This is a genomic window from Streptomyces sp. NPDC059909, assembly GCF_042730885.1.
Taxonomy (GTDB): domain Bacteria; phylum Actinomycetota; class Actinomycetes; order Streptomycetales; family Streptomycetaceae; genus Streptomyces.
In genome coordinates, this window is sequence record NZ_JBHWKX010000002.1 from 295,247 (window position 1) to 352,447 (window position 57,201).

At 71.2% G+C, this 57,201-nt stretch carries 53 protein-coding genes and 1 pseudogene (1 of these 54 running past the window's edge); 14 read left to right on the plus strand and 40 right to left on the minus strand.

Annotated features, from left to right (window positions below; all coding sequences use genetic code 11):
- Positions 1-102: 102 nt before the first annotated feature.
- The 7 genes and pseudogenes from trpM to hisI all read right to left on the minus strand — a co-directional run.
- A pseudogene (trpM, locus tag ACFV9O_RS03380) lies at positions 103-318 on the minus strand (tryptophan biosynthesis modulator TrpM); the annotation flags it as partial.
- 10 nt (positions 319-328) lie between these two features.
- Positions 329-1,138, minus strand: a complete 810-nt coding sequence (trpC, locus tag ACFV9O_RS03385; RefSeq protein WP_385411600.1) for an indole-3-glycerol phosphate synthase TrpC — start codon at positions 1,136-1,138, stop codon at positions 329-331.
- Between the two features lie 127 nt (positions 1,139-1,265).
- On the minus strand, positions 1,266-1,802 hold the full coding sequence (locus ACFV9O_RS03390; RefSeq protein ID WP_385411795.1) for a DUF2752 domain-containing protein: 537 nt from the start codon (positions 1,800-1,802) through the stop codon (positions 1,266-1,268).
- 109 nt (positions 1,803-1,911) lie between these two features.
- Entirely contained in the window at positions 1,912-2,178 is a 267-nt protein-coding gene (locus ACFV9O_RS03395) for an HGxxPAAW family protein (protein ID WP_385411603.1), read from the minus strand.
- A gap of 129 nt (positions 2,179-2,307) precedes the next feature.
- Complete coding sequence (locus ACFV9O_RS03400) at positions 2,308-2,955, minus strand: TIGR02234 family membrane protein (protein WP_385411606.1); 648 nt, start codon at positions 2,953-2,955, stop codon at positions 2,308-2,310.
- 14 nt (positions 2,956-2,969) lie between these two features.
- Positions 2,970-4,460: an anthranilate synthase component I gene (locus tag ACFV9O_RS03405; protein WP_385411609.1), complete on the minus strand. Its 1,491-nt coding sequence runs from the start codon at positions 4,458-4,460 to the stop codon at positions 2,970-2,972.
- A gap of 11 nt (positions 4,461-4,471) precedes the next feature.
- Positions 4,472-4,849 (minus strand): phosphoribosyl-AMP cyclohydrolase, encoded by a 378-nt coding sequence (gene hisI, locus ACFV9O_RS03410; RefSeq protein WP_385411611.1) that lies wholly within the window; start codon positions 4,847-4,849, stop codon positions 4,472-4,474.
- An 84-nt stretch (positions 4,850-4,933) separates the two neighbouring features.
- Here hisI and ACFV9O_RS03415 point away from each other — a divergent pair, with 84 nt between their 5' ends.
- The gene (locus ACFV9O_RS03415) at positions 4,934-5,566 is read left to right on the plus strand and encodes a TIGR03085 family metal-binding protein (protein WP_385411614.1); all 633 of its coding nucleotides are present in this window, start codon (positions 4,934-4,936) and stop codon (positions 5,564-5,566) included.
- A 91-nt stretch (positions 5,567-5,657) separates the two neighbouring features.
- Here ACFV9O_RS03415 and ACFV9O_RS03420 read toward each other — a convergent pair whose 3' ends face one another.
- The 10 genes from ACFV9O_RS03420 to hisD all read right to left on the minus strand — a co-directional run bounded on the left by ACFV9O_RS03420 (position 5,658) and on the right by hisD (position 12,986).
- Positions 5,658-6,890, minus strand: coding sequence for a serine hydrolase domain-containing protein (locus ACFV9O_RS03420; protein WP_385411617.1), 1,233 nt, complete (start codon positions 6,888-6,890; stop codon positions 5,658-5,660).
- A 102-nt stretch (positions 6,891-6,992) separates the two neighbouring features.
- Entirely contained in the window at positions 6,993-7,217 is a 225-nt protein-coding gene (locus ACFV9O_RS03425) for a hypothetical protein (protein WP_385411620.1), read from the minus strand.
- A 37-nt stretch (positions 7,218-7,254) separates the two neighbouring features.
- A complete protein-coding gene (hisF, locus tag ACFV9O_RS03430) occupies positions 7,255-8,025 on the minus strand; it encodes an imidazole glycerol phosphate synthase subunit HisF (protein WP_385411622.1) in 771 nt (256 codons plus the stop codon).
- The gene (locus ACFV9O_RS03435) at positions 8,022-8,420 is read right to left on the minus strand and encodes a Rid family hydrolase (protein WP_385411624.1); all 399 of its coding nucleotides are present in this window, start codon (positions 8,418-8,420) and stop codon (positions 8,022-8,024) included. The genes hisF and ACFV9O_RS03435 overlap by 4 nt, the downstream gene beginning before the upstream one ends.
- Positions 8,417-9,145, minus strand: a complete 729-nt coding sequence (priA, locus tag ACFV9O_RS03440) for a bifunctional 1-(5-phosphoribosyl)-5-((5-phosphoribosylamino)methylideneamino)imidazole-4-carboxamide isomerase/phosphoribosylanthranilate isomerase PriA (protein ID WP_385411627.1) — start codon at positions 9,143-9,145, stop codon at positions 8,417-8,419. Before priA ends, ACFV9O_RS03435 begins: the two co-directional genes overlap by 4 nt.
- 2 nt (positions 9,146-9,147) lie before the next feature.
- A complete protein-coding gene (gene hisH / locus ACFV9O_RS03445) occupies positions 9,148-9,789 on the minus strand; it encodes an imidazole glycerol phosphate synthase subunit HisH (RefSeq protein ID WP_385411628.1) in 642 nt (213 codons plus the stop codon).
- Positions 9,786-9,950: a hypothetical protein gene (locus ACFV9O_RS03450; protein WP_385411631.1), complete on the minus strand. Its 165-nt coding sequence runs from the start codon at positions 9,948-9,950 to the stop codon at positions 9,786-9,788. The genes hisH and ACFV9O_RS03450 overlap by 4 nt, the downstream gene beginning before the upstream one ends.
- A 2-nt stretch (positions 9,951-9,952) precedes the next feature.
- Complete coding sequence (gene hisB / locus ACFV9O_RS03455; RefSeq protein WP_385411632.1) at positions 9,953-10,546, minus strand: imidazoleglycerol-phosphate dehydratase HisB; 594 nt, start codon at positions 10,544-10,546, stop codon at positions 9,953-9,955.
- Positions 10,543-11,649 carry a histidinol-phosphate transaminase gene (locus ACFV9O_RS03460; protein ID WP_385411634.1) on the minus strand — a complete coding sequence of 369 codons (1,107 nt, stop codon included), beginning with the start codon at positions 11,647-11,649 and terminating at the stop codon, positions 10,543-10,545. Before ACFV9O_RS03460 ends, hisB begins: the two co-directional genes overlap by 4 nt.
- Entirely contained in the window at positions 11,646-12,986 is a 1,341-nt protein-coding gene (gene hisD, locus ACFV9O_RS03465) for a histidinol dehydrogenase (RefSeq protein ID WP_385411798.1), read from the minus strand. Before hisD ends, ACFV9O_RS03460 begins: the two co-directional genes overlap by 4 nt.
- 167 nt (positions 12,987-13,153) lie before the next feature.
- Between hisD and ACFV9O_RS03470 the strand changes: the two genes are divergently transcribed.
- From ACFV9O_RS03470 to ybaK, 4 genes are all read left to right on the plus strand, one after another.
- On the plus strand, positions 13,154-14,761 hold the full coding sequence (locus tag ACFV9O_RS03470; protein WP_385411637.1) for an oxidoreductase: 1,608 nt from the start codon (positions 13,154-13,156) through the stop codon (positions 14,759-14,761).
- Between the two features lie 171 nt (positions 14,762-14,932).
- Positions 14,933-16,111: a hypothetical protein gene (locus tag ACFV9O_RS03475; protein WP_385411640.1), complete on the plus strand. Its 1,179-nt coding sequence runs from the start codon at positions 14,933-14,935 to the stop codon at positions 16,109-16,111.
- 5 nt (positions 16,112-16,116) lie between these two features.
- Complete coding sequence (locus tag ACFV9O_RS03480; RefSeq protein ID WP_385411643.1) at positions 16,117-16,857, plus strand: LON peptidase substrate-binding domain-containing protein; 741 nt, start codon at positions 16,117-16,119, stop codon at positions 16,855-16,857.
- A 33-nt stretch (positions 16,858-16,890) separates the two neighbouring features.
- On the plus strand, positions 16,891-17,391 hold the full coding sequence (gene ybaK, locus ACFV9O_RS03485) for a Cys-tRNA(Pro) deacylase (protein ID WP_385411647.1): 501 nt from the start codon (positions 16,891-16,893) through the stop codon (positions 17,389-17,391).
- 408 nt (positions 17,392-17,799) lie between these two features.
- Here the strand turns inward: ybaK and ACFV9O_RS03490 are convergent, their stop codons facing one another.
- The 4 genes from ACFV9O_RS03490 to ACFV9O_RS03505 form a co-directional block, all read right to left on the minus strand.
- Entirely contained in the window at positions 17,800-18,354 is a 555-nt protein-coding gene (locus tag ACFV9O_RS03490) for an ABC transporter permease (RefSeq protein ID WP_385411649.1), read from the minus strand.
- A gap of 124 nt (positions 18,355-18,478) precedes the next feature.
- On the minus strand, positions 18,479-19,315 hold the full coding sequence (locus ACFV9O_RS03495) for an ABC transporter permease (protein ID WP_385411652.1): 837 nt from the start codon (positions 19,313-19,315) through the stop codon (positions 18,479-18,481).
- A 283-nt stretch (positions 19,316-19,598) separates the two neighbouring features.
- On the minus strand, positions 19,599-20,573 hold the full coding sequence (locus ACFV9O_RS03500; RefSeq protein WP_385411801.1) for an ABC transporter ATP-binding protein: 975 nt from the start codon (positions 20,571-20,573) through the stop codon (positions 19,599-19,601).
- Between the two features lie 37 nt (positions 20,574-20,610).
- Entirely contained in the window at positions 20,611-21,873 is a 1,263-nt protein-coding gene (locus ACFV9O_RS03505) for an NYN domain-containing protein (protein ID WP_385411654.1), read from the minus strand.
- 222 nt (positions 21,874-22,095) lie between these two features.
- Between ACFV9O_RS03505 and ACFV9O_RS03510 the strand changes: the two genes are divergently transcribed.
- Positions 22,096-22,272, plus strand: coding sequence for a hypothetical protein (locus tag ACFV9O_RS03510; RefSeq protein WP_385411656.1), 177 nt, complete (start codon positions 22,096-22,098; stop codon positions 22,270-22,272).
- Positions 22,273-22,394: 122 nt separating this feature from the next.
- Here ACFV9O_RS03510 and dnaE read toward each other — a convergent pair whose 3' ends face one another.
- A complete protein-coding gene (dnaE, locus tag ACFV9O_RS03515) occupies positions 22,395-25,934 on the minus strand; it encodes a DNA polymerase III subunit alpha (RefSeq protein ID WP_385411659.1) in 3,540 nt (1,179 codons plus the stop codon).
- Between the two features lie 234 nt (positions 25,935-26,168).
- Here dnaE and ACFV9O_RS03520 point away from each other — a divergent pair, with 234 nt between their 5' ends.
- From ACFV9O_RS03520 to ACFV9O_RS03545, 6 genes are all read left to right on the plus strand, one after another.
- The gene (locus ACFV9O_RS03520; protein ID WP_385411662.1) at positions 26,169-27,497 is read left to right on the plus strand and encodes a DUF2252 domain-containing protein; all 1,329 of its coding nucleotides are present in this window, start codon (positions 26,169-26,171) and stop codon (positions 27,495-27,497) included.
- A gap of 56 nt (positions 27,498-27,553) precedes the next feature.
- Entirely contained in the window at positions 27,554-28,240 is a 687-nt protein-coding gene (locus ACFV9O_RS03525; RefSeq protein ID WP_385411664.1) for a hypothetical protein, read from the plus strand.
- A 50-nt stretch (positions 28,241-28,290) separates the two neighbouring features.
- The gene (locus ACFV9O_RS03530; RefSeq protein WP_385411666.1) at positions 28,291-29,103 is read left to right on the plus strand and encodes a DsbA family protein; all 813 of its coding nucleotides are present in this window, start codon (positions 28,291-28,293) and stop codon (positions 29,101-29,103) included.
- Between the two features lie 199 nt (positions 29,104-29,302).
- Positions 29,303-30,961, plus strand: coding sequence for an alkaline phosphatase D family protein (locus tag ACFV9O_RS03535; RefSeq protein WP_385411669.1), 1,659 nt, complete (start codon positions 29,303-29,305; stop codon positions 30,959-30,961).
- Between the two features lie 284 nt (positions 30,962-31,245).
- Positions 31,246-32,244, plus strand: coding sequence for a zinc metalloprotease (locus tag ACFV9O_RS03540; RefSeq protein WP_385411672.1), 999 nt, complete (start codon positions 31,246-31,248; stop codon positions 32,242-32,244).
- A 25-nt stretch (positions 32,245-32,269) separates the two neighbouring features.
- The gene (locus ACFV9O_RS03545) at positions 32,270-33,802 is read left to right on the plus strand and encodes a serine/threonine-protein kinase (protein WP_385411675.1); all 1,533 of its coding nucleotides are present in this window, start codon (positions 32,270-32,272) and stop codon (positions 33,800-33,802) included.
- A 16-nt stretch (positions 33,803-33,818) separates the two neighbouring features.
- Here the strand turns inward: ACFV9O_RS03545 and ACFV9O_RS03550 are convergent, their stop codons facing one another.
- Complete coding sequence (locus ACFV9O_RS03550; RefSeq protein WP_385411677.1) at positions 33,819-34,388, minus strand: dienelactone hydrolase family protein; 570 nt, start codon at positions 34,386-34,388, stop codon at positions 33,819-33,821.
- Between the two features lie 22 nt (positions 34,389-34,410).
- On the opposite strand from ACFV9O_RS03550, the gene ACFV9O_RS03555 reads away from it, so the two are divergent.
- Positions 34,411-35,511 carry a mechanosensitive ion channel family protein gene (locus tag ACFV9O_RS03555; RefSeq protein WP_385411680.1) on the plus strand — a complete coding sequence of 367 codons (1,101 nt, stop codon included), beginning with the start codon at positions 34,411-34,413 and terminating at the stop codon, positions 35,509-35,511.
- A gap of 38 nt (positions 35,512-35,549) precedes the next feature.
- On the opposite strand, the gene ACFV9O_RS03560 is transcribed toward ACFV9O_RS03555, so the two are convergent.
- The 6 genes from ACFV9O_RS03560 to ACFV9O_RS03585 form a co-directional block, all read right to left on the minus strand.
- A complete protein-coding gene (locus ACFV9O_RS03560) occupies positions 35,550-36,296 on the minus strand; it encodes an SDR family NAD(P)-dependent oxidoreductase (protein WP_385411683.1) in 747 nt (248 codons plus the stop codon).
- A gap of 97 nt (positions 36,297-36,393) precedes the next feature.
- The gene (locus ACFV9O_RS03565) at positions 36,394-37,980 is read right to left on the minus strand and encodes a Na+/H+ antiporter (RefSeq protein WP_385411686.1); all 1,587 of its coding nucleotides are present in this window, start codon (positions 37,978-37,980) and stop codon (positions 36,394-36,396) included.
- Positions 37,981-38,308: 328 nt separating this feature from the next.
- Complete coding sequence (locus tag ACFV9O_RS03570; RefSeq protein WP_385411689.1) at positions 38,309-38,755, minus strand: GNAT family N-acetyltransferase; 447 nt, start codon at positions 38,753-38,755, stop codon at positions 38,309-38,311.
- A complete protein-coding gene (locus tag ACFV9O_RS03575) occupies positions 38,752-39,693 on the minus strand; it encodes an RluA family pseudouridine synthase (protein ID WP_385411691.1) in 942 nt (313 codons plus the stop codon). The genes ACFV9O_RS03570 and ACFV9O_RS03575 overlap by 4 nt, the downstream gene beginning before the upstream one ends.
- 17 nt (positions 39,694-39,710) lie before the next feature.
- Positions 39,711-40,274, minus strand: a complete 564-nt coding sequence (gene lspA, locus ACFV9O_RS03580) for a signal peptidase II (RefSeq protein ID WP_385411694.1) — start codon at positions 40,272-40,274, stop codon at positions 39,711-39,713.
- Between the two features lie 214 nt (positions 40,275-40,488).
- The gene (locus ACFV9O_RS03585; RefSeq protein ID WP_385411696.1) at positions 40,489-41,535 is read right to left on the minus strand and encodes a TraR/DksA family transcriptional regulator; all 1,047 of its coding nucleotides are present in this window, start codon (positions 41,533-41,535) and stop codon (positions 40,489-40,491) included.
- A 544-nt stretch (positions 41,536-42,079) separates the two neighbouring features.
- Here ACFV9O_RS03585 and ileS point away from each other — a divergent pair.
- On the plus strand, positions 42,080-45,220 hold the full coding sequence (gene ileS / locus ACFV9O_RS03590; RefSeq protein WP_385411698.1) for an isoleucine--tRNA ligase: 3,141 nt from the start codon (positions 42,080-42,082) through the stop codon (positions 45,218-45,220).
- A 349-nt stretch (positions 45,221-45,569) separates the two neighbouring features.
- On the opposite strand, the gene ACFV9O_RS03595 is transcribed toward ileS, so the two are convergent.
- From ACFV9O_RS03595 to mraY, 11 genes are all read right to left on the minus strand, one after another.
- Positions 45,570-46,676 (minus strand): DivIVA domain-containing protein, encoded by a 1,107-nt coding sequence (locus tag ACFV9O_RS03595; protein ID WP_385411701.1) that lies wholly within the window; start codon positions 46,674-46,676, stop codon positions 45,570-45,572.
- Between the two features lie 49 nt (positions 46,677-46,725).
- The gene (locus tag ACFV9O_RS03600; RefSeq protein WP_385411704.1) at positions 46,726-47,022 is read right to left on the minus strand and encodes a YggT family protein; all 297 of its coding nucleotides are present in this window, start codon (positions 47,020-47,022) and stop codon (positions 46,726-46,728) included.
- Positions 47,023-47,091: 69 nt separating this feature from the next.
- On the minus strand, positions 47,092-47,736 hold the full coding sequence (locus ACFV9O_RS03605) for a cell division protein SepF (protein ID WP_385411707.1): 645 nt from the start codon (positions 47,734-47,736) through the stop codon (positions 47,092-47,094).
- 134 nt (positions 47,737-47,870) lie between these two features.
- Positions 47,871-48,590 (minus strand): YggS family pyridoxal phosphate-dependent enzyme, encoded by a 720-nt coding sequence (locus tag ACFV9O_RS03610; RefSeq protein ID WP_385411710.1) that lies wholly within the window; start codon positions 48,588-48,590, stop codon positions 47,871-47,873.
- Positions 48,587-49,345, minus strand: a complete 759-nt coding sequence (gene pgeF / locus ACFV9O_RS03615; RefSeq protein WP_385411804.1) for a peptidoglycan editing factor PgeF — start codon at positions 49,343-49,345, stop codon at positions 48,587-48,589. The genes ACFV9O_RS03610 and pgeF overlap by 4 nt, the downstream gene beginning before the upstream one ends.
- 28 nt (positions 49,346-49,373) lie before the next feature.
- A complete protein-coding gene (gene ftsZ / locus ACFV9O_RS03620) occupies positions 49,374-50,579 on the minus strand; it encodes a cell division protein FtsZ (protein WP_385411713.1) in 1,206 nt (401 codons plus the stop codon).
- Positions 50,580-50,854: 275 nt separating this feature from the next.
- A complete protein-coding gene (locus ACFV9O_RS03625) occupies positions 50,855-51,664 on the minus strand; it encodes a cell division protein FtsQ/DivIB (RefSeq protein WP_385411716.1) in 810 nt (269 codons plus the stop codon).
- Between the two features lie 26 nt (positions 51,665-51,690).
- Positions 51,691-52,785 (minus strand): undecaprenyldiphospho-muramoylpentapeptide beta-N-acetylglucosaminyltransferase, encoded by a 1,095-nt coding sequence (murG, locus tag ACFV9O_RS03630; protein WP_385411719.1) that lies wholly within the window; start codon positions 52,783-52,785, stop codon positions 51,691-51,693.
- A gap of 6 nt (positions 52,786-52,791) precedes the next feature.
- Positions 52,792-54,150, minus strand: coding sequence for a putative lipid II flippase FtsW (gene ftsW / locus ACFV9O_RS03635; protein WP_385411806.1), 1,359 nt, complete (start codon positions 54,148-54,150; stop codon positions 52,792-52,794).
- Positions 54,151-54,971: 821 nt separating this feature from the next.
- A complete protein-coding gene (gene murD / locus ACFV9O_RS03640; protein WP_385411722.1) occupies positions 54,972-56,390 on the minus strand; it encodes a UDP-N-acetylmuramoyl-L-alanine--D-glutamate ligase in 1,419 nt (472 codons plus the stop codon).
- Positions 56,387-57,201, minus strand: partial view of a phospho-N-acetylmuramoyl-pentapeptide-transferase gene (gene mraY, locus ACFV9O_RS03645; RefSeq protein WP_385411725.1) — the 3' portion only. Its footprint extends 256 nt past the window's final position; 815 of the gene's 1,071 nt are visible here — the last part of the coding sequence; its start codon lies beyond the right edge, outside the window; it ends in the stop codon at positions 56,387-56,389. Before mraY ends, murD begins: the two co-directional genes overlap by 4 nt.

Consider the following 57,201-nt stretch of genomic DNA (forward strand, 5'->3'; position numbering starts at 1 on the left):
TTGGGGGGGGGGAGGGGGGGGGGGGGGGGGGGGGAAAGGGTTCTGAGGGGGGGGGGGGGGGAGGGGAGGGGGGGGGGGTGTGGGGTCGTGGGGCGACCCCCACCCACGGCGCCATCGCATGCCGTTGACCTGGCCGGGCTCGTCCCCGATCACGTACCGGACGCGCCGTCCGTGCACCCGGCGGGCCGGGGCCCGGCAGCCGCGCGGGCGGCAGCCGCGCGCCAGCGGCGCGTGCGGCACGCGCGCGGACGCGGCCGCACCGGCCGGGCGGCGAAGGCCCGGCCGGGGCGGCGTTGCGCGGCGGACGGCTGTGGTCATGGGCGGGAGGTCAGCCCCTCCCGTGCCGCAGCGCCGGGTGGGCGCCCGCGGCGACCAGGTCGGCCACTGCGGCCTTCGGGTCGCGGCCGGTGACCAGGGACTCGCCGACGAGGACGGCATCGGCGCCGGCGTTGGCGTACGCGATCAGGTCGTGCGGGCCGCGGATGCCGGACTCGGCGATCTTGACGATGCCCGCGGGGATCTCGGGGACGACCCGTTCGAAGGTGGAACGGTCGACCTTGAGGGTCCTGAGGTCCCGTGCGTTGACACCGATGATCTTGGCTCCGGCGTCCACGGCACGCTCGACCTCGTCCTCGTCATGGACCTCGACGAGCGGGGTGAGGCCGATCGACTGGGCACGCTCGATCAGGGAGACGAGCGCCTCCTGATCGAGTGCGGCGACGATCAGCAGGACCAGGTCGGCACCGTAGGCACGGGCTTCCCACAGCTGGTACGACGTGACGATGAAGTCCTTGCGGAGCAGCGGGATGTCCACCCGGGCCCGCACGGCTTCCAGGTCCGCGAGCGAGCCGCCGAAGCGGCGCTGTTCGGTGAGGACGGAGATGACGGCCGCGCCGCCCGCCTCGTAGTCGGCGGCGAGTCCGGCAGGGTCCGCGATGGCGGCGAGCGCGCCCTTGGAGGGACTGGAGCGCTTCACCTCGCAGATGACCTTGACCCCGTCGCCGCGCAGCGCGGCGACGCCGTCCTTGGCCTGGGGCGCCTTGGCGGCACGCTCCTTGAGCTCGTCGAGGCTGACCCGCGCCTGCCGCTCTGCGAGGTCGGCGCGCACGCCTTCGATGATCTCGTCGAGCACACTCACGCGAGCGGCCCCCTTCCGGGAGGTTGATGGTGGATCACTGTCAGCAATCTCGATGGTATCCGTAGGAGGGCGAAGGCCCCGCATCCGGTTGACGGCCGTCCCACTACCTGGAACCGCTTGCTGCCGTTCATGGCGCGAGGAACGCCCCGAACGGAAGATTCCGTACGACGGTGTAGACCAGCAGAATCCCGCCGAGACCCCACCACCAGACGGGCCCGAGGCCGATCCGCACCGGCCTGTTCCGGGCGGCGCGGACGAGCCAGACGATCCACAGGACGGCGAAGACCCCGTAACCGACGGTGGCGACGGCATTGGCACCGAGGGCGGCGCCGATGTCGCCGGTGATGAAGGCGTGGGCGCTGCGCAGACCCCCGCAGCCCGGACAGTAGATCCCGGTGAGCCGCAGCAGGGGGCAGACCGGATAGTGCCCGGGCTCGTTGGGGTCCACCGTGCCGACGTACGCGAAGGCCGCGGCGACTCCGGCCATGCTCGCCAGCGGCGGGGCGAGCCGCCGCACGAGCGGCGCGACGGCCGTGGGTGCCGGCACCGGCCCCGCCACCGGGCCGTGCGCAGGGGCGGGTGTGCCGTGCACAGGGGCGGGCGCGGTGTGCGGCGCGGGCCCCGGCACGGGGGGCTCGCCCGGGCCGGGGGCGGCGGCAGGGATGGCATCCACCCCGTGATTGTCCCCCGGGCATGCGGAGAGGCGCAGCCCGGGCTCGCCGGACTGCGCCTCGCACGAAGCGCTCAGGGGATCCTGAGGGGTGCTCGTGGCGTCAGGAGGCCACCGTGACCTCGGCCGGCGCGGGCTTCGCGACCGGGGCGGGGGCCTGAATGCGGATGGGCTGCTGCTTGGGCATGCCGAGACCCGCGGCCTTCATCGCACCGCCCACGACACCGCCGAGCAGCGTCACGGCGATTCCGGCCCAGAAGCCGAGCGGATTGGCCGCCACCATGAAGACTCCGGCGATGCAGAAGCCGATGAAGCTGATGGTGACGCCGGTCCAGGCGGCCGGGGTGTGTCCGTGGCTGCTGCCCGCCATGAGTTGCTCCTCGTTCGTCTCGCGTCTAGCGCTGTGGGGTGATGCGGATTCCCCCTCCGCCCCAGGGCGTGGGGACCCCCTCGCACCCTATTGTCCCGCACTCCGGGGGGTGTCAGGACGTGGGGGTCGTCACTGATCGCGCGTGGGGTCCTCGCCGCGGTCGAGGGCCTTCCACAGGTCCTCGGGCCGCTCCGGATCGATCGCGGCGGCCGCCTTGCGCGGGCCTGCGCCCTCGCGTTCGTAGCGGCCGGACATCGCGGGCCAGGCGGCGCCGTACCGCAGGGCGAGCACACCCGCGGCCAGGATCAGCAGTCCGGCGGCGGCGGTGACGAACGGCCACGCGGTGTGCGTGAGCGAGTCGACCACGGCGGCGCTGTCCCCGGTGGTGCGCCGCGCCTGCTCGTCGAGGGCCGCGGTCCCGGAGACGCTGGTGTACGCGGCGACCGACGCGCCCGCACCGCTGAGGGCGAGCAGGGCGGCGACGAGCAGCCGCCCGGTGCGGCGGACGGCGAAGAGGGCGACGAGCGCGGCCAGACCGACGACGGCGAGCGCGGCCGGAAGGCCGGTGACGTCCCGGCCGCCGGCCTTCAGGGGCACGCCGCTGCCGAGAACCGAGGCCGTGCCCTCGGCCCAGGTCTGCCCGGAGGCGAGCAGCACCACGGCGGCGCCGACGGCGCCGAGCAGCAGGGCGGCTGCGAGGCTGCGCCGGCTGCCTGTGGCGGCCGTGGCGCTCTCGGTACGGGGCTGGGGTACGGATGTAGCACTCACGTACCCCACTATCCCCTACCGGTTCAGTTGTCGTTCAGCCGGTTCGCCGTATGCACGGCCCGCAGCACCGCGGCCGCCTTGTTGCGGCATTCGGTGTTCTCGGCGACCGGGTCCGAGTCGGCGACGATGCCCGCGCCGGCCTGCACGTACGCGGTGCCGTCACGCAGCAGGGCGGTACGGATGGCAATGGCGGTGTCGGAGTCGCCCGCGAAGTCGAGGTAGCCGACACAGCCGCCGTACAGTCCGCGCCGCGAGGGCTCCAGCTCCTCGATGATCTGCATCGCGCGGGGCTTCGGGGCGCCCGAGAGCGTGCCCGCCGGGAAGCAGGCGGTCAGGACGTCGAAGGCGGTACGGCCTTCGGCGACGGTGCCGGTCACGGTCGACACGATGTGCATGACGTGCGAGTACCGCTCGATGGACATGAAGTCGACGACCTCGACCGAGCCCGGCTCGCAGACCCGGCCGAGGTCGTTGCGGCCGAGGTCGACGAGCATGAGGTGCTCGGCGCGCTCCTTGGGATCGGCGAGCAGTTCCTCGGCGAGGTCGTGGTCCTCCTGCGGGGTGGCGCCGCGCGGACGGGTGCCGGCGATGGGGTGCACCATGGCGCGCCCGTCCTCGACCTTGACCAGGGCCTCCGGGCTGGAGCCGACGACGTCGAAGCCCTCGAAGCGGAGCAGGTACATGTACGGGCTCGGGTTGGTGGCCCGCAGCACCCGGTAGACGTCCAGGGCGCTCGCCTCGCACGGCGTCTCGAAGCGCTGCGAGGGGACGACCTGGAAGGCCTCGCCCGCGCGGATGCGCTCCTTGATGTCCTCGACGGCCTCCTGGAACTGCTCCCCGCCCCACAGCGGCGCCGTGTAGGGGGGCAGCTCGGACGGCGGGAGGGCGTGCGGCTCGTAGGTGACCGGGCGGGAGAGGCCGGCCTCCATGGCGTCGAGGCGGGCCACGGCGTCCGCGTACGCCTCGTCGACACCGGTGTCGAGGTCGTTGTGGTTGATCGCGTTGGCGATCAGCAGGACCGTGCCGGCCCAGTGGTCCAGGACGGCGAGGTCCGAGGTGAGCAGCATGGTCAGCTCGGGCAGTTGCAGGTCGTCCCGGCCGTGCTCGCCGATCTTCTCCAGCCGGCGGACGATGTCGTAGCCGAGGTAGCCGACCATGCCGCCGGTGAAGGGCGGCATTCCGGAGGCCAGGTCGCGCGGGGTGTGCAGAGCGTCGACGGTGGCGCGCAGCGCCTTCAGCGGGTCGCCGTCGACGGGTACGCCGACGGGCGGGGTGCCGAGCCAGTGGGCCTGGCCGTCGCGAGTGGTGAGGGTCGCGGCGGACCGTACGCCGACGAAGGAGTAGCGGGACCAGGAGCGCCCGTTCTCCGCGGATTCGAGGAGGAAGGTGCCCGGCCGCTCCGCCGCGAGCTTGCGGTAGAGGCCGACCGGCGTGTCGCCGTCGGCGAGGAGGCGGCGGCTGACGGGGATGACGCGGCGATCGTCCGCCAGCTTGCGGAAGGTCTCGAGATCCATGGCGTACGACCCTACTGGCCCAGTGGCAGCACGTCGGCGTCGAAGCAGGTACGGGCGCCGGTGTGGCAGGCGGCGCCGACCTGGTCCACCTTGACGAGGACGGTGTCGGCGTCGCAGTCGAGCGCGACCGACTTGACGTGCTGGACGTGGCCGGACGTGTCGCCCTTGACCCAGTACTCCCGCCGGCTGCGGGACCAGTAGGTGGCGCGGCCGGTGGTGAGGGTGCGGTGCAGGGCCTCGTCGTCCATCCAGCCCAGCATGAGCACCTCGCCGGTGTCGTACTGCTGGGCGATGGCCGGGACCAGGCCGTCGGCGCTGCGCTTGAGGCGGCCTGCGATGGCGGGGTCGAGTGCGCTGGAGTCGCTGCGCGTGCTGGGCATGCCTGTCATGGGGCCATTGTGCCGCTTCGGGGCTCTCCGTCCGGCGGTGCGTCCACTGTGCGGACGCGGGTCCCCGGCCGTAGGCTGACCTGCATGTCGACCCATGCCAAGCGTGAACGGCTTCTTCTCGCCGATCTGTTGGAGGCCGCGGGCCCCGACGCCCCGACCCTGTGCGAGGGGTGGAACACCCGCGACCTGGCGGCGCATGTGGTGGTACGCGAGCGCCGCCCTGAGGCCGCCGGGATCATCCTGGGCGTCCTGAGGAACCGGCTGGAGCGGGTGCAGGCGGAATTCGCCGCGAAGCCGTACGAGGAGCTGATCCAGCTGATCCGTACGGGCCCGCCGCGGATGTCGCCGTTCGCGATCAAGCCGGTCGACGAAGGGGCGAACACGGTCGAGTTCTATGTGCACGCGGAGGACGTACGGCGGGCGCAGCCCGACTGGGCGCCGCGGGAGCTGGACCCGGTCTTCGCGGACACCCTGTGGAAGCGGCTGGAGCGGGGGGCCAGGCTGCTGGGCCGGAAGTCGCCGGTGGGGCTGGTGCTGCGCCGCCCGGACGGTCAGACGGCGGTCGCGCACCGCGGCACGCCGGTGGTGACGGTGACCGCGGATCCCGGTGAGCTGACACTCTTCGCCTTCGGCCGGCAGAAGCAGGCCTCGGTGGGGCTGGAGGGCGACGAGGACGCGGTCGCCAAGGTGCGTGAGGCCAAGCTGGGGATGAGCTAGGGGGCTTCTTTTGGATCAGGCCGGAGCCCGGCAAGATCCGAAAGAAACCCCTGGGGCCTGTCCTCCGGCCAGGACCGCGCCAGGGCCTGTCCTAGCGGCTCGGGGAGGCCGGCGTGACTGCCGGGAGCGGGTGGCCGGGGGCGAGGGCTGCGGCGATCCGGCTCGCGATGATTTCCGCCGTGTTGCCGTCAGGGGTCTTCGGCCCCTTGGTCGTCGTGACCGCGACGGCGAGGCGTTCGGCGGGCAGATAGGCCTGGATGGCGGCGTAACCGGAGAACGACGGGTTCGTCACGATCCAGCCGTTCAGCACGAGCACACCGAGGCCGAAGTGCATGGCTGCGGTGTTCTTCAGGCACACCGTGGCGGGGCAGGTCTTCGTAGCGCCGCCGAGCCCGACAGTGCCGGGATCGAGCTGGGTGCGGTACGCCGCGGGCGACAGCAGCTCGCCCGTGCCCACGGCCTGCGCCGAGCGGGCCAGGTCGCAGATGTGCGTGGTGATGACGGCGCCCGGCGCGGTGGTCCACGAGGGGTTCCAGAAGGTGGACTCCTCGTAGCGGCCCCGTTCCGAGGTGAACGCGTGCAGAACCGGCTGCTGGATCTCGGGGGTGGCGTAGTTGCGGGTGTTGCTCAACCCGAGAGGGTCCATGACGCGCTGTTCCAGCAGCTTGTCGAGCGGCGTGCCGCTGATCTTCTCCAGGGCGGCGCCGAGGAGCACGAAGTTGGCGTGGGAGTAGCTGAAGCTGGTGCCCGGCTCGTACCAGAGGGGGTGGGCGGCCGGGAATGCCACCAGCTCCTCGGGCGTCCAGTGGCGGAACGGGGCCGCCTCCAGTTCGGCGAGGAACTTCGGGTCGGTGACGTAGTCGTGGAGCCCCGAGGTGGAGTCGCCGAGCATGCGCAGTGTGATCTCGTCGGCGTGCGGGGCGTCCGGCAGCCAGCGGGACACGGGGTCGTCGAGCCGCGCCTTCTTCTCGTCCACCAGCTGCAGCAGGGTCATGCCCATGTAGACGATGGCCACCGACCCGGCCCGGAAGTGCATGCCGGGCGTCGCGGGTACGCCGGTCATGGACTCGCCCAGGGCGGTCGTGAGGACGTCGTCGCCGTCCCTCGTGACCCGCAGCACCACCGAGTTGAGGCCCATTTCGCTCCTGGCCCGCTGAGCGATGTCCAGGACCTCACGGGCGGGGCCGCCGCGGGGTTTCGGGGAGCTGACGCAGGGGCGGCCCTCCCCTGGCGCCGAGGGGGCGGGGGCGAGAGCGGTGACCTGGAGGATCGCGGCGATGAACACCGCGACACAGAGGAGTGCGGCCCGCCGGTTTCGTCTCATGACCGCACTATGGGGTCGCGAGTGCCGTGAAGTGCCGTGGAACACCCGGGCGGGCACGGGGATCACCCTTGGGGCGGGCCGTTACGGCCCGCCCCAAGGGTTTCAGGCGGCCCAGTCGCGCAGAAGACGGGCAACCTCTGTCAGGTCCGCCTCGTCACTGCGGACGTCGCCGACGAGCTTCGCCCAATCGCCGTGCGTCGGCGCGACAGGCACGCCGGACTCCTCCATGTAGGCACGCACGCAGCCGATACCGATCGACGCGTTGTAGTCCGTGAACGGACGGAGCCGCAACGCCGTGTGCAGGAAGGTGGCCGCGCGCGTGGCCACTTCCTCGTAGTACGGCTCCCCCGCGACGCGGTTCGAACTACCGAACGGGGTGCCCCGCCTCGCGCAGCGTCTCCTTCACCTGCCCGATCCGCAGATCGCCGAAGTGGAAGACGGATGCCGCGAGCACCGCGTCCGCGCCCGCCGTGATGGCCGGGGCGAAGTCGGCGAGTCTGCCCGCGCCGCCGGAGGCGATGACCGGGACCGTGACGTGCTTGCGGACGGCCGCGATCATCTCCGTGTCGTAGCCGTCCTTGGTGCCGTCGGCGTCCATCGAGTTGAGCAGGATCTCGCCCGCGCCCAGCTCGGCGGCCCGGTGCGCCCATTCGACGGCGTCGATGCCGGTGCCGCGGCGGCCGCCGTGGGTGGTCACCTCGTAGCCGGACGACGTCGTGGTGCCTTCCGGGGTGCGGCGGGCGTCCACCGACAGGACCAGGACCTGGCGGCCGAAGCGCTCGGCGATCTCACGGATCAGCTCCGGGCGGGCGATGGCCGCCGTGTTGACGCCGACCTTGTCGGCGCCGGCCCGCAGCAGCTTGTCGACGTCGTCCGCCGAGCGGACGCCGCCGCCCACCGTGAGGGGGATGAAGACCTGCTCTGCGGTGCGGCGCACCACGTCGTACGTCGTCTCGCGGTCGCCGGACGACGCGGTGATGTCGAGGAAGGTCAGCTCGTCGGCGCCCTCGGCGTCGTACAGCTTGGCCATCTCGACCGGGTCGCCCGCGTCCCGCAGATTCTGGAAGTTGACTCCCTTGACCACCCGGCCGTTGTCCACGTCCAGGCAGGGGATGACTCGGACCGCGAGGGTCATGACCGCGAACCTCCTCGGTACGCCTCGACCTCGACCTCCACGACCAGCCGCGGGTCGACGAGGCCGGCGACGATGACCATCGACGCGGCGGGGCGGACGGCGTCGAACAGTTCTTTGTGGGCGCGGCCGACCTCCTCGACGTCCCGGGCGTGCGTGATGTACATCCGGGTGCGCACCACGTGCTCGGTGCCGAGGCCGAGCTCCTTCAGCGCGCCGATGGCGACGTTGAAGGAGTTGACCGCCTGGTCGTACGGGCCGCCATCGGCGAAGGCGCCGTCGATCATCGACGTACAGCCGGAGACGAGTACGAGGCCGTTCGGCAGCTCCACGGCGCGCGAGTAGGCGTAGGCCTCTTCCCACGCTCCGCCGGAGGTGATGCGGCGTACGTCTGTCATCGGGAGACTGCCTCCAGGGCCTCTTCCAGGGTGAACGCCTTGGCGTAGAGCGCCTTGCCGACGATGGCGCCCTCGACGCCCGCCGGGACCAGCGAGGCGAGCGCGCGCAGGTCGTCGAGCGAGGAGACGCCGCCGGAGGCGACGACGGGCTTGTCGGTTGCGGCGCAGACGTTGCGCAGCAGCTCCAGGTTGGGGCCCTGGAGGGTGCCGTCCTTGGCGATGTCGGTGACGACGTAGCGGGCGCAGCCCTCGGAGTCGAGGCGGGCCAGCGTCTCGTAGAGGTCGCCGCCGTCGCGGGTCCAGCCGCGGCCGCGCAGGGTCGTGCCGCGTACGTCGAGACCGACCGCGATCTTGTCGCCGTGCTCGGCGATGACCTTGGCGACCCACTCGGGGGTCTCCAGGGCCGCGGTGCCGAGGTTGACGCGGGTGCAGCCGGTGGCGAGGGCCGCGGCGAGGGTCTCGTCGTCGCGGATGCCGCCGGACAGCTCGACCTTGAGGTCCATGGCCCCGGCGACCTCGGCGATCAGCTCCCGGTTGTCACCGGTGCCGAAGGCGGCGTCCAGGTCGACCAGGTGGAGCCATTCGGCGCCCGCGCGCTGCCAGGTGAGGGCGGCCTCCAGCGGGGAGCCGTACGACGTCTCCGTACCGGACTCGCCGTGGACGAGACGCACGGCCTGACCGTCGCGGACGTCCACGGCGGGGAGGAGTTCAAGCTTCTGAGCCATGATCAGAGGGTCTCGATCCAGTTGGTGAGGAGCTGGGCTCCGGCGTCGCCGGACTTCTCGGGGTGGAACTGGGTCGCCCACAGGGCGCCGTTCTCGACGGCCGCGACGAACGGCTCGCCGTGGGTCGCCCAGGTGACCTTGGGGGCGCGCATCGCGGGGTTGGTGATCTCGAGGGACCATTCGTGCACGGCGTACGAGTGGACGAAGTAGAAGCGGGCGTCGGGGTCGAGACCCGCGAACAGCTCGCTGTCCTCGGGCGCCTTGACGGTGTTCCAGCCCATGTGGGGGACGACCGGGGCCTTCAGCGGCGCGACGACGCCGGGCCACTCGTCCAGGCCCTCGGTCTCGACGCCGTGCTCGATGCCGCGCTCGAAGAGGATCTGCATGCCGACGCAGATGCCCATGACCGGGCGGCCGCCGGAGAGCCTGCGGTCGACGATCCAGTGCCCGCGGGCCTCCTTCAGCCCGGTCATGCAGGCGGAGAAGGCGCCGACGCCGGGGACGAGGAGCCCGTCGGCGTTCATGGCGGCGTCGAAGTCGCGGGTGATCTCGACGTCCGCGCCGACGCGGGCGATGGCCCGCTCGGCGGAACGGACGTTGCCGAAGCCGTAGTCGAAGACGACGACCTTCTTGCGCGCGCTCATGACCACACGTCCAGTCGCAGGACGCCGGCGGCCAGGCACATCGCGGCGCCGGCGGAGAGCAGCACGATCAGGCCCTTCGGCATCTGCTGCTTGGCGAAGGAGATCACGCCACCGATCAGGAACAGCCCGAGGACGATCAGAACCGTGGAAAGACCGTTCACGACTACAGCGCACCCTTCGTGGAGGGAAGGATTCCGGCGGCGCGCGGGTCGCGCTCGGAGGCGTAGCGCAGGGCGCGGGCGAGCGCCTTGAACTGGCACTCCACGATGTGGTGGGCATTGCGCCCGTACGGCACGTGGACGTGCAGCGCGATCTGCGCCTGGGCGACGAAGGACTCCAGGATGTGCCGGGTCATCGTCGTGTCGTACGCGCCGATCATCGGCGCCATGTTCTCCGGCTCGGTGTGCACCAGGTAGGGGCGGCCGGACAGGTCGACGGTCACCTGCGCGAGCGACTCGTCCAGCGGGACCGTGCAGTTGCCGAAGCGGTAGATCCCCACCTTGTCGCCGAGTGCCTGCTTGAAGGCGGCGCCCAGCGCGAGGGCGGTGTCCTCGATGGTGTGGTGGCTGTCGATGTGCAGATCGCCGTCGGTCTTGACGGTGAGGTCGAACAGGCCGTGGCGGCCGAGCTGGTCCAGCATGTGGTCGTAGAAGCCGACCCCGGTCGACACATCGACCTGTCCGGTGCCGTCGAGGTTGATCTCGACGACGACCGACGTCTCCTTGGTGGTGCGCTCGACCCGTCCTACGCGGCTCATGAGCTCTGCTCCTTCTTCAGTGCGCGAACCGCATCGAGGAACGCGTCGTTCTCTTCGGGGGTGCCGGCGGTGACCCGCAGCCACCCGGGTACGCCGTTGTCACGGACGAGGACGCCCCGGTCGAGGATCTTCTGCCACATGCCGTGGGTGTCCTCGAAGCGCCCGAACTGGACGAAGTTGGCGTCCGATTCCGTCACTTCGTAGCCGATGGCGAGCAGCTCGGCGACCAGCCGGTCCCGCTCCTCCTTGAGCTGCTCGACGTACTTCAGCAGCGTGTCCGTGTGCTCCAGGGCGGCGAGTGCTGTGGCCTGCGTGACGGCGGAGAGGTGGTACGGCAGCCGCACGAGCTGGACGGCGTCCACCACGGCCGGGTGCGCGGCGAGATAGCCGAGGCGCAGCCCGGCGGCGCCGAAGGCCTTGGACATGGTGCGCGAGACGACGAGGTTCGGCCGGCCCTCGATCAGCGGCAGCAGCGAGGGGCGGTGGCTGAACTCGACGTACGCCTCGTCCACGACCACGAGCGACGGCTTGGCCTGCTGGGCGGCCTCGTACAGCGCGAGGACCGTCCCGGCGTCGACGGCGGTGCCGGTGGGGTTGTTGGGCGAGGTGATGAAGACGACGTCGGGACGGTGCTCGGCGATGGCCCGCGAGGCCGCCGCCACGTCGATGGTGAAGTCGTCGTTGCGGGGACCGGAGATCCAGCCGGTGCCCGTGCCGCGGGCGATCAGCCCGTGCATCGAGTACGAGGGCTCGAAGCCGATGGCCGTGCGGCCCGGGCCGCCGAAGGTCTGGAGCAGCTGCTGGATGACCTCGTTGGACCCGTTGGCCGCCCAGACGTTGGCGAGAGAGACCGGGTGCTTTCCGGTGCGGGTGAGGTACTCGGCGAGCTCGGTGCGGAGCTCGACGGCGTCCCGGTCGGGGTAGCGGTTGAGGCCGCGCGCGGCTTCCCTGACCCGCTCGGCGATGCGCTCGACGAGCGGCTCGGGCAGCGGGTACGGGTTCTCGTTGGTGTTCAGCTGTACGGGCACGTCGAGCTGCGGCGCGCCGTACGGGGACTTGCCGCGCAGCTCGTCGCGGATGGGGAGATCGTCAATGCCGGTCACTTGCTGTCGGGCACCTTCCATCCGAACCTTGCCTTCAGCGCGGCTCCGTGCGCCGGGAGGTCCTCCGCTTCCGCCAGCGTCACCACGTGGTGGGTGACCTCGGCGAGTGCGTCGCGCGTGTAGTCCACGATGTGGACGCCGCGCAGGAAGGACTGGACGGAGAGTCCGGAGGAGTGGCAGGCGCAGCCGCCGGTGGGCAGCACGTGGTTGGAGCCCGCGCAGTAGTCGCCGAGGGAGACCGGCGCCCAGGGGCCGACGAAGATCGCGCCCGCGTTGCGGACCCGGTCGGCGACGGCCGCGGCGTCGGCGGTCTGGATCTCCAGGTGCTCGGCGCCGTACGCGTCGACGACGCGCAGGCCCTCCTCGATGCCGTCGACGAGGACGATCGCGGACTGCTTGCCGGACAGCGCGGGGACGATGCGGTCCTCGACGTGCTTCGTGGCGGCGACCTGCGGCTCCAGCTCGCGCTCGACGGCGTCCGCGAGCTCGGGCGAGTCGGTGACCAGGACGGCCGCGGCCAGCGGATCGTGCTCGGCCTGGCTGATCAGGTCGGCGGCGACGTGGGCCGGGTCGGCGGTGGCGTCGGCGAGGACCGCGATCTCGGTCGGGCCGGCCTCGGTGTCGATGCCGATGCGGCCGGTGAAATAGCGCTTGGCGGCGGCCACCCAGACATTGCCGGGGCCGGTCACCATGTTGGCCGGGGCGCACTCCTCCGTGCCGTACGCGAACATCGCGACGGCCTGGGCACCGCCCGCGGCGTACACCTCGTCCACGCCGAGCAGCGCGCACGCGGCGAGGATCGTCGGGTGCGGCAGGCCGCCGGCTGCATCTCCATCAAAACGGGGCTTCTGCGGCGGGGACGCGAGCGCGATGGACTCGACGCCGGCCTCCTGCGCCGGCACCGCGTTCATGATCACGGAGGACGGGTAGACGGAACGCCCGCCCGGTGCGTACAGCCCGACGCGCTCGACCGGAATCCACTTCTCGGTCACCGTGCCGCCCGGCACGACCTGCGTGGTGTGCGTCTCTCGGCGCTGCGCGCGGTGGACGGTCCTGGCGCGCCGGATCGACTCCTCCAGGGCGGCCCTGACCTCGGGGTCGAGCTGCTCCAGCGCCTCGGCGAGTGCCTTCACGGGCACCCGTACCCGCTCCAGCTTCACGCCGTCGAACTTCTCCGCGTAGTCGATCAGCGCCGCCGTGCCGCGATGACGCACGTCCTCGCAGATGGGCCGCACCTTCTCCAGGGCGGCCTCCACGTCGAACTCGGCGCGGGGCAGCAGGTCACGCAGGGCGCCACCCTCCGGGAGGGCATCGCCACGCAGATCGATTCGAGCCAGAGAAATTGATCGCAGCACGGGTCAATTCTCGCAGACGCGCTCCGCGGACCGGTCGTCCGTATCACTGGCTGATACGTGTCCCACAAGTCGCTCATGACCACTAGCGTTCAGTCCGTCACTCAGCGGGAAGAACGGTTGTACGAAACCGGGGAAGCGAGGGGGCGGCCTTGACCGAGCCGCAGGGCATGGACATGCCCACTGATCTGACCACGGCGGAGCACACCATGTGGACGTCGTTCGAGAGTGGCAGAACCTGCGACCTGCGTGACCGTGATCCGCTGCTCAACGATCCCTTCTCGGGCGGGGCCTGGGGCCCTGAGCGCAGTGTCCGCGCCGATGTGATCGCGATGCTGCTGCTCAGCGGCCCGCCCGCGCGGCCGGGCCGGGTGTGCGCGCTGAAGCTGCGCGGGGCGTTCATCACCGGGAAGCTGTCACTCGCCGGCGGGACGATCGGGCCGTACGTCGAACTGAACGGCTGCCGCTTCGAGGACGAAGTGGCGCTCCCCGAGGCCCGGTTCACGACCCTTCGCATGGTCGGCTGCGCGATCCCGCGGCTGGAGGCCGCCCGGCTGCACACGGAGGGCGATCTGCATCTGCCGCGCTGCCGGGTCGAGCGCGGGATACGGCTCACGGACGCGCAGATAGGCACGGACCTGCTGATCAACCAGATCCAGGTACGGCCGGACCGGCGGGGCCGTGCCATCGCCGCGGACGGGCTGTCAGTGGCGCAGGACCTCCAGGCCGAGCTGATCGAGACGTACGGCGAGGTCAGCCTGCGCGGGGCGAAGGTCGGCGTGTCGCTGAGCCTGCGCGGCAGCCGGCTGCGGGCGGCGGAGGGACGCCGTGCGCTCAACGCCCCGCAGCTGACCGTGGAGCGCACGCTGTACATGACGTACGCCTGGGTGAACGTGGCGGGGAACCAGGGCGCCACTCCCCCGTTCGGCATCGCCAACGCCGCCGGCGGCCGGGCGCCCGGGGCACGGGAGCAGCGCTTCGAGTGCCACGGCGGAGTGCGTCTGGACGACGGCCGCTTCGGCGACGCGGTCGACTTCCACAAGGCCCGCTTCATCCTGTCGGACGCCCGGCGCGAGGAGCTGTCGCTGCGCAGGATCGCCACACCCGAGCTGCGCTTCAACGGCGAGCGGCCCGAGGAGGGCCGCGTCGTGCTCAACGGCGCGAAGATCGTCACGCTGATCGACCTGTCGACGAGCTGGCCCGGTCCCGGGGGGCTCGCGATGGGCGGCTTCGTGTACGAGAACCTCGTCCCGTACAGCCGCTTCCCGCTCGCACGCCGGCTGGAGTGGGTGGCCGCGGCCACCCCCGAGTACGCGCCGGAGCCGTACGAACGGCTGGCGACGGTGCTGCGCAACAGCGGCGAGGACGCCGACGCGCGCGAGGTGCTGCTCGCCAAGCAGCGCCGGCGCCGCGAGACCCTGCCGCTGGCCGCGAAGCTCTGGGGCTATCTGCAGGACTGGACGGTCGCGTACGGCTACCGGCCGGGGCGGGCGGCGCTGTGGATGGCGATCCTGTGGGCGGCGGGGGCGGTGGCGTTCTCCCGCTTCGAGCCCTCGGCGATCAAGCCGGACGAGCACCCGGAGTGGAACCCGTCCCTGTACGCCCTGGACCTGCTCCTCCCGGTGATCAACCTCGGCCAGGACGGCTACTGGCGCCTGCAGGGCCACTGGCAGTGGGCCGCGGCGGCGCTGATCCTCCTCGGCTGGATCCTCGCGACGACGGTGGCGGCGGGCGCGTCGAGGCTGCTGAGGAGGGGCTGAGAGGCTCGCCGAGGCGGGCTGAGGGGCGCGCCGAGGCGCACTGAGGCAAGGAGCGCGTGCGCCGGATCACGCACCTCTTTGCCGTTTCTTGACCTCCGGCAGGACAACCATTCCACCTGCTACCAAAACTTCACAGATGCCCCCTGGCGCGGCCCCCACCTGCGGCTTTCAATGGTCCGCACCATGTCTCTGATCCGCGCCCTGATCGGCACCGCCCGCATGGTCCGGCACACCCCGCGGCTCGCCGACGGGCTGTCCCCGGACGACGCGGTACTGCTCGACGCGCCCGACGGGCGGCTCGGGCCCGCACTCGTGGCCGGCGCGCTCGGCGATCACGCGCCGGCGGCTGCCCTGCTCGCCGCCACGCGGGAGGCGGCCGAGTGGGAGAACCGCGACCGCTACGTCATGCGGCTCGCGGCGTTCGCGTACCACCGGGGCGACTGGCTGGCCCGCTGGCTCGCCGCCGCTCCGCGCGATCCGGACGCCCTGATGGTGAAGGCCGAACTGGAGGTGCGCAAGGCGTGGGGCTCGCCCGCGCGTGTCGAGCGGCTCCGCGAGGTCGGGCCGCTGATCGGCGCGGCGGCCGAAGCGGATCCGCGGGATCCGGTGCCCTGGCGGCTCGCGCTCGACCAGGCGCGCGGCACGCACGCCACGCACACCGCGTTCGAGTCGCTGTGGGAGCAGGCCGTGCGGCGTGCCCCGCACCACTACGGCTGTCATGTCGCGGCGCTCCAGTACCTCTCCGCCGTCTGGTACGGCTCGCACCGCGAGTGCTTCGACTTCGCCGAGCGCGCCGCCGAGGACGCGCTGCCGGCTTCGCTGGTGCAGGCGCTGCCCGTGCGGGCGGCGTTCACGCTGCTGCTGACCGGCGACCCCACCGCCGTGCAGGCCGACCGGATCGACGCCGCCGCCGATCTGGCGATCGCGCTGTCCGGGCAGTACGAGGCCGGCGACCCGTGGCCGTCGGAGGTCCGCAATCTGCTGGTGTACGTGCTGATCGCGCGGGGCCGCTGGGCGGAGGCGCTGGAGCAGTTCAGGCTGATCGGCCCGTACGCGACGTCGTTCCCGTGGAACTGTGTGACGGACGATCCGCTGGGCCAGTTCCTGGAGGCGCGGGACGGCGTACGGATCGAGGTGGCCTCGACGATGCCGCTCCGGCGGGGGTCGGTGCGCTCGGAGCGGTCCGACCGGCCGGCGCGGTGGGGGCGAGCGGCGAGGTCGGCGCGAGCGGCCGACTCCTCCGGGTCCTTGGGCCTGCCCGGCGTGCCCGGCGTGCCCGGTCCGGCGGGTCCGCTCGGTCCGATCCGCAGACAGGCCGGACAGAGCCCGTCCGGCGGCCATTACGCTTAGCCGCTGTGACCACCGCAAGCCTGCCCCTCTTCCCGCTCAACGCGGTGCTCTTCCCCGGACTCGTTCTGCCGCTGAACGTCTTCGAAGAGCGTTATCGCGCCATGATGCGCGAGCTGCTGAAGACCGACGAGTCCGAACCCCGCCGGTTCGCCGTGGTCGCCATCCGCGACGGCCGCGAGGTCGCGCCGACCGCGCCCGGCCTGCCGGACCAGACCGCGCTGCCCGAGAAGGGCCCCGCGGCGGGCTTCGGCCCGGACCCGATCCAGGCGTTCCACCGGGTGGGGTGCATCGCGGACGCCGCGACGATCCGCGAACGCGCGGACGGCAGCTTCGAGGTGCTGGCCACCGGCACGAGCCGGGTCAAACTGCTCTCCGTCGATGCGAGCGGTCCCTTTCTGACCGCCGAACTCGAGGAGATCCCGGAGGAGCCCGGCGACGGGGCGGGCGCCCTCGCCGAGGGGGTGCTGCGGGCATTCCGCAGCTACCAGAAGCGGCTGGCGGGCGCGCGGGAGCGGTCGCTGTCGACGGGCGCCGAGCTGCCGGACGAGCCGTCGGTCGTGTCGTATCTGGTGGCCGCGGCGGCCGTGCTGGACACCCCGGCGAAGCAGGGGCTCCTGCAGGCGCCGGACACGGCGACGCGGCTGCGCGAGGAGCTGAAGCTGCTGCGCTCCGAGACGGCGGTGATCCGGCATCTCCCGTCCCTGCCGGCGGTGGAGCTGACGCGGGCGCCGACGAGCCCGAACTGAGACGCGTACGCGGTAGAGGCGAGGACGAGCACCTTGGCGAAGAAGTCGAAGAAGCAGGGCGGCGGGGGCACTCCGGCGACGGTGGCGCTGACGGCCGCGGGTACGGAGTTCACGGTCCACGCGTACGAGCACGACCCGGCGTCGGCGTCGTACGGCGAGGAGGCGGCCGAGGCGCTCGGCGTCTCCCCCGAGCGGGTCTTCAAGACCCTCGTCGCGGACGTCGACGGCGAGCTGACGGTGGCCGTCGTCCCGGTGGCGGGCCAGCTCGACCTGAAGGCCCTGGCCACGGCGGTCGGCGGCAAGCGGGCGGTGATGGCCGACCCGGCGGCCGCGGAGCGCACGACGGGCTATGTGCGGGGCGGCATCTCCCCGCTGGGCCAGCGCAAGCGGCTGCGGACGGTGCTGGACGCGTCGGCCTCCGCGCACGCGACGATCTGTATCTCGGCCGGCCGTCGCGGGCTGGAGGTCGAACTCGCACCGTCCGACCTGGCCGCCCTCACGGGCGCGGTGGTGGCCCCGATCGGCCGCGCGTAGGCCCTCGACGGCGGGCCTGTTCTCCGCTACGACCGAAGGACACCCGATCCGAGGGGGCCCGCAATGTCGAAGCGCACGCGCAAACGCAAATGGCGCCTCAAAAAGCGCCGCGCCAACCACGGCCACCGCCCGGCCTGACCCGGCCAGCCCGTCCGCCCCGGTGGCCCGAACCGCGGGCCTCGGGGCGCGCGTGCCCGGCACGGACGGGTGGGCCGCAGAGTGCGTCCTCAAGCGCCGGACGGGCTTGATGTGCCACGGCACCGACGAGTGAACCCGCACCTCCCCCACGCCCGCAGGGCGTAGCGGGAAGCGCCTTCGGAACGGAGTCCGGGGCGGAGCCCCGGTTGCGGGAAGGGGCGGGGCGGGAAAAGAGGCCCCGCGCAGCGGCCCCCGCACCAGCCCGCCGCGTCAGCCGCTCGTGCCGCCGCCCAGTGGCGGAGCCGGCCACTCGGGTTCCGGGTCGCGGGGGCCGAAGAGCGCCGTGAGGGCCAGGTGGACCACCATGGAGGCCACCGGCCAGGCCAGCAGCGCCGCCCGGGCGCGCAGCTGCAGGGGCGCGTCGAACATGACACCCTCGCCCACCGCACGCGCGTGCGCGACGACGTCGTGCTCGGGACCGAACCAGTAGCCGATCCCCCAGCCCAGCGCCGAAGCCGCAAGCCCGCCCAGCGCCAGCGCCAGGACCAGCACGACTCCGCCGCGCCGGTGGATCAGGAAGACCACCGCCGCACAGAGCACCCCGAAGCCGAGGGCCAGCAGCACGAACGTGCCGTCCGCTCCCGCCGCCTCCTCGCCCTCCGTGTCCAGGACGAAGACCGCCTTGTCCGTGGAGATCAGCGCCACGCGCGGCGCGAGCCACAGCCACAGCAGGCCGAGCGCGACGCCGGCCAGCACCACCGCCGGCAGGACGATGGCAGCCAGGCGCAGCTCCCTCTTCATGTCCTGCCCTTCTCCGTTCTCCATGGGGAGGGGGTACGGGTGGTTCCAGGGCGCGTCGTGCGGCGGAGGCTGGTGAGGCGGCGTCAGGGGTGCGGTCACCATGACATCGTGCCAAACGTCCCTGTGGCCCGCCTCACCGGACCGCACCTCAACGGACCGCGGCCCTCCGGTACGCCCATGTCGCAACGCCCAGTGACGCCACGCCCACGGCCGCGCAGACCGCGAGGTCCAATGCCACGGCGGGCCACTGCGGATGCGTGTCGAAGGTGCGGGCCAGCGCCTCGACCCCGTAGGTCGACGGCAGCAGATCCCGTGCGTACGCGATCGGCTCCGGCAGCCGCCCGGCCGGCAGCACCCCCAGCAGCAGGGCCGCGGACATGCCCAACTGGCCGAGCAGTGTGGCGAGTTCCTGGCGGGTCGCGAGCAGCCCGAGCGCCGCGCCGAGCCCGGCGAGCGCGGCGCCCGCGAGCGGGATCACGGCGGCCAGCACCCATAGATGCGTGAGCGGAAGCCCGAAGAGCACCGAGCCGATGACCGCGGTCACGACCGTCCCGGGCACGGTGAAGGAGGCGTACGCCCCCGCCGCGCCGAGCACCACCGCCGCGGGCGGCACGGGCAGGGTCGCGTAGTGGTCGAGGCCGCCCCCGGCCCTGAGCTGGCCGAAGTACTGGGCGAGCAGATTGAGCGCGACGAACGCGACGACCAGCACGGACGACCCGGCGACGACGGCACGCGCCTCGGCGCCGCCGTCGACGACGCCCCGCATCAGCACCATGATGCCGACGGACTGGAAGGTCGCCACGAAGAGGAGGGGGATCCGGGCGACCCGCGCCCGGGACAGCTGCGCGCGGTACACCGCGGCGAGCGCGGGCAGCAGCCGGGCGCGTGGCGCGAGCGGCGCGGGACCGCCGCCGGACCCGGCACGGTCGGCGGCCTGCTCTCCGCGCACACTCGCGGTCACGGCCTCCGCAGGCACGATGCTCACCTGGCGCTGCTCCTGTTCCGTACGTTCGGGCTCACTGTGCCACGGCCGTGGCCCCGCCCGGCGGCGCACAGCGCCGACGACAACACGCTCCGGCGACCGCACCGGCCGCCGCGCCCCTGCCGCGACGCCGCGGACACGGACGCCACCACCGCGCGACGCCACAGGCCGCCCCGGCCGGCATCACGCGGTGCCGGACGCGAAACCGGCGCCGGCGCCGTCAGGTCGCGGGTCCCGGCCGACGGCAGGCGCGGGAACCCCCCGGTACGCGGGGGCCTCCCACCGCTCATGCCTTCACCAGGCCCTTCGTCGCGTGCCCGCCCAGCGCCAGGTACACGTCCTCCAGGCTCGGCGTGGCCAGGGTGAAGTCGTCCAGCGCCGCGAACGCCGCGCCGCCGGTCACCGCGGCGACCGCGGCCCGCGCCTCGTCCGGGGCGAGCCGGAGCACCCAGCGGCGGCCGGACTCCTGGGCGGAGGCCCGGAGCGCGGCGACCTCCGGGACGTCCAGGGGCGCCCGGTCACGCCAGACGAGCTCCACCCGCACCTCTCCGGCCACGCGCTCCTTGAGCCCAGCGGGGCTGTCGCAGGCGATGACCTTGCCGCGTTCGAGCACGGCGACGCGGTCGAGGACGGTCTCGGCCTCGATGACGTTGTGGGTGACCAGGAGCACCGTCGCTCCGTGCTCGGCGCGCCGCCGGTCCACCGCGGCCCAGACCGCGCGCCGCGCGACCGGGTCCATTCCGGTGGTGGGCTCGTCCAGGACGAGGACGGGCCGCTCGCCGACCAGCGTGCACGCGAAGCAGGCCAGCCGCCGCTGCCCGCCGGACAGCTTCTTCAGGGGCCGCCCGGCCAGTGCGGTCAGCCCGAGCTCCTCGAGCACGGTGTCGCGCTCGGCGCGTGCCTCCCGTACCCCGAGGCCCCGCAGCCGCCCGGTCGTCTCCGCGGCCAGGGCGACGGTCAGCTCGTCGAGCGCGGTGGACTCCTGTCCGAGGTAGCCGATGAGCCGGGCCGCCCGCTCGGGGTGGCGTACCAGGTCGTGACCGAGGACCTCGACCGCGCCGGAATCGGGGCGCATCAGACCGGTGAGCTGGCGGACGAGGGTGGACTTTCCGGCGCCGTTGGGGCCGAGCAGTCCGAAGATCTCGCCGGTGCGCACCTGCAGCGAGATTCCGTCGTTGGCCCGCACCTCGGGGGTCGCGGGAGCCCCCCGCCGGGCACGCGCGGCGGGGTACGTCTTGACCAGATCCCGCACCACGCACACCGTACTCACGAGGGACGAGCCTACGGGGTCCTCGGGGCTACTCCCCCGCGGGGGCGTGTTCGGCGGCGGCCCGGACGTCGATCTCGCGCCAGAATCCGGCCCGGATGGCATAGCGGTCATGCTCGTCGATCTGGTCGTCCTTGTGGGCGAGAAGTCCGAATCGGGCCGCGTACCGCAGCAGTTCGCCGTCGATGCGGTGCGGGATGCGCGGGTACATGGTGGACAGCTTCTGTACGTGTGCGGGGTCCGGGAGCCGCTCCATCCAGCGCCGCGCGAAGACCTGTCCGACCTCGTAGGGGTCACCGCCGACCGTGGTGATGTCCTCCTCGCGGTCCGCCCAGCGCTGCTCGGCGCTGGTGAGCTGGGCGAGCGTGGGCAGCGACGCGGTCTCGGGCGGCTCGCCGAGCGCGCCGCCTGGCCGCTCGATCCAGCCCTTGTCGGAGGACCAGCGCAGTGTGGCGCCCGCGGGGTGACGGTCGGCCGGGGCGGCCGGGCCGCGCAGGCCCGCGAGGTCCTTGGGGGTCGGGACGCCCTTCGCCGCGGAGCCCACCGGTCCGGCGGAGGTGGTACCCGCCGCGGCGTCCGGGGACGATGTGCCGTTGCGTACCTCTCCCACCTGCGCACGGGCCGCCTCGTCCGCGCGCTCCGCGGACGCGGCGAGCGCCGACTCGGGCAGCGGGGCGGAGAGGATCGCCGCGATCTCCGGGCGGGGCGCGGGCGGCGGGGCGCAGAGCCCGCCGAGGTCCTTGGCGCGGACGGCCTGGGTGATCCAGGCCCGGTCGAGGACGCGCCGCTCGTCGGCCTCGGCGACCAGGTCCTCCGACTGGTTGTAGTCGCCGTCGGCGGCCTGCACGGCCCAGAGGTGGACGGCGACCCCGTGTTCCTTGGCGGACATCAGACCCGGCAGCAGATCGCCGTCGCCGGTGACCAGCACCACGTCGGAGCAGGCGCGGTTCCTGGCGAGTTCGGTGAGTTCGGCGTGCATCGCGGCGTCGACGCCCTTCTGCGCCCAGCGGCCGTCGCTGCGGGTCAGTGCGCCGAGCCGGACGGTGACCCGGGGCATGACCCGCAGCCTGCGGTGCTCGGGCTGGGGCACGCGGTCGGGGGCGCCGTCGAACCAGTAGATGCGCAGCAGCGGACGTTCCGTATCGGCCTCGGCGCGGTCGCGGATGGCCTGGATGAGGGCGGCGTGGTCGACGGTGATGCGGGAGCGGGCCGGTTCTCCGGCGAGGAGACTCGCGGCGGCGCCCAGCAGATAACCGGCGTCCACCAGGACGACGCAGCGGTCCACGTGTTCCACCCTCTTTCGGGAACCTCGGGATCGGAAGTTGCTTCGGGTTTCCTTCGAGTCTGCCTGACAGCCGGAGGGTTGACGGCCGGAACTCGATCATCGGCGTGGCGATTGTGAAGCCGCACCGTAACAGCAGTCCGTTACTCACCGCAATGATCCGAAATGCGCTGTATGCACCCCTATGTGAGTCTGAGGGCGGCCCTGGCCCCTAGACGACACAGGAGGCAGACCATGGCCAAGAACAAGAACCGTGAACGCAAGCCGCAGCCGGGCCCGAGCGCGGAGCGCGGTGCGCAGCAGGCCCGCAGTTCCTCGATGGAAGCCCAGGCCGAACAGCGGGCGACGCATATAGCCACCGGAGATCCGGCCGCCCACAAGGGCCGGCAGAAGCGTTTCGGCCACAACTGAGGCTCCGCGCCGCGTCGACGTATGCGTGAATGCGTGAGGGGCGCACCCTGTGCGGGTGCGCCCCTCAGCTACGCCACAGCGCGTTGGTACCTCCGCGATGCGTATGCGTACGAGTCGCGGGGTCAGCCTGCGAGGCAGGACGGGCCGAGCAGCACCTTCAGATCGCCGAAGAGCGCGGGGTCGGGCTGGACCCGGTGCCGGTCGAGGCGGAGCACGGTGGTCTTGCGGGCGCCCTGGAGCTTGATCCGCACTTCCGTGTTGCCCTTGTGGTGGCCGAGGATCTCGCCGAGCCGGCTGACCATGGGCGGGGTGACCTTCACCGTCGGGATGGTGATCACCACGGGCGCATTGGTGCCTGCCGACGACAGATCGGGGACCATCAGTTCCATCGCGACGAGCCGCGGCACGTCCTCGCGCTTGTCGAGCCGTCCCTTGACGAAGACGACCGTGTCCTCGACGAGCTGTGTGGACACCAGCTGGTACGTCGCCGGGAAGAACATGCACTCGATGGAGCCGGCCAGGTCCTCGACGGTGGCGATCGCCCACGCGTTGCCCTGCTTGGTCATCTTCCGCTGCAGGCCCGAGATGATGCCGCCGATGGTGACGACCGCGCCGTCCGCGTGCTCCCCGCCCGTGAGCTGGGAGATCGCCGCGTCGGTCTTGTCGCTCAGCACGTGCTCGATGCCGAAGAGCGGGTGGTCCGAGACGTACAGACCGAGCATCTCGCGCTCCTGCGCGAGCAGATAGGACTTCTCCCATTCGACGTCGGAGAACTCGACGTCGAGGCCGAAGCCCGGCTCGTCGCTCTCCTCGTCGCCCATGCCGCCGAAGAGGTCGAACTGCCCCTCGGCCTCCTTGCGCTTCACCGCCACCACGTTGTCGATCATGGGCTCGTGCTGGGCGACCAGGCCCTTGCGGGTGTGGCCCATCTCGTCGAAGGCCCCGGCCTTGATGAGCGACTCGACGGTGCGCTTGTTGCAGACGACGGCCTCGACCTTGTCGAGGAAGTCGGGGAAGGAGGTGTACTTCCCCTTCGATTTACGGCACTTGATGATCGAGTCCACGACGTTCTGTCCGACGTTCCGGACGGCCGTCAGGCCGAAGAGGATGACGTCGTCGCCCTGGGCCGCGAAGTTCGCCTCGGACTCGTTCACATTGGGCGGCAGGACCTTGATGCCCATGCGGCGGCACTCGTTCAGATAGACCGCGGACTTGTCCTTGTCGTCCTTGACCGAGGTCAGCAGCCCCGCCATGTACTCGGCGGGGTGGTTGGCCTTGAGGTAGGCCGTCCAGTACGAGACCAGGCCGTACGCGGCGGAGTGGGCCTTGTTGAAGGCGTAGCCGGCGAAGGGGACCAGCACGTCCCACAGGGCCTGGATGGCCTCGTCGCTGTAGCCGTTCTTGCGGGCGCCCGCCTGGAAGATCGTGAAATTCTTCGCGAGCTCCTCGGGCTTCTTCTTGCCCATGACGCGGCGGAGGATGTCGGCCTCGCCCAGCGAGTACCCGGCGATGATCTGGGCGGCCTTCTGCACCTGCTCCTGGTAGACGATCAGGCCGTAGGTGACGTCCAGGACCTCCTTGAGGGGGGCCTCCAGCTCCGGGTGGATCGGGGTGATCTCCTGCTGGCCGTTCTTGCGCAGGGCGTAGTTCGTGTGCGAGTTCATGCCCATCGGGCCCGGCCGGTACAGGGCCGAGACGGCGGAGATGTCCTCGAAGTTGTCGGGCTTCATCAGCCGCAGCAGGGACCGCATGGGGCCGCCGTCGAACTGGAAGACGCCGAGGGTGTCGCCGCGCTGGAGCAGTTCGAAGGTCGTCGGGTCGTCGAGCGGGAGGCTGAGGAGATCGATGTCGATCCCCTTGTTGGCCTTCACCATCTTGACGGCGTCGTCCATGATCGTGAGGTTGCGCAGGCCCAGGAAGTCCATCTTGAGCAGGCCGAGCGACTCACAGCTCGGGTAGTCCCACTGTGTGATGGTGACGCCGTCGGTGTGCCTGACCCAGACGGGGACGTGCTCGGTGATGGTCTCGCTGGACATGATCACGCCGGCGGCGTGCACACCCATCTGCCGGACCAGGCCCTCGACGCCGCGCGCGGTGTCGATGACCTTCTTCACGTCCGGCTCGTTCTCGTACATCCCGCGGATCTCGCCGGCCTCGCTGTAGCGCGGGTGGCTGGAGTCGAGGATGCCGGAGAGCGGAATGCCCTTGCCGAGGACGTCGGCGGGCATCGCCTTCGTGAGCCGGTCGCCCATCGCGTACGGGTAGCCCAGCACCCGGGCGGAGTCCTTGATCGCGTTCTTGGCCTTGATGGTGCCGTACGTGCCGATCATGGCGACCTTGTCGGCGCCGTACTTCTCGGTCACGTACCTGATCACTTCGACGCGCCGACGCTCGTCGAAGTCGATGTCGACATCGGGCATGGAGACGCGCTCGGGGTTGAGGAAGCGCTCGAAGATCAGACCGTGCGGGATGGGGTCGAGGTCGGTGATGCCCATCGCGTACGCCACGATCGAGCCGGCCGCGGAGCCACGGCCGGGGCCGACCGCGATGCCGTTCTCCTTCGCCCACATGATGAAGTCGGCGACGACGAGGAAGTACCCCGGGAACCCCATCTGGATGATGACGTCCATCTCGTACTCCGCCTGCTTCTGGCGGTCCTCGGGGATGCCGCCGGGGAAGCGGCGCTCCATGCCGCGCCGGACTTCCTCCTGGAACCAGGTGACCTCGGTGTAGCCCTCGGGGATGTCGAACTTCGGCATGAGGTTCTTCGCCTCGAACATGCCGGAGGTGTCGATCTGCTCGGCGACCAGCAGGGTGTTGCGGCAGCCCTCCTGCCAGGCGTCGGACGAGTCGATCGCGTACATCTCGTCGGTCGACTTCAGGTAGTAGCCGGTGCCGTCGAACTTGAAGCGGTCCGGGTCCGAGAGGTTCTTGCCCGTCTGGATGCAGAGCAGCGCGTCATGGGCGCCCGCCTCGTGCGCGTACGTGTAGTGAGAGTCATTGGTGACGAGCGGCGGGATGCCGAGCTTCTTGCCGATCTCGAGGAGGCCGTCGCGGACGCGGCGCTCGATCTCGATGCCGTGGTCCATCAGCTCCAGGAAGTACCGGTCCTTGCCGAAGATGTCCTGGTACTCGGACGCGGACTTCAGGGCCTCGTCGAACTGGCCGAGGCGCAGCCGGGTCTGCAGTTCGCCGGAGGGGCAGCCGGTGGAGGCGATCAGGCCCTCGGACCACTGGGAGATGGTCTCCTTGTCCATACGGGGCCACTTCTGCAGCCAGCCCTCGGCGTACGCGTCCGAGGACAGCCGGAAGAGGTTGTGCAGACCGGTCTGGTTCGCCGCCCAGATCGTCTTGTGGGTGTAACCACCCGAACCGGAGACGTCGTCCTTCTTCTGGTGCGGCTGGCCCCACTGGATCTTCCGCTTGTTCCGCCGGGACTCCGGGGCGACATACGCCTCGATACCGATGATCGGGGTGATTCCGGCTTTCTTGGCGGAATGGAAGAAGTCGTACGCACCGTGGAGGTTGCCGTGGTCGGACATGGCGATGTGCGTCATGCCCATCTCGTTGCAGGCGTTGAACATGTCCTTGAGCCGCGCGGCACCGTCCAGCAGGGAGTACTGGGTGTGGACGTGAAGGTGCGTGAAGGGCGGCTTGGTCACGGCGGAAGGCCTCCGGCAAACGTGGGACGACAGGCTGCGGACAGTCTGGGTGGACAGCGTGGAAGTCTATGCCTCCGCACCGACAAACGGGGGCGGCGCGGAGCGCCTCGATGAGGGGTGGTGGTCGGGCGACGGGTTGGGCGGTCGGGCACTCAGGACTACCTTCGTGCGTTGAGGGTCACGGAGCACCTGTCCCATTTGTCATGTACCGCTTGCACCAGGAGGCACTCAGCAATGTCGGTCCACCAGCCCACGGCTGACGAGCGCGGCGAGGAGATCCTCGCCGTCTTCGGCACCGCCTTCGGCGAGCTCCTGGCCGCCGACCCGGCTGCGTTCCGGGTGAAGTTCCGCAAGATGGCGGCCTCCGCATTCGCCTTCTACCGGGGCACGGCGTGCCTCTTCTACGCCGACCTGGAGCGCGAGCAGAACGGCGGCCCGTACCTGGACGAGCGCACGAGCCGGGTGTGGATCCACGGCGACCTCCACGCCGAGAACTTCGGCACGTACATGGACGCGAACGGCCGGCTGATCTTCAACGTCAACGACTTCGACGAGGCCTACGTCGGCCCCTTCACCTGGGACGTCAAGCGGCTGTCCGCCTCACTCGCGCTGATCGGCTACACGAAGGCGCTCAGCGACGAGCAGATCACCGACCTGGTGCGGGTCTACGCCGCCGCCTACCGTGAGCGCATCAGCGCGCTCGCGACCGGCGCCAAGAACGACGAGGTGCCGCCCTTCACCCTGGACACGGCCGATGGCCCGCTGCTGGAGGCGCTGCGCAGCGCCCGGGCGCTGACCCGCTTCGGGCTGCTGGACTCGATGACGGAGATCCGTGACTACGAGCGTCGCTTCACGGAGGGCGGTGGCGCGATCGAGCTGGACGCCGCGACGCGGTACAAGGTGCTGGCCGCCTTCGACGGCTATCTGGAGACCCTGCCCGAGTCGAGCCTGTCGCGCCCGGACTCGTACCGGGTGAAGGACGTCGTCGGGCGGCGCGGCGTGGGCATCGGGTCGGCCGGCCTGCCCTCGTACAACATCCTGCTGGAGGGCAACAGCGACGCCCTCGAGAACGATGTCGTGATCTACATGAAGCAGGCCCAGACCCCAGCGGTGTCCCGGCACATGACCGACGAGCGGGTCCGGGGCTACTTCCAGCACGAGGGCCACCGCACGGTGATCTCGCAGCGCGCGCTCCAGGACCACGCCGACCCGTGGCTGGGCTGGACGGAACTGGACGGGGCGGGCCAGCTGGTCGCGGAGGTCTCGCCGTACGCGGTGGACCTGGACTGGTCGGACATCGACGACCCGGAGGAGATCGCCGCGACCGTGGCGGACCTCGGCCGGGCGACGGCCACGATGCACGCGGCGGCTGACGACGAGAGCGGACACTCGCTGGTGCCGTTCTCCACGGAGCGGGCCATCGACGCGGCGATCGCGGCGGACGAGGACGGCTTCGGGGACCTGCTGGTGGACTTCGCGCACAGCTACGGTGCGCGGGCACGGGCCGACCACCAGATCTTCGTGGACCTCTTCCGGAACGGAAGGATCCCCGGCCTGCGGTAGGCGCGGCCGGATCCTTTGGGGCCGCTTACAGCGGCCCATGGCACACTCCTTCAGCAATGGATGTATCACGGGCGCGGCTCAGGGGGCTGCGGGCAGCGATCTTCACGGCACTCGTCGTGACGCTGTCCGTGGCTTCCCATGTGCTGCTCTCCCATGTGGCTCTGCCCTTGATCACCGTCGGCGCCGTCGCCGCCGGTGTGTTCCTGATCGCGTACGCCCTGGCCGGCCGCGAGCGCGGGTACGGGCCGATCGCCGCCGCGCTCGTGCCGCTGGAGCTGGCGGCGGACACCGTGTTCACCACCGGCCAGCACGTCTGTTACGGCGCCGCGGGCGGACCGGTCGCCGGTTCGCTGCGCTCGGTCGGAGTGGACGTGCTGTGCGGCGGCGTCGGTGTCGGCGAGCCGCTGCCCGGTGTGGCCACGGGCGGAGGGCGCCTCGCCACGCTGCTCAACTCCCCCGATCCCTCCGTGCCCTGGCTGCTGCTGGCCGCGCATGTGTCGGTCGGGCTGCTCGCCGCGGCCTGGCTGCGGCACGGCGAGTCGGCGCTCGCGGGTCTGCTGCGGGCCGTGGCAGCGTTCGCCTTCAGGCCGCTGCTGATCGCCGTGGCCGCCGTGGGTGCGGGCACCGGGCAGGTGCGCCGCGCGGTCCTGCCCGCCGGCCGGCCGCGCCAGGTCCCGACCCGCCTTCTCGTGCACTCCGTGGGACGGAGGGGACCGCCGCTCCAGGCCTTCGCCCTTGCCTGAGAGCAGCAGTCCCCTCCCGAACCGAACCATCCACCACGGAGCAAACGATCATGAGTGCACGCAACAGCCAGGCCAACAAGGCAGCCGCCCGCGAGCGCCTCCGCGCGGAGCGCGAGCGCCAGGCCAAGAAGGACAAGGTCAGGCGGCAGATCATCGTCGGCGTCTCGATCGTCGGCGTACTGGCCGCCGCGGGCGGCATCGGCTACTTCGTCATGCAGGCGAACAAGCCCACCGCGTGGGAGGCCGCCAAGGACGCGAAGGTCGTCCGGCCGAAGAACACCGAGGGCGACAACGGCACGACCGTCGTCATCGGCAAGCCGGCCGCGACGAAGACGCTCGAGCTGTACGAGGACTCGCGCTGCCCGATCTGCGCGACCTTCGAGCAGGCGGCCGGCGAGACGGTCAAGAAGGACGTCGACGCCGGAAAGTACAAGATCAAGTACATCGGCGCGACCTTCATCGACAAGAGCGACAACGGCGAGGGCTCGAAGAACGCCCTCTCCGCGCTGGGCGCGGCGCTCAACGTGAGCCCCGACGCCTTCATGGAGTACAAGGCCGCCCTCTACTCCGCGAAGTTCCACCCGGAGGAGCGCGACGACAAGTTCGCCAAGGACGACTACCTCATCGAGGTGGCGGACTCGGTGCCCGCGCTGAAGAACAACGCGGCCTTCCAGAAGGCCGTCAAGGACGGCACGTACGACGCCTGGGCGCTGAAGATGTCCGCCACTTTCGACGCCAGCGGTGTGGAGGGCACGCCGACGCTGAAGATGGACGGCAAGAAGCTCACCGTCGAGGGCAGCGACAACACGCCGATGACGGTGGAGCAGTTCAACGCCGCCATCGACAAGGCCCTCAAGGGCTGACCCGGCCCCTGCCGCCGGGCCCAGCGTGGGCCGTGTACCGGGAATCGCCCGGTACACGGCCCACGTGCCGTCCACGGCCACGCCGACCGAGTGACTGACCGACCGTCGGGCAACTCCGGGCGGCCGACTGCCGACGGGCAGGCGAACTTTCCTGAATTCGCCTGCCCGTTCGCCTTACCGGTCAGTAGTCTGACCGGCCGTGACCAGTAGACTCACCACAACTCCCAGCCGCCGCACGGTCGTCAAGGCCGCTGCCGCCACCGCTGTAGCCACCACCGCTGTCGCCGCGCCCGTTCTCGCGGCCGCCTCCACCGCCGCTGCCGACGAGCAGGGTCCCGCCTTTCTCCATGGTGTCGCCTCGGGCGACCCGCTCTCCGACGGTGTGCTCCTGTGGACCCGGGTCACGCCGTCCCCGGACGCCGTGCCCGGCTCCGGCAAGGGCCCGGACACCGAGGTGAGCTGGGAGGTCGCGGAGGACAAGGGCTTCGCCCGGGTCGTCGCCCGCGGCCGGACCACCGCCACCGCAGCCTCCGACCACACCGTCAAGGTCGATGTGAGGGGCCTGCGCAGCGCCGCCGTCCATTACTTCCGCTTCACCGCCGGCACCGCCGTCTCCCCCGTGGGCCGCACCCGCACCGCGCCGGCCGCCGACGCCGCCGCGCCCGGTGTGCGCTTCGGGGTGGTCTCCTGCGCCAACTGGGAGTCCGGCTACTTCTCGGCGTACCGCCACCTGGCGGCCCGCGCCGACCTGGACGCGGTCCTGCACCTCGGCGACTACATCTACGAGTACGCCACCGGCGGCTACCCGCAGGAGAAGTACGTCGTACGGCAGCACGAGCCGAGGAACGAGATCCTGACGCTCGCCGACTACCGCACCCGGCACGGCAAGTACAAGACCGACGCCGATCTGCAGTCGCTGCACGCCGCCCACCCGCTCATCGCGATATGGGACGACCACGAGATAGCCAACGACGCCTGGTCGGGCGGTGCCGAGAACCACACCCCGGGCACCGAGGGCGACTACGCGGCCCGTGCCGCGGCCGCCAAGCGGGCGTACTTCGAGTGGATGCCCGTGCGCGCCTCGACAGAGGGCACGGTCTACCGCCGGCTGCGCTTCGGCAAGCTGGCCGATCTGCATCTGCTGGACCTGCGTTCGTTCCGCTCGCAGCAGGCGTCCGTGGGCAGCGGCTCGGTCGACGACCCGGAGCGCTCGATCACGGGCCGCGCCCAGCTCGACTGGCTCAAGTCGGGCCTCGCGTCCTCGGACGCGACCTGGAAGCTGGTCGGCACGTCGGTGATGATCTCGCCGGTCGCCTTCGGTTCCGTGCCCGCCCATCTGCTGGGGCCGATCGCCGAGCTGCTCGGCCTGCCCAAGGAGGGGCTCGCCGTCAACGTGGACCAGTGGGACGGCTACACGGACGACCGCAAGGAGCTGCTGAAGCACCTGACGGACCGCGGGATCAGGAACACCGTCTTCCTCACCGGCGACATCCACATGGCGTGGGCCAACGACGTCCCGGTGAAGGCCGCCACGTATCCGCTGTCGCCGTCGGCGGCGACCGAGTTCGTGGTGACCTCGGTGACCTCCGACAACCTGGACGACATCCTGCATGTCGCCCCGGGCACGGTCTCGCTGGTGGCACAGGCCGCGGTCAGGGCGGCCAACCGCCATGTGAAGTGGCTCGACATGGACAGCCACGGGTACGGCGTCCTCGATGTGACCGCCGAGCGCTCGCAGATGGACTACTACACGCTCTCCGACAGGGCGAAGGCCGATGCGACGGCTGCCTGGGCCCGCTCGTACCGGACGCTCAGTGGAACGCAGAAGGTCGAGCGCGTGAACCAGCCGGTGCTCTGAGGGCTAATTTCAGCCACTCCATGATCTGTTAACACCGCATCACATCACGACAACGGGTGGTGTGTTCCGCAGCACAAAGGCGGACACACCACCCGTCGCTCCATCCCCATTCGTTACATGTAGATCTCAAGCCCCGGGCGCGGCCGAAAGTTTTCTCCCCGATGCCCCCAATTGCTCAAGGAATGATTGGGCTTGATCAATCCTCAACGAGATCTGACATGCCCCCGTAATCTCCCCGCGGTGGCCAAGATGGCCCCCTTCACAACCCCCCGCGAGGAGACACCATGCGTGCTCTTGCCCGTATATCCCCACGTCTGCGCCACCGCGCACTCGGTACGGCAATCATGGCCGGAACCCTGGCCATCGCTCCGCTCTCCGCCCCGACCGGTATCGCCGCCGCCAAGGCCCCCGCCGCCTCGTACGCCACCGAGGACTGCGCGGAGGACGGTGCGAGCGCCTCCGCCCGTGAGTCCCGTCCGTCGGGTTCCGGCCACGCGCACGAGCCCAACGAGGTCACCGAGGCCAAGGCCCAGGCCATGGACGCGGACCTGAGGAAGAGACTCGATGCGGCGCGAATGAGCGCCCGCGGGCTCTCCGTCGCCGCGTCGACCACCATCCCGGTCTACTTCCACGTCATCCACGACGGCGCCACCGGCAAGCTCAGCGCCACCGACGTCAGCAACCAGATGGCGGTCCTCAACGCGGCCTTCGGCGGCCAGGGCACCGGCAACACCGACTCCACCTTCCAGTTCTCGCTCGCCGCCACCGACTACACGGACAACGCGACCTGGTACAACCTGAGCTCCGGTTCCACCGCCGAGAGGAACATGAAGTCCACCCTCCGCAAGGGCGGCGCCGGCGCGCTGAACATCTACACCGCCAACCTCGGCGGCGGTCTGCTCGGCTGGGCGACCTTCCCGTCGTCGTACAACTCCAGCCCGTCCATGGACGGTGTGGTGGTGCTCGACACCTCACTGCCCGGTGGCTCGGCCGCCAACTACAACGAGGGCGACACCGCCACCCACGAGGTGGGCCACTGGATGGGGCTCTACCACACCTTCCAGGGCGGCTGTAACGGCAACGGCGACTACGTCGCCGACACCCCGGCCGAGAAGAGCGCCGCGTACCAGTGCCCGACCGGCCGCGACACCTGTGTCAACAAGACCGGGGTCGACCCGATCCACAACTTCATGGACTACACCTACGACAACTGCATGTACCAGTTCACCTCGGGCCAGGTGCAGCGGATGAAGGACAGCTGGACCGCATACCGGGCGGGCTGACACCGGCCTCCTCTAACCTGGCGCCATGAGTGCGCCGGGGGACGTGGTCGACGGGCGGTTCGAGCTGATCGAGCGGCTCGGCAGCGGAGGCATGGGCACGGTGTGGCGAGCTCGCGACACCGTGCTCCACCGCGAAGTCGCCCTGAAGGCGGTCAGATCCGACGCGGGGGCGTCCGGCGCCGTGCGCGAGCGTGTGCTCCGCGAGGCCCGGGCGCTCGCGCGGCTCAGCCACCCGCATGTGGTGACGGTCCATCACATCGTGGACACCGGGCCGGAGCCGCATCCGTGGATCGTGATGGAGCTGGTGCCGGGCCTCTCGCTCCAGGACCGGCTCGACCAGGGCCCGCTGGCCCCGGCGGAGGCGGCGCGCATCGGCCGCCAGGTGCTCTCCGCCCTGAGCGCCGCGCATGCGGCGGGCATCCAGCACCGGGACGTCAAGCCCGCCAACGTTCTGCTGCGGCCCGACGGCAGTACGGTGCTCACCGACTTCGGCATCGCGGCGCTGCAGGGTTCGGCCTCCCTGACCGCGACCGGCGAGCTGATCGGCTCCCCCGAGTACATCGCACCGGAACGGGTACGGGGCCGCGACGACGATCCTTCCTCCGACCTCTGGTCGCTGGGGCTCGTGCTGTACGTGTGCGCAGAAGGCGTCAGCCCGCTGCGCCGGGCGACGACCCTGGCGACGCTCGCGGCCGTGCTCGACGACCCGGTGCCCCCGCCGGTGCGCTCCGGGCAGCTCGCGCCCGTCCTGCAGGCGCTGCTCGTACGCGACCCGGCCGCACGGCCCGACGCGGCGCGGCTGGACGCGATGCTGGCGCAGGTGGAAGCGGGCGCGACGCCGTACTGGGCACAGCCCACGATGACGACGGCGGTGCCGCCGGGGCCGGTACCGCCCGTCCCCACGCAACTGGACAGTCCGCGGCCGACGGTCCCGCAGCCGCAGCCGCCCCACGTGCCCGACCGTCGGGGCAGCCGTACGCCCGTCGTCGTCGCCGTGATCGCGGTGGCCGTGGCGATCACGGCGGCGAGCGCGCTCGTGCTGGCGCTGCGCGATCCCGGGACGGGGACGACCACGGGGGGCGCGAAGGGCTCCGGCGGCGCGTCCGCCAGTACGAGTACGGCCCCTGCCACGCCGGTGTCGAGCACGCCTCCGAGCCCCTCCCCCACGCCGGCGCCCACCGCGACGCCGACTCCCACGCCCACTCCGAGCGACGTCCCGGGCCCGCCTCCGGGCCGGTGGATCGCCCAGCTCTTCTCCGAGCCCGTCGGCTCCGGCACGGCCGCCCGGGACCGGCGCCTCGCCAACGTCCGCAGGACCGTTCCCGAGGCCGGGTTCCTGCGCAGCGACGACTACGCCTCGCTGCGTCCGGGCTACTGGGTCGTCTACGCCCCGGGGCCGTTCGCCGACGGCCGGGCTGCGCTCGCACTCTGCGCCGAGCGCGGCCGGACGTCCGCGAACACGTGCATCGGCCGCTATCTCAGTACGAGTTCGGCCGATTTCGGACTGCAGTGCCGTCCGCCCGCGCGCAGCCCGTCGGGCCGCTGCACTCGGTCCTAGGGAGGGCTCGCGGAGCCTACAGCGTCTCCAGGAACCCGAGCGCCACCCGCCAGGTCTGCTCGGCGGCGTCCTGGTCGTAGTCGGGCAGGTCAGGGTCGGTGTACAGATGCCCGGCGCCCGGGTAGCGGTGGACCTCGACATCGGCGCCCGCCCTGCCCATCTGCAGGTACCAGGCGGTCAGCCAATCGTGCGGCTCCATCGGATCGGGGTCGGCGACATGCAACTGCACGGGCAGTCCGTCGGCCTTGGCGTCCGCCGCGATGTCGGACGTGCCGTGCAGCAGGAGCAGCCCGCGGGTCTTCTCGTCGCCGAGCGCCAGGTTCTGGGCGACCGCAGCTCCCAGCGAGAAGCCCGCGTAGACGAGGCCCCGCTCGGACAGGGGTGCCGCGGCCACGATCGCCCGCTTCAGAAGCTCGTCCAGGCCGACCTCGTTCTTGTGGGCCCTGGCCTCCTCGAGGGTCGCGAACTCACGGCCTTCGAAGAGATCGGGCGTCCACACCTCGTGCCCGGCGGCGCGCAGCCGGTCCGCCGCGGCCCGTACGGCAGGGCGGAGTCCGAAAGTCGAATGGAAAAGCATGATGTCCATGCGGTCAGGTTACGTTCGAGACATGGAGAACGTACTGCGCCCGTTGATCGTTTTGGGCGGCTCGATCGTGCTCACGCTGGTGGTGGGATGGCTGGTCGACCTACTGCTGCGCCGGGCCGACGACCGGCACACCGAGACCCCGCTCTGGGGTCTGCTGCGCCGCTGCCGCGTCCCGTTGCAGGTCGCGCTCGGCGCGGCGCTGCTCAGAGGGACGTTCCGGCAGGCCGAGTTCGGCGTCGTCGACGAGCACGCGGCGGGCATCGGGCAGGTGCTGACCCTGGTGCTGATCGGGGCCTCGGCCTGGCTGGTGGTGCGGATCGCGACCGCCGTCGTCGAGTCCTCGTACACGCGCTACGCCGCGGCGACCCGCGATCCGGCCCGGGTGCGCCGCGTCCGTACGCAGGTGACGCTCATCCAGCGGATCGTCATCGCGGTGGTGGGGGTGGTGGCGGTCGCCGCCATGCTGCTGACCTTCCCCGCGATGCGGACGGTCGGCGCGTCCATGCTCGCTTCGGCCGGCGTCCTCGGCATCGTCGCCGGTATCGCCGCCCAGTCGACGCTGGGCAATCTCTTCGCGGGGCTGCAGATCGCGTTCGGCGACATGGTGCGGATCGGCGACACGGTCGTCGTGGACGGCGAATGGGGGACGGTCGAGGAGATCACGCTGACGTTCCTGGCGGTGCGGACCTGGGACGAGCGGCGGATCACGATGCCGGTCTCGTACTTCACCAGCAAGCCGTTCGAGAACTGGTCGCGCGGCGGGGTCCAGATGACCGGAACGGTCTTCTTCCATCTGGACCACTCCGCGCCCGTGCACGAGATGCGCGAGAAGCTCCACGACGTCCTGCGCGAGTGCACGGCGTGGGACGGCCGCGACTGGTCGCTCGCCGTCACGGACACCACCCCGTCCACGATGGTGGTGCGGGCCGTCGTCACGGCGAAGGACGCGGACGACGTGTGGACGGTGCGGTGCGCGGTCCGCGAACAGCTGATCGCCTGGCTGTGCGACCGCCATCCGTACGCGCTGCCGCGCATCGTCACGGCCCACGCGGCGGCCCCGCCCCTCGAGCACCCGGAGCACGCGGACCTGGGCGACGGCCATCACCGCACGGGCCGGGGCTGATTCCGCGGGGGCTGATCCCGCGCGCGCCGGCACTCCGCTCAGTGGCCGCGTTCCGCGCCGCCGTTGACCTGGATGACCTGGGCGGTGATGTGGCCGGCGGCCGGTGAGGCGAGCCAGTGCAGGGTCTGGGCCACATCGCCGGGGTGGCCGACCCGCCCGGTGGACGTCTCCGAGATGAGTGCCTTGCGGCGCTCCTCGGGGAGTTCGCCGCCGAAGAAGTCCGTCTCCTCGACGAGCCCGGGTGCCACGAGGTTCACGGTGATGCCGCGCGGCCCGAGTTGGCGGGCGAGATCGAACGCGTACGGGTGGAGGGCGGCCTTGGACGCGGCGTACGCACCCGAGCCGGAGCCCCGGTACGCGGCGATGGAGCTCAGGAACAGCACACGGCCGCCGGGGGTGGCCAAATGATCCTTGAGCGCCTCGGTGAGCAGGGTGGCCGTGAGCGTGTTCAGCCGGAAGTTGACCGTCCAGTCGTGGGCGACGGCCTCCAGCGGGTCCTCGAAGCCGGGCCGCGGCTCCAGTCGTCCGTTGCCACCGGCGCTGTGCACCAGCACGTCGACGGTGCCGAACTCCCGCGCCACGAACTCCGCGGCACGGCGGGCGCCTTGGGGCTCACTGAGGTCGGCGGCGCAGTAGAGGGCCCCGGGGACCCGGTCGGCGGCCCGCGCGAGCACCTCTTCGCGCCGGCCGAGCAGCACCACCTGCTCGCCGCCCGCGGCGAACACCTCCGCCGCCGCGAACCCGATGCCGGTACCACCACCACTGATCACCACGGTGCGCGCCATACCTTGATCATACGACCGGCCCCCGCCGATCGGGGGCTACGACGGCCTCGGCGTCGGAGGCGGCTGCGCAGGCGGCCGGCGGACGCTGCGTACGTCGTCAGCGGAGACTGCGCACGTCCAGCTGGCGCAGGACGCGGTCCACGACCTCGGGGTCGGCGCCCGGCTCGCTGCGGGCGGCGAGCACCTCGTGGCGGGCGGCGGACAGCATTTCGCGCTGGACGCGAAGGAGGGTCTCCTGCCGCTCGGCGCGTTTGGCGAACCATTCGCGACGCTCCTCGTCGACGATGTCCGGACTGATGCGGATCCCGATGTCGTACGCCACTCGGTGCAGCCGCTCGGAGATCTCCTCCGGCACCTCCTCGACCTCCTCGATCTCCTTCAGCCGGTGCTTCGCCGCCCGGGCCGCGCGCAGCGAGAGGTCCCGTTCGCGTGCCTGCTCGACGTCCGTGTCGGCCCGTACGCCGAGGCGTTTCACCAGCCAGGGGAGGGTGAGCCCCTGCACGACGAGCGTGGTCATGATCACCGCGAAGGCGATGAAGATGATGTCGTCACGAGCCGGGAAGGGCGAGCCGTCGTCGGTCCGCAGCGGAATCGCGAGAGCCAGCGCGACCGAGGCCACGCCCCGCATCCCCGACCACCACATGACGATGGTCTCGCGCCGGCCGACGGGGATCTCCTCGTCGTAGTCGCGCCGCTTGTGCAGCCGCTTCGTGAGCCAGGTGGCGGGCAGCAGATACAGCAGCCGTACGCCGACGACGACCGCGACGACCAGCGCGGACCACTCGAGCAGCTCGGCCCCGCGGCCGTCGGCGGTGCCGAAGACGCTGTGGAGCTCGAGCCCGATGAGGCCGAAGGCGACCCCGGTGACGAGGGTGTCCACGATCTGCCAGAACGCGTTCCCCGCGAGCCGCCAGATGACCGCGTCCGCGTCGACGGCGTTCTCGGCGAGATAGAGCGCGGTGACGAGGACGGCCAGCACGCCCGACCCCAGCAGCTCCTCCGCGAGCACATAGCTGACGAACGGCACGAGGAGGGTCAGCCCGATCTGCAGGGTCGCGTCGCCGAGCAGCCCCATGAGCCGGTTGGAGAGCCAGCCGAGCGAAAGACCGACCACCACTGCCACCACCGCGGAGAGCACCAGCTGCCCGGCGGCCTCCGGCCAGGAGAACGTCCCGCTGACCGCCGCCGCGATGGCCACGTGGTAGAGCACGATCGCGGTGACGTCGTTGAAGAGCCCTTCGCCCTCCAGGATCGACACCAGCCTGCGGGGCAGCCCGAGGGCGCCCGCGACTGCGGTGGCGGCGACCGGGTCGGGCGGGGCGACGAGCGCGCCGAGTGCGACGGCGGCGGCGATCGGCAGCCCTGGAACGACGGCGTTCGCGACGGCCGCGACCGCCGCCGTCGTGACGAAGACCAGCGCGACGGCGAGCAGCAGGATGGGCCGGATGTTGGCGGTGAACTGCCGCCAGGAGGTGCGCTGCACGGCGGCGTACAGCAGGGGCGGCAGCAGGAGCGGAAGGATGTACTCGGGCGGAACGGCGACGTTCGGTACGAAGGGCAGGAGGGCGAGGACCGCCCCGACGAGGGTCATCAGCACGGGCGCGGGCAGCCCGAGCCGCTGCCCGAGCGGCACGGTGACCACGGCCCCCAGCAACAGCACGAACAGCAGGGCCAGTTGGTCCACGGGCGCGGCCTTCCGGGGGTCCGAGCATCGACGGTCAGCCCGTCAAGGCTCCCACGCGCTTCCCCCGAATCCCGGCAATCGCCCTGCTCCTGGGTGGCCCTGATGCCCCCTCAGCACCCAGCCCACGTCAAGCCCGAGCACCGCTCGACGACGGCCCGGGGTGCCCACTCAAGCCCGTCCGGCGCATGAGGACGGACACCCGGGCCGGCGGCGGTACCGGCTCATCCCGAGGTCCGGCGCCTGAGGACGGGACACGGGCCACCCGGCGGTACCGGACCGCCTCGCAGCCCGGCCGAAGGCCGTACGGGGCCCGGGGGCAGCGCCCCCGTTACAGGGGCCGTCGCATCGCGCGGTGCGGAATGCCCGCGTCCGGGAATTCCGGCCCGTACGCCTCGTATCCGAGCCGCTCGTAGAACCCCAGCGCATGGGTCTGGGCGTGGAGGTCGACCGCCGTGAGACCACGGGCCCGGGCCGACTCCTCGATCGCGCGGACCAGCGCCGCGCCGACGCCGAGGCCGCGGGCGGCGCGGGTGACCGCGAGGCGGCCGAGGGAGCCGACCGACGGGTCGGGCAGGAGGCCCGTCAGGAGGCGGCCCGTGCCGAGGGGCCCGTCGGGGCCGACCGCCAGCAGATGCACCGCGTCCGCGTCGTGCGCGTCGTACTCGATGTCCTCGGGCACACCCTGCTCGACGACGAAGACCTCCTTGCGCACCGCGAAGCATGCCTCGCGGTCGGCCGCGTCCACGGCCTCCCGTACGACGAAACCCGTGCTCACGCGCTCTCCGCGGCAATCCTGTCCAGTGCGGCCTGCAGGTCCTCGGGGTACTGGCTCTCGAACTCGACCCACCGGCCGTCCGACGGGTGCTCGAAGCCGAGCCGCACCGCGTGCAGCCACTGCCGGGTCAGCCCGAGCCGCCGCGCCATCGTCGGGTCGGCACCGTATGTGAGATCGCCCACACACGGGTGCCGGTGGGCGGACATGTGCACCCGGATCTGGTGCGTACGGCCCGTCTCCAGCTTGATGTCGAGCAGCGACGCGGCCCGGAACGCCTCGATCAGGTCGTAGTGCGTGATGGAGGGCTTGCCTTCCGCGGTCACGGCCCACTTGTAGTCGTGCTGGGGGTGGCGCCCGATGGGAGCGTCGATCGTGCCGCTCAGCGGGTCCGGGTGGCCCTGCACCAGCGCGTGGTAGCGCTTGTCGACCGTGCGGTCCCGGAACTGCTGCTTCAGCAGCGTGTACGCCCGCTCCGACTTCGCGACCACCATCAGCCCGGACGTCCCGACGTCCAACCGGTGCACGATGCCCTGCCGCTCCGCCGCGCCCGACGTGGAGATCCGGTACCCCGCCGCCGCGAGCCCGCCGATGACGGTCGTCCCCGTCCAGCCCGGGCTCGGGTGCGCGGCCACGCCGACCGGCTTCACGATCACGACGATGTCGTCGTCGTCGTGGACGATCTCCATGCCCTCGACCGGCTCGGCCACGATCTGCACCGGCGCCGGCGCCTGCGGCATCTCGACCTCGAGCCAGGCGCCGCCGCTGACGCGCTCGGACTTTCCTACGACCGCGCCGTCGACCTGGACCTTGCCCGCGGCTGCCAGCTCGGCCGCCTTCGTACGGGAGAAACCGAACATGCGGGAGATGGCGGCGTCGACGCGCTCGCCCTCCAGGCCGTCGGGTACGGGCAGGGTGCGGGTTTCGGGAAGGGTACTCACCCGTCGAGTATGCCTTGTCAGTCCTTGTGGACGGTTCCGTCGGGGTCCAGGCCCTTGAAGGACAGGATCACGATGAGGATGCCGCCGCACACGATCGCCGAGTCCGCGAGGTTGAAGACGGCGAAGTGGGCGGGCGCGATGAAGTCGACGACCGCGCCTTCGAACACACCGGGTGACCGGAAGATCCGGTCCGTGAGGTTGCCCAGCGCACCGCCCAGCAGCAGCCCGAGCGCGATGGCCCACGGCAGGCTGTAGAGCTGGCGCGCCAGCCGTGCGATCACCACGATCACCGCGGCCGCGATGATCGTGAAGATGACGGTGAAGGCCTCGCCGAAGCCGAAGGCCGCACCGGGATTGCGTACCGCCTCGAACTTCAGCAGCTCGCCGATGATCTGGATCGGCTCCCGGTGTTCGAGCTTCTCCACCACGATCATCTTGCTGCCGAGGTCCAGCAGGTAGGCCACGGCGGCCACCGCGAACAGCGCGAAGATCCGGCGCCTGCCCTTCGGCTGCTCGGCAGGAGCCGCAGCCTCGTCGTCGTCAACGCCCGGCGTACCGATGATGCGCTCCGCCTCTGCCACGTGAGTCCCTCAACCTAGGTGCCTGACTGGTGACGAGGGTACGACACGCACGTGCGGACCCTGCCGCCGCGACCTGCTCGGCCGCGATCGGCTCCCGACTGGCTCCCGGCCCGCTTCCGACCGGCCCCTGACCGGGGCCGGGCCGGCATCGCCGCGGTCCCTGCGTCGTTCCCCGCATCCGCAGCACCGCGGTGGCTGCGGCGCCGCGGCGGGCTCAGGCCCGCCGCTCCTGCTTCTGCTTGTCCTCCACGCACAGGGTCGCCCGCGGGAACGCCTGCATACGCGCCTTGCCGATCGGCTTTCCGCAGATCTCGCAGAGGCCGTACGTGCCCGTGTCGAGGCGGTACAGCGCCCGCTCGGTCTGCTCGAGCATCTCGCGGGCGTTGTTGGCGAGTGCCATCTCGTGCTCGCGCGTGATGTTCTTGGCGCCGGTGTCGGCCTGGTCGTCGCCCGCGCCGTCCCCGGAGTCCCGCATCAGCCCGGTCAGCGCCTCCTCGGAGTGGCTGATCTCGTCGCGCAGCTTGGCCATCTCGCTCTCGAGCTCGGCGCGCGCCTCGGCGACCTCCTCCGGTGTCCACGGGTCCTCGCCCGGGCGCACCGCCAGTTCCTCGGGGGCCGTCGCGGCGGCGACGCGGCCCGGTGGCACCGCCGTCGCGATGCCGTCCCCGCCGGTTGAGGCACTGGCCGCGGTCTTCTTCGCTCCCACCGTCCTGGCTCCCGTCTGCTTGGCGGCCTCGGCCGCCTCCTTGGCCGCCGTCCTGGCGGCCTTCCTGGCACCGGCGCCTGTCGTCGTGGCAGCCGCCGACCTCTTCGTCTTCGCCGGCGCCTTGGGGGCCGCCGCTCCGGTGGACGCCGTGGAGCGCCCTGCCGGCTCGTTCCTCTCCGCTGTCGTGGTCCTTGTGGTCCGGGCGGTCTTCCTGGCGGTCTTCTTCGCCGCCGGACTCTCCTTCGCCGCCCGGGGCTCCTTCGCGGCCGTCTCCTTCTCGGCCGCGGGCTTCTCGGCCGCGGGCTTCTTCCCGGCCGGGCCCTTCTTCGCGTGCGTGGCCTTCTTGACGGCCTTCTTCGCAGGTGCCGCGGCCTTCACCTCCGTCGCGTCGTGCGCGTTCACACCGGACGCGTCGGCCTTCGCCACCCGTCCGGTGCCCGGGTTCCTCTTCGCGACAGTGCTCTTCTTGCCGTTCGTATCCTTGGCCGCCGCCCGCGCGGCGGCAGTGGACCTCGCGGACGCCGTCTTCTTCACGGCGGTCTTCTTCGCCACCATGGCCGCGGCCCCTTCACATATTGTGATCTTGCTCGCGAATCGTGCTGGGACGATAAATCGACCCCAGCTCCGCGGCAACGGGGCACGCCGCCGGTCGGACCCGCCCCGCGCCTGCCCCAACGCGAGCCTGCATCCGTTGTGCCCAGCTCCCCGCCCCGTAATCCGCCACGCGGGCCCCTCCCGAGCGCGCCCCGCTCCGTATGCCCATTCGGGTCACACGGAAATCCGGTCTGCCCCGTGGCGGCCGGGCCCTTACACTGGGCGGAGCGAAAGGCGTGGATGGGGACCAGTAGCGTCGTACGCAGCCATGAGCGACCCGGGGACGGTGCGAGCCCGGGGGCGAGCGCGACGTGAACAATCACCCCGGAGCCGTCGGAAGAAAGCCCGCTGGTGACAGCGGGTGAGTAGAACCGGCATCGCGACCCCAATGAGGGGGCTCACCGGTCTCGGCCGGCGGGCCAAGGAGGGTGGTACCGCGGGAGCGCAGCGCATCGGCTCTCGTCCCTCCGACGGAAGAGACACAGTCCGTTGGAGGAGCCCGTACATGACGCCGCCGCCTCAGTACCGTCAGGTACCCGCCCAGGTCGACCTGCCCGCCCTCGAGCACGCGGTGCTCGACTTCTGGCGGGACAACAAGGTCTTCGCAAAGAGCCTCGAGCAGTCCGAGGGACGCCCGGAGTGGGTGTTCTACGAGGGCCCGCCCACTGCCAACGGCATGCCCGGCGCGCACCACATCGAGGCCCGCGTCTTCAAGGACGTCTTCCCGCGGTTCCGCACGATGCGGGGCTACCACGTGGCCCGCAAGGCCGGCTGGGACTGTCACGGCCTGCCCGTCGAGCTCGCGGTCGAGAAGGAGCTCGGCTTCAGCGGCAAGAAGGACATCGAGGCCTACGGCATCGCGGAGTTCAACGCGAAGTGCCGTGAGTCCGTTGCCCGCCACACGGACGCCTTCGCCGACCTGACGACCCGCATGGGCTACTGGGTCGATCTCGACGAGGCGTACTGGACCATGGACCCCGAGTACATCGAATCGGTCTGGTGGTCGCTGAAGGAGATCTTCAAGAAGGGCCTGCTGGTCCAGGACCACCGGGTCGCCCCGTGGTGCCCGCGCTGCGGCACCGGCCTGTCGGACCACGAGCTGGCGCAGGGCTACGAGACGGTCGTCGACCCGTCCGTGTTCGTGCGCTTCCCGCTGACCTCGGGACCGCTGGCCGGCGAGGCGTCGCTGCTCGTCTGGACGACGACCCCCTGGACGCTGGTCTCGAACACCGCGGTGGCGGCACACCCCGAGGTCACGTATGTCGTGGCGACGAACGGCGAGGAGCAGCTCGTCGTCGCCCAGCCGCTGCTGGAGAAGGCGCTCGGCGAGGGCTGGGAGGCCACCGGCCGGACGTTCACGGGCGCCGAGATGGAGCGCTGGACGTACGAGCGTCCCTTCCGGCTCGTCCCCTTCGACCAGCCGGCCCACTACGTCGTCAACGCCGAGTACGTAACGACCGAGGACGGTACGGGTCTGGTCCACCAGTCCCCCGCCTTCGGTGAGGACGACCTCAAGGTCTGCCGCGCCTACGGCCTGCCGGTCGTGAACCCGGTCCGCCCCGATGGCACCTTCGAGGAGGACGTGCCGCTGGTCGGCGGCGTCTTCTTCAAGAAGGCCGACGAGGCGCTCACCAAGGACCTGGACGAGCGCGGCCTGCTCTTCAAGCACATCCCGTACGAGCACAGTTACCCGCACTGCTGGCGCTGCCACACGGCGCTGCTCTACTACGCGCAGCCGTCCTGGTACATCCGTACGACCGCGATCAAGGACCGGCTCCTCGAGGAGAACGAGCGCACGAACTGGTTCCCCGACTCGGTCAAGACCGGCCGCTACGGGGACTGGCTCAACAACAACATCGACTGGGCGCTGTCGCGCAACCGCTACTGGGGCACGCCGCTGCCGATCTGGCGGTGCGAGGAAGGCCATCTGACGTGCGTCGGCTCGCGCGCCGAGCTGACGGAGCTGACGGGTACGGACCAGTCGTCCCTGGACCCGCACCGGCCGTTCATCGACGACGTCGCCTTCCCGTGCCCGGAGTGCTCCGCGACGGCGACGCGCGTTCCCGAGGTCATCGACGCCTGGTACGACTCGGGCTCGATGCCGTTCGCGCAGTGGGGCTACCCGTACAAGAACAAGGAGATCTTCGAGAAGCGATACCCGGCGCAGTTCATCTCGGAGGCGATCGACCAGACCCGCGGCTGGTTCTACACGCTGATGGCCGTCGGCACGCTGGTCTTCGACAAGTCCTCGTACGAGAACGTCGTGTGCCTCGGCCACATCCTCGCCGAGGACGGCCGCAAGATGTCCAAGCACCTGGGCAACATCCTGCAGCCGATCCCGCTGATGGACCAGCACGGCGCGGACGCCGTGCGCTGGTTCATGGCGGCCGGCGGGTCGCCGTGGGCGGCGCGACGGGTGGGTCACGGCACGATCCAGGAGGTGGTGCGCAAGACGCTGCTCACGTACTGGAACACGGTGGCCTTCCAGGCGCTCTACGCCCGTACGTCGGGCTGGGCGCCCTCGGACTCCGACCCGGCGCCGGCCGACCGCACGGTGCTCGACCGCTGGCTGCTGTCCGAGCTGCACGCGCTGGTGGATCAGGTGACGCTGGCGCTGGAGGCGTACGACACCCAGCGCGCGGGCAAGCTGATCTCCTCGTTCGTCGACGACCTGTCGAACTGGTACGTGCGGCGCTCGCGCCGCCGCTTCTGGCAGGGCGACGCGGCCGCGCTCCGCACGCTCCATGACGTGATCGAGACCGTCACGCGGCTGATGGCCCCGCTGACCCCGTTCATCACCGAGCGGGTCTGGCAGGACCTGATGGTGCCGGTGACACCGGACGCGCCGGAGTCGGTGCACCTGTCGACCTGGCCGGAGGCCGATCTGTCGGCGATCGACCCGACGCTGTCCCAGCAGATGGTGCTGGTCCGGCGGCTCGTGGAGCTGGGCCGGGCGACGCGTGCGGAGTCCGGTGTGAAGACCCGCCAGCCGCTGTCGCGGGCGCTGGTGGCGGCTGCGGGCTTCGAGTCGCTCTCGCCGGACCTGCACGCGCAGATCACGGAGGAGCTGAACGTCTCGTCGCTGGCGTCACTGAGCGAGGTCGGCGGTTCGCTGGTCGACACGACGGCCAAGGCCAACTTCCGCGCTCTGGGCAAGCGCTTCGGCAAGGGCGTGCAGGACGTGGCCAAGGCGGTCGCCGCGGCGGACGCGGCGGCGCTGTCCCTGGCGCTGCGCTCCGGCTCCGCGTCGGTGACGGTGAACGGCGAGGAGGTGACCCTCTCCCCGGAGGAGGTCATCATCACGGAGACCCCGCGCGAGGGCTGGTCGGTGGCCTCCGACCAGGGCGCGACGGTCGCCCTGGACCTGGAGATCACTCCGGAGCTGCGGCTCGCGGGCCTGGCCCGTGACGCGATCCGCCTGATCCAGGAAGCGCGCAAGAACAGCGGCCTGGACGTCGCGGACCGCATCGCCCTCCGCTGGTCCTCCGACGACCCCGAGGTCACGACCGCGCTCACGGACCACGCGTCCCTGATCGCGGACGAGGTCCTGGCGACGGACTTCGCTCGGGGCGAGGCCGACGCCTCGTACGGCGAGCCCTTCACCGACGAGGGCCTGTCCCTGACCTTCCGCCTCCGCAAGGCATAAGCCCCCGGCGAACGGGCCCGGGCGACCATGTGTCGCCCGGGCCCTTGTTCTTTCCCCGTCCCTTCCCGAACTGTGGCTCCTTGGAGCCCGTCCGGCGACTGAGGACGGGCACCCGGGCCGATCGGGCAGTACCGGTCACGTTCCCGGGGTCCGGGGGCTTGCCCCCGGCTCGGGAAGGGGCGGGGCTGGGGCAGAGTCCGGTACGCGGCTCCGTCGCATGGGCCCGCCGCGGGCACACCCGCACCCGCACGCAGCGCGCGCAAAAGGGCCGGGCCCGGGACCACATGGTCCCGGGCCCGGCCCTGAGTGCCTGCCGACGGCTACGCGCTCATCGCGCGGCAGCCCGCCGTCAGTTGTCGTCCTCGTCGATGAGGAAGCCCCTCATCGGCGACGGAGCCTGCTGCATCGGCGGACCCTGCGGCCGCACCGGTGCCATCGGCTGGGTCATCGCCGGGGACATCTGCTGCTGGCCGCCGTACGACGGACCGGCGGGCGAAGGCCCGTGACCGCCCATCGTCTGGTTGCCGCCGTAGGACGGAGCGCTCGCGCCGGCCGGAGCCATGGAAGGCGCCGGGGACGGCGGCAGCGACGCCGTCGCGGGGGTCCGCGGCGGGGCCAGGGAGTCGTCCGCCTGGGTCTCCAGCTGACGCAGCTGGCTCTCCAGGTACGACTTCAGCCGCGTGCGGTACTCGCGCTCGAAGCCGCGCAGGTCCTCGACCTTGCGCTCCAGCGTGGCGCGGGCCGACTCCAGCGAGCCCATCGCGACGCGGTGCTTCTCCTGCGCGTCCCGCTCCAGCGCGTCCGCCTTGGCACGGGCGTCCCGCTCCAGGCCCTCGGCGCGCGAACGCGCCTCGCCGACGATCTTGTTGGCCTCGGAACGGGCCTCCGCGATCGCCTGGTCGGCAGTCTGCTGAGCCAGCGAAAGGACACGCGCGGCGCTGTCGCCACCCGGGCCCTGCTGGGGCATCTGCGGGCCGTGACCGCCCATGGGGCCGCCCATCGGGCCACCCATGGGACCGCCCTGCATCGGGCCGGGGCCCATCGGACCACCCTGCGGGTGACCCTGCGGACCGTGACCACCGTGACCACCGTGACCACCATGACCACCGGGGCCGGCGGGCAGCTGCGGAGCACCACCGGGCAGCTGGGGCGGACCCATCTGCGGGGGCTGCTGCTGGACCGGCGGTCCGGATATGGCGGCGGGGACGGGTGCACCCGGACCACGGCCGTCCTGCGGCTCCGGCGGCTTGCGCATACCCTGCTGCTGCTGGTTCTGCGCGGCCGCGCGGGTCGCCGCGGCCAGCTTGGCCCGCAGGTCCTCGTTCTCGCGGAGCAGTCGCGTCAGCTCCGCCTCGACCTCGTCAAGGAAGGCATCGACCTCGTCCTCGTCATAGCCTTCTCGGAGGCGGACGGTCGTGAACTGCTTGTTCCGCACGTCCTCGGGGGTCAGCGGCATCTCTTCTTCACCTCTACGTAGTCGTCGGCAGTCGGCAAGACCGTATCGTTCACATCCCGCTCCCCACGCTGCGCACGACGGAGATCAGGATGTAGACGATGATCATCAGAACGAAGAAGGACAGGTCGAGTGCCACGCCCCCGAGACGCAGCGGCGGGATGAACCGCCGCAGAAGCTTGAGCGGTGGATCGGTGACAGTGTAGGTGGCCTCCAGGACGACCACCATCGCCTTGCCGGGTTGCCACGAGCGGGCGAACTGGAAGACGTAGTCCATGACCAGCCGGAAAATCAGCACGACGAGGAAGCACACGAGCGCGATGTAGACCACAAACAGTGCGACGCCCATTCCCGCGCTTTCCTCTCCCCTGGCTCTCGTGTCCGGCCTCGCGGCCGGGTCGTTCTCCGGTGTCGTTCTCTAGCTCTGGTTGAAGAACCCGCCCTCTGCGATGCGGGCCTTGTCCTCCGCCGTGACATCGACGTTAGCAGGCGACAACAGGAACACCTTCTGCGTCACCCGCTCAATGCTGCCATGGAGACCGAAGACGAGTCCCGCGGCAAAGTCGACAAGTCGCTTCGCATCGGTGTCGTCCATCTCGGTCAGGTTCATGATCACCGGGGTGCCCTCACGGAAGTGTTCCCCGATGGTACGGGCCTCGTTATAGGTCCGCGGGTGCAGTGTCGTGATGCGGTAGGGCTCACGCTCGGACACAACCTTGGGCATGATCACCGGTGCGTTCTTCTCCAGGTTCGGACGTTCAGGTGTGATGGATGCCACGGGGGCGATTCGCGCCGGACGTCCGGACTCCACGGGAAGCGCAGGGGGATGGGACACCGGCTCGCGCGGTGCGGGTGGCTGGACCACACGCACCGGCTCCTCCCGCTCCACCCGGTGCTCCACCCGGTCCACCTGGTGCGGGGGCTGGTGCCGACGCCGGTCCCGCTCGGGCTCCGGCTCCATCTCGGGTTCGAAGTCGTCGTCGGGATCGAATCCCCGGCCGTCGTACCCATCGTCCTCCACGAGGCCGAGGTAGACCGCCATCTTGCGCATCGCGCCGGCCATTCTCTGAGTCCTCCGCTCTGTGGTGGATCGGCTTCGTTCGGCTACGTCACCAAGTACCCGCGATCCACTGGGTCTGTCCGCCTTTCGACGGAAATGACCATATTTTCTGCTGTGGTCCGACTTGCTTCGCGACGTTACCCGAGCCGGGGTCGGACTCCGAGTACCGCCGTACCGACGCGCACATGTGTCGCTCCGGCCGCCACGGCCTCTTCGAGGTCCGCACTCATCCCTGCTGACACCATGTTCGCAGCCGGACGGTCCGCGCGCAGGCTTGATGAGAATTCCATCAGCCGCTCGAAGGCCGCCTGTTGGCGCCCCGCGTAGAGCCCTGCGAGTGGCGCTACGGTCATCAGTCCGTCAAGCCGGAGCCCCGGTGCGTCGTCGACCGCGGCGGCCAACTCCTCGATTGCGTCGGGCGCGACACCGCCCCTGTCGCCCTGCTGCCCCGACTCGGCATCGAGTGCGACCTGGATCAGACACCCCAACTCGCGCTCGGCGCGCACCGCCGCCGCGGACAGTGCGCGAACGAGCTTTACTCGGTCAACCGATTGCACCACATCGGCATAACTCGCAACAGAACGGACTTTGTTCGTCTGCAGCTGACCGACGAAGTGCCAGGTGAGATCCAGATCGGAACAGGCTTCGGCCTTGGGGGCCGCCTCCTGGTCCTTGTTCTCCGCGACGTTCCGCACGCCGAGTTCGTGGAGCAGCCGCACATCGCTCGCGGGGTAGGTCTTCGTGACCACGATGAGGGTCACTTCCTCGCGCTTGCGCCCGGCCGCCGCACAGGCAGCGGCGATACGTTCCTCCACGCGCGCCAGGTTCTCGGCGAGTTCGGTCCTGCGGTCGGTCATTCTTCGGTCTCTCCTGCCGGGGACCCGGGGGTCGCCTCCCGGGAGGGCGCGGCCAGCCAGACATATCCGGCGAGGCGCCCCGTCGTGCGGTCGCGGCGGTACGAGTAGTGGTCCGCCGATTCCAGTGTGCAGACCGGGGACGCCTTCCGGTCCCGTACCCCGAGCGCTTCGAGCTGGGCATGGACCCCGGCGGTGACATCGACGGCCGGGGTGCCCCAGCTCGTCTCGGCGCGGGCGGCGGGTTCCACGGCCGCGACATCGGCGCGCATCGCCTCGGGTACCTCGTAGCAGCGTCCGCAGATCGCGGGCCCGGTGCGGACGGTGATACGGGCCGGGTCCGCGCCCAGCGCGATCATGGCCTCGACGGCGGCCGGTACGACTCCGGCGACCATTCCGGGGCGGCCCGCGTGGGCCGCGCCCACCACCCCGGCGACCGGGTCGGCCAGCAGCACCGGGGTGCAGTCGGCGGTCAGGACCGCCAGCGGCAGTCCGCGCCGGGCGGTCACCACCGCGTCAACCGCCGGGACCGGGGCGTCTCCCCACGGTCCGTCGACGACGGCGACCTCGCGCCCGTGCACCTGGTTCATCCAGACGACGAGCGCCGGGTCGAGCCCCAGGGACTTGGCGGCGAGGTCCCGGTTCGCGCGAACGGCGGCGGGGTCGTCCCCGACCGCGCCGCCGAGGTTGAGCTCCTCGTACGGAGCGGCGCTCACCCCGCCCCACCTGTCGGTGAAGGCGAAGTGCGCGCCGCCCACGCTGTCGTGCTCGCGTATCACTTCAAGATCACTTCAGGAAGTCCGGGACGTCCAGCTCTTCGGCCTGGCTGTCGTACGGCCTGGCGGGCGGGACCTGCGCCGACCCGCTCCCCGACAGCGAGCTGTCGTTCCCCACCGGGGCCGGCTCGGCCGGGACCGGGGGCTCCTCGCGCGGGGGGAGCGTGCCGAGGCCGCCGATGGAGCGGGGCTCCGGGCGGGCCGGGGGCGCGGGCTCCTCGCGCTTGGCGGAGGCAGAGCCGATCACATTGTCCCGGCGGGTCGGGGGCTGGCCCCCGTCGAAGCCGGCCGCGATGACCGTGACCCGTACCTCGTCGCCCAGCGCGTCGTCGATGACGGCACCGAAGATGATGTTGGCCTCGGGGTGGGCGGCCTCGCTGACGAGCTGGGCGGCCTCGTTGATCTCGAAGAGACCGAGGTCCGAACCGCCGGAGATGGAGAGCAGCACACCGCGGGCGCCGTCGATGGACGCCTCCAGCAGCGGCGAGGAGATGGCCATCTCGGCGGCGGCCACCGCGCGGTCGTCGCCGCGGGCCGAGCCGATGCCCATGAGCGCGGAGCCGGCCTCGGACATCACGGACTTCACATCGGCGAAGTCGAGGTTGATGAGGCCGGGGGTGGTGATGAGGTCGGTGATGCCCTGGACACCGGAGAGCAGCACCTGGTCCGCGGACTTGAACGCGTCCAGCACGCTGACCTGGCGGTCCGAGATGGACAGCAGCCGGTCGTTCGGGATGACGATGAGGGTGTCGACCTCTTCGCGGAGCTCGGCGATGCCGTCCTCCGCCTGGTTGGCGCGACGGCGGCCCTCGAAGGTGAAGGGCCGGGTGACCACGCCGATGGTCAGGGCGCCGAGCGAGCGCGCGATGTTGGCCACGACGGGCGCGCCGCCGGTGCCGGTGCCGCCACCTTCGCCGGCGGTGACGAAGACCATGTCGGCCCCCTTGAGGACCTCCTCGATCTCCTCTCGGTGGTCCTCTGCCGCCTTGCGACCGACTGCCGGGTTGGCTCCGGCCCCGAGGCCGCGGGTGAGTTCGCGGCCGACGTCGAGCTTGACGTCGGCGTCGCTCATCAACAGGGCTTGCGCGTCAGTGTTGATCGCGATGAACTCGACGCCCTTGAGACCGACCTCGATCATTCGGTTGATGGCATTGACACCACCGCCGCCGACACCGATGACCTTGATGACTGCGAGGTAGTTCTGCGGTGCTGCCACGTCGAAGGCCTCTCGCCTCGAGTTACGTGTCGCCGCTGCGCGAAGGCCGCGCCGCGACGACGGATGCCGATGGGACGGTCCGAAACGCCGACCCAAACCCTAACGTTGAAGTTTAGGGTTACCAGTGTCTCTGCTCCTTGGACTCTCCGAACGAGACACTAAGTCGACAAGCGGCGCACGTTCAACGAACACGCCGAACCTCCCGTTTTTCTTTTCACCCTATGTGATCAGCCGTTGCGCTGACCAACCAGGGTGCTGGCCTGCGCATATGTGCGTCAACTGCCCGACACGGCAGGGGCGGTGGGCGCGCTCACGTCGAAGTGGCCCGCGCCGGGAGAGGCTTTCATCAGCGCGGTGAGTGCCCGCGCCTTCGCCTCGCCGTTCTCGCTGCTGCCCCACAGCACGGTGCGGCCGCGGGTCAGTTCCAGGGTGATGGAGTCGTACGAGCGGACCTCGACGGACCGCAGGTCCTTGGCGGCCTGCGCAGGGAGTTCGGCGGTGACCCGGACCGCTTCGGTCACGAGCCGCTGCTCGCCGAAGCGCCGCAGGCTCGGTGACCGATCTGCCGTCAATTCCAGCAGTGGTACGCCTTTGGGTGCTTTGTCCACCGTGGCGAAACGGACGCCTTTCGCGTCCACTTCGATGAACTTCACGCCTTTTCCGATGAGGAGTACCGGCTTTCGCTCGGTCACCTTCAGCGCGATTCCGTGCGGCCATGAACGCTCGGCTTCGACGGAGTCGATACGGGGCAGTTCCTCGCGCAGCCGCGCCTCGATCCGGTCCATATCGACCGAAATGAGCGGCGATCCGATCGGCACGGCCGCCGCTTTCTCGACCTCACGGGGCGTCAGAACCTGCGTACCGGAGGCCCGGACCCGCTCGACGCGCAGCCAGGGGGAGCCGTAGAGCAACCAGATTGCGGCCGCGCCGAACACGATGAGAGCGGAACCGGTCAGCAGAACCCGACGACCGCGGGGCCCGGGACGACGGAAGACCGGTCCTCTGCGCATCCGTCCGGAGCGGCCGGCCGACGACGAGCCCTTCGGGTTCCGTGTGCCGCGCTCGGCGGTCGTCGGTCCGGCCATGCTCCGCACCCTGCCCTTCGCTGTGCCTATCGGCGTGCCCGTGCGGAAATCGCCTCGTACACCATTCCGACAAGCAGATCGTCTGCGTCCCGGCGCCCGAACTCGGCCGCGGCGCGGGACATCTCGTACAGCCGGTGCGGATCGGCGAGCACCGGGAGCACGTTTCCCTGGATCCACTCGGGGGTCAGCTCGGCGTCGTCGACCAGCAGTCCACCACCGGACTTGACCACCGGCTGGGCGTTGAGCCGCTGTTCGCCGTTGCCGATCGGCAACGGTACGTACGCGGCGGGGAGCCCGACGGCGGAGAGTTCGGCGACGGTCATGGCGCCCGCGCGGCAGAGCATCATGTCGGCCGCGGCGTACGCGAGATCCATCCGGTCCAGGTACGGTACCGGGATGTAGGGCGGCATTCCGGGCATGTTGTCCACGCGCGGCACTTCGTTCTTCGGGCCGACCGCGTGAAGGATCTGGATGCCGGAGCGCTGCAGCAGCGGAGCGATCTGGTGGATCACCTCGTTGAGGCGGCGGGCACCCTGCGAGCCGCCGGAGACCAGCAGCGTCGGCAGGCTGGGGTCGAGGCCGAAGGCGGCGCGGGCCTCGGGCCTGACCCTTGCGCGGTCGAGCGTGGCGATGGAGCGGCGCAGCGGGATGCCGATGTAGCGGGCGTCGCGCAGCTTGCTGTCCGGGGTCGAGACCGCGACGGCCGCTGCGTACCGCGAGCCGATCTTGTTGGCCAGGCCCGGGCGGGCGTTGGCCTCGTGGACGACGATGGGCACACCGAGGCGCTTGGCGGCGAGATAGCCGGGCAGCGCGACATAGCCCCCGAAACCGACGACGCAGTCGGCTTTGGTGCGCTCCAGGATCTGCTCGGCGGCCTTGATCGTGCCGCGCAGCCGGCCCGGGACGGTGATCAGCTCGGGAGTGGGTTTGCGCGGCAGCGGTACGGCGGGGATGAGCGCCAGCTCGTAGCCCCGCTCGGGCACCAGCCTGGTCTCCAGTCCGCGCTCCGTGCCAAGGGCCGTGATGCCCACGGCCGGATCCTGCCTGCGCAGGGCGTCCGCGAGGGCGAGCGCGGGCTCGATGTGGCCGGCGGTCCCCCCGCCGGCGAGTACGACATGCACCGAAATTCACCGCTCTCCGGACGGACGTTCCTTGACGCGCCGTCTCATCGTCTTCCATCTCACCCCGGGCCTCCGCATGGCCAGGGCCGCCTTCGCGGCGGGGTCCTCTCGCGCGAAGGCGATCAGCAGTCCCACGGCGAACATGGTCGGCAGCAGGGCGGAGCCTCCGTAGGAGAACAGCGGAAGGGGGACTCCGGCGATCGGCAGCAGACCGAGCACCGCACCGATGTTGATCACGGCCTGGGCCGTGATCCAGGTGGTCACACCTCCCGCGGCATACCTCACGAAGGGGTCCTCCGTGCGTCCGGCCACGCGGATACCCGCATAGCCTAGAGCCGCGAAGAGAGTGAGCACCGACAGCGTCCCCGCCAGCCCCAGTTCCTCCCCGGTGATGGCGAAGATGAAGTCGGTGTGAGCTTCCGGGAGTTGGCCCCATTTTTCCACACTTGCACCGATCCCGGAACCGAACCATCCGCCCGAAGCGAGCGCATAGATCCCGTGCACGGCCTGCCAGCAGCTGTCACCGGGGCCCGGGTCCGTGGCACCGACACACTGGAACCGGGCCATACGGTTCGGATTGGTCTTGATCAGGACGGCCCCGATCAGGCCGGCGACGGCCAGCACGCCGCCGAACAGCCTGGTAGGGGCGCCGGCCAGCCAGAGCAGCCCGAAGAGGATCGCGGTCAGGATGATGGCCGTGCCCATGTCACCGCCGAGCATGATCAGCCCGAGCAGCATGAAGGTGACCGGCACCAGCGGGACGAGCAGGTGCTTCCACTGGGTGAGCAGCCGTTTCTCCTGCTTGCGGGCGAGCAGATCGGCGCCCCAGAGGATCAGGGCGAGCTTGCCGAACTCGCTGGGCTGGAGCTGGAAGGGGCCGCCCAGCGAGATCCAGTTCTGGTTGCCGTTGACCGCCTGCCCTATCCCGGGGATCTGCACCAGCACCATCAGAAAGGCGCTGCCGACCAGGAGCGGATAGGCGAGCGCGCGATGGAGCTTGACGGGCATCCGGGAGGCGAGGAAGAGCAGTCCGGTGCCGATGACGGCGGCCAGGAACTGCTTGCGGAAGAAGTACGACGAGGGCAGCGAGTACTTCAGCGCGGTGATCATCGACGCGGAGTAGACCATCACCAGGCCGAGCGCGGTGATCAGGAGGCCGGCGCCGAGGATCACGTAGTACGCGGTCAGCGGCCGGTCCCAGGCGCGTCGCGCCTGCTCGTACGCGTGCCGGACCGCGCCGCCGCGGGGCGGCCGGGGTGTGCCGCTCCCCCGGCCCCCGCTCCGGGCGGCGGGCGGCCGCCTCGATCCGGGGCCGGCGGTCCTGCTGCGCAGTGCGGTGCCGGGCAGGCCGGCGAGGGCGGGCACGAGGACGGGTGCGGGTGCGAGCGCCTGCGCGAGGCCGGCGGCCCGCGCCGCGAGTGCGTCGGCGAGCCGTGCGGCGGCTCGGAAGGGCTCGCCGCAGGCGCGTGCCGAGGCGCCCACGGACTCCGCCCCGGCGGGGGCCGAGGGGGCCGTGGACTCCCGCCCGGCGACGGCGGAGAGGGCCGCGGGCGCGGGTTCGGCGGCGGCCGAGAAGGCCGAGGACTCCGGCCCGGCGACGGCCGGCGAGGCCGCGGGCTGCTGCGCGGCGCCGAGCGAGAGGACCGCACACTCCAGCCCAGCGTCAGCGCAGAGAGCACCGGGCTCCGGCCCGGCGACGGCCGGGGCGGCCGTGGGCTCCTGCACGGCGTCGGGCGAGAAGGCCGCGGGCTCCCGCCCTGCAACGGCGGAGAGGGCCGCAGGCGCGGGCCCGGCGGCGGCCGAAAAGGTCGAGGACTCCAGCCCGACGGCCGCCGAGAAGACCGCAGACCCCAGCCCGGCGACGGCGGAGAGAACCGTGGATGCCGGCTCAGCGGCGGCCGAGGGACCCACGGGCTCCCGCCCGGCGGGGGTCGAGGGGGCTGTGGACTCCCGCCCGGCAACAGCGGAGAGAGCACCGGGCTCCGGCCCGGCGACCGCCGGGACGGCCGTGGGCTCCTGCGCGGCGGCGGGCGAGAAGGCCGCCGGCTCGTGCGAGGCGGGAGCCGAAGGCGCGGGGGGGTGGCCCGTGGTGGGTGTCGGGGGTCCCAGGGGGTCGGGCGGCATGGGTGGTGTCCCCTCCAGGTGGGTGCGGCGGCGCCGGGGCGCGGCGGCGGGGACCGGGCCGGTCAGGCGCGCTCGGCGGCGAGGGCGCGGACCGCGTCCGCGAAGGCCTCGCCTCGCTTGTTGTAGTTGGCGAACATGTCCATCGAGGCGCAGGCGGGGGCCAGCAGAACCGTGTCCCCCGGCCGCGCGAGCCCCGCCGCTTCGCGGACCGCCGCCGACATCGCCCCAGTGTCGGTCCGGTCGAGGTCGACGACCGGGACCTCGGGCGCGTGTCGCGCGAGGGCTTCGCGGATCAGAGCCCGGTCCGCGCCGATGAGCACCACACCCCGCAGCCGCTTCGCCGACTTCTCGACGAGTTCGTCGAAGGTCGCGCCCTTCGCCAGTCCGCCCGCGATCCAGACGATCGGGTCGTATGCCGCCAAGGAGGCTTCCGTGGCATGGGTGTTGGTGGCCTTGGAGTCGTCCACGTACGCGACGCCGTCGACCTCCGCGACGAACTCGATGCGGTGCGCGTCGGGTCGGAAGGCCCGCAGCCCGTCCCGTACGGCGGCGGGCTCGACGCCGAAGGCACGCGCGAGCGCCGCCGCGGCGAGCGCGTTCGCGATGTTGTGCGGGGCCGGCGGGTTGACGTCGGAGACCTCGGCGAGCTCCTGCGCCTGCTTCTGCCGGTTCTCCACGAAGGCGCGGTCCACCAGGATCCCGTCCACGACACCCAGCTGCGAGGGCCCGGGCGTCCCCAGCGTGAAGCCGATCGCGCGGCAGCCCTCCACGACGTCCGCCTCGCGCACGAGGTCCTCGGTCGCGGGGTCGGCGACGTTGTAGACGCAGGCGACCGTATTGCCTTCGTAGATACGGCCCTTGTCAGCGGCGTACGCCTCCATGGAGCCGTGCCAGTCGAGGTGGTCCGGCGCCAGATTGAGCACGGCGGCGGAGTGGGCACGCAGCGAGGGCGCCCAGTGCAGCTGGTAGCTGGAGAGCTCGACGGCGAGGACGTCGTACTTCTCGTCACCGAGGACGGCGTCGAGGAGCGATACGCCGATGTTGCCGACGGCCGCCGTCCTCAGGCCCGCCGCCTCCAGGATGGAGGCGAGCATCCGGACCGTCGTGGTCTTGCCGTTGGTACCGGTGACCGCGAGCCAGGGCGCCGCGTCGGGCCCCCGCAGCCGCCACGCCAGCTCGACGTCGCCCCAGACCTCGACGCCCGCCTCGGCGGCCGCGGCGAACAGGGGCTTGTCGGGCTTCCAGCCGGGCGCCGTGACGACCAGCTCGGTGCCCTCCGGCAGGGTCGACCCGTCACCGAGGCGGACGGTGATGCCCTCCGCCTCCAGCTCGGCGGCCTGCGCCCGCGAGCGCTCGTCGTCGCCGTCGTTGACGACCGTGACGACCGCACCGAGGCCGTGCAGGACGCGGGCGGCGGGAATGCCGCTCACGCCCAGCCCGGCGACGGTGACGCGCTTGCCCTCCCAGCCCGGCTCAGTCACTTGTCGGCCGCCCAGCCCGCGTAGAAGATTCCCAGACCCACAATGACGCACATGCCCTGAATGATCCAGAAACGGACCACGACCAGAACTTCCGACCAGCCCTTGAGCTCGAAGTGGTGCTGCAGCGGGGCCATTCGGAAGACGCGCTTCCCGGTGAGCCTGAAGGAGCCGACCTGGATCACCACGGACATGGTGATCAGCACGAACAGGCCGCCGAGCAGGGCGAGCAGCAGCTCCGTGCGGGAGCAGATCGCGAGGCCCGCGAGCGCGCCGCCGAGGGCGAGCGAGCCGGTGTCACCCATGAAGATCTTGGCCGGTGAGGTGTTCCACCACAGGAAGCCGAAGCAGGCGCCCATCAGCGCGGAGGCGACGACCGCGAGGTCGAGCGGGTCGCGCACCTCGAAGCAGGCGTTGGGGTTGGTCAGCGTCATCGCGTTGGCGCAGGACTCCTGGAACTGCCAGAGCCCGATGAAGGTGTACGCGCCGAAGACCATCACGGACGCACCGGTGGCCAGACCGTCCAGACCGTCGGTGAGGTTCACGCCGTTCGACATGGCGAGGATCATGAACAGCGCCCAGATCACGAACAGCACCGGGCCGATGGACCAGCCGAAGTCGGTGACGAACGACAGCTTGGTGGAGGCCGGGGTCTGACCGCGGATGTCGGCGAACTGCAGCGCCAGCACCGCGAAGGCGATACCGACGATCAGCTGTCCTGCCATCTTCGCCTTGGCCCGCAGACCCAGCGACCGCTGCTTGACGATCTTGATGTAGTCGTCGAGGAAGCCGACCAGGCCCATCCCTGCCATCA

Coding starts and splice junctions, on each gene's coding strand:
- ACFV9O_RS03395 (WP_385411603.1), bottom strand. CDS start 2,178: ATGGCGGGCAGCAGCCACGGACACACCCCGGCCGCCTGGACCGGCGTC.
- ACFV9O_RS03405 (WP_385411609.1), bottom strand. CDS start 4,460: ATGGATCTCGAGACCTTCCGCAAGCTGGCGGACGATCGCCGCGTCATC.
- hisI (WP_385411611.1), bottom strand. CDS start 4,849: ATGACAGGCATGCCCAGCACGCGCAGCGACTCCAGCGCACTCGACCCC.
- ACFV9O_RS03415 (WP_385411614.1), top strand. CDS start 4,934: ATGTCGACCCATGCCAAGCGTGAACGGCTTCTTCTCGCCGATCTGTTG.
- ACFV9O_RS03420 (WP_385411617.1), bottom strand. CDS start 6,890: ATGAGACGAAACCGGCGGGCCGCACTCCTCTGTGTCGCGGTGTTCATC.
- hisF (WP_385411622.1), bottom strand. CDS start 8,025: ATGACCCTCGCGGTCCGAGTCATCCCCTGCCTGGACGTGGACAACGGC.
- ACFV9O_RS03435 (WP_385411624.1), bottom strand. CDS start 8,420: ATGACAGACGTACGCCGCATCACCTCCGGCGGAGCGTGGGAAGAGGCC.
- priA (WP_385411627.1), bottom strand. CDS start 9,145: ATGGCTCAGAAGCTTGAACTCCTCCCCGCCGTGGACGTCCGCGACGGT.
- hisH (WP_385411628.1), bottom strand. CDS start 9,789: ATGAGCGCGCGCAAGAAGGTCGTCGTCTTCGACTACGGCTTCGGCAAC.
- hisB (WP_385411632.1), bottom strand. CDS start 10,546: ATGAGCCGCGTAGGACGGGTCGAGCGCACCACCAAGGAGACGTCGGTC.
- ACFV9O_RS03475 (WP_385411640.1), top strand. CDS start 14,933: ATGGTCCGCACCATGTCTCTGATCCGCGCCCTGATCGGCACCGCCCGC.
- ACFV9O_RS03490 (WP_385411649.1), bottom strand. CDS start 18,354: ATGGAGAACGGAGAAGGGCAGGACATGAAGAGGGAGCTGCGCCTGGCT.
- ACFV9O_RS03510 (WP_385411656.1), top strand. CDS start 22,096: ATGGCCAAGAACAAGAACCGTGAACGCAAGCCGCAGCCGGGCCCGAGC.
- ACFV9O_RS03520 (WP_385411662.1), top strand. CDS start 26,169: ATGTCGGTCCACCAGCCCACGGCTGACGAGCGCGGCGAGGAGATCCTC.
- ACFV9O_RS03525 (WP_385411664.1), top strand. CDS start 27,554: ATGGATGTATCACGGGCGCGGCTCAGGGGGCTGCGGGCAGCGATCTTC.
- ACFV9O_RS03530 (WP_385411666.1), top strand. CDS start 28,291: ATGAGTGCACGCAACAGCCAGGCCAACAAGGCAGCCGCCCGCGAGCGC.
- ACFV9O_RS03540 (WP_385411672.1), top strand. CDS start 31,246: ATGCGTGCTCTTGCCCGTATATCCCCACGTCTGCGCCACCGCGCACTC.
- ACFV9O_RS03545 (WP_385411675.1), top strand. CDS start 32,270: ATGAGTGCGCCGGGGGACGTGGTCGACGGGCGGTTCGAGCTGATCGAG.
- ACFV9O_RS03550 (WP_385411677.1), bottom strand. CDS start 34,388: ATGGACATCATGCTTTTCCATTCGACTTTCGGACTCCGCCCTGCCGTA.
- ACFV9O_RS03555 (WP_385411680.1), top strand. CDS start 34,411: ATGGAGAACGTACTGCGCCCGTTGATCGTTTTGGGCGGCTCGATCGTG.
- ACFV9O_RS03560 (WP_385411683.1), bottom strand. CDS start 36,296: ATGGCGCGCACCGTGGTGATCAGTGGTGGTGGTACCGGCATCGGGTTC.
- ACFV9O_RS03585 (WP_385411696.1), bottom strand. CDS start 41,535: ATGGTGGCGAAGAAGACCGCCGTGAAGAAGACGGCGTCCGCGAGGTCC.
- ileS (WP_385411698.1), top strand. CDS start 42,080: ATGACGCCGCCGCCTCAGTACCGTCAGGTACCCGCCCAGGTCGACCTG.
- ACFV9O_RS03595 (WP_385411701.1), bottom strand. CDS start 46,676: ATGCCGCTGACCCCCGAGGACGTGCGGAACAAGCAGTTCACGACCGTC.
- ACFV9O_RS03600 (WP_385411704.1), bottom strand. CDS start 47,022: ATGGGCGTCGCACTGTTTGTGGTCTACATCGCGCTCGTGTGCTTCCTC.
- ACFV9O_RS03605 (WP_385411707.1), bottom strand. CDS start 47,736: ATGGCCGGCGCGATGCGCAAGATGGCGGTCTACCTCGGCCTCGTGGAG.
- ACFV9O_RS03610 (WP_385411710.1), bottom strand. CDS start 48,590: ATGACCGACCGCAGGACCGAACTCGCCGAGAACCTGGCGCGCGTGGAG.
- ACFV9O_RS03625 (WP_385411716.1), bottom strand. CDS start 51,664: ATGGCCGGACCGACGACCGCCGAGCGCGGCACACGGAACCCGAAGGGC.